General features: G+C 43.8%; 53 protein-coding genes, 2 tRNA genes and 2 pseudogenes (1 of these 57 only partly in view). 48 read left to right on the forward strand and 9 right to left on the reverse strand.

Translation table 11 applies throughout. The annotated features are described in order from the left end of the window. The 14 genes and pseudogenes from ACTNA4_RS00300 to ACTNA4_RS00365 form a co-directional block, all read left to right on the forward strand. A protein-coding gene (locus ACTNA4_RS00300; protein ID WP_441028083.1) for a TOTE conflict system archaeo-eukaryotic primase domain-containing protein crosses the window boundary here: on the forward strand, window positions 1-2,829 show its 3' portion. 132 nt of this gene lie to the left of the window's left edge; the window shows 2,829 of its 2,961 coding nt (coding positions 133-2,961); its start codon lies off the left edge, out of view; the stop codon is at window positions 2,827-2,829. 10 nt (window positions 2,830-2,839) lie between these two features. After that, window positions 2,840-4,522: a recombinase family protein gene (locus ACTNA4_RS00305; RefSeq protein WP_441028085.1), complete on the forward strand. Its 1,683-nt coding sequence runs from the start codon at window positions 2,840-2,842 to the stop codon at window positions 4,520-4,522. 708 nt (window positions 4,523-5,230) lie between these two features. Next, on the forward strand, window positions 5,231-5,737 hold the full coding sequence (locus ACTNA4_RS00310; RefSeq protein WP_441028087.1) for a hypothetical protein: 507 nt from the start codon (window positions 5,231-5,233) through the stop codon (window positions 5,735-5,737). Then, window positions 5,706-6,149, forward strand: a complete 444-nt coding sequence (locus ACTNA4_RS00315; RefSeq protein ID WP_441028089.1) for a hypothetical protein — start codon at window positions 5,706-5,708, stop codon at window positions 6,147-6,149. Before ACTNA4_RS00310 ends, ACTNA4_RS00315 begins: the two co-directional genes overlap by 32 nt. Window positions 6,150-6,366: 217 nt before the next feature. Beyond that, window positions 6,367-6,831 (forward strand): hypothetical protein, encoded by a 465-nt coding sequence (locus ACTNA4_RS00320; RefSeq protein ID WP_441028091.1) that lies wholly within the window; start codon window positions 6,367-6,369, stop codon window positions 6,829-6,831. Window positions 6,832-6,863: 32 nt separating this feature from the next. Further along, window positions 6,864-7,289, forward strand: coding sequence for an LEM-3-like GIY-YIG domain-containing protein (locus ACTNA4_RS00325; protein WP_441028093.1), 426 nt, complete (start codon window positions 6,864-6,866; stop codon window positions 7,287-7,289). A 105-nt stretch (window positions 7,290-7,394) separates the two neighbouring features. Next, a complete protein-coding gene (locus ACTNA4_RS00330; RefSeq protein WP_441028095.1) occupies window positions 7,395-7,640 on the forward strand; it encodes a recombinase family protein in 246 nt (81 codons plus the stop codon). Between the two features lie 53 nt (window positions 7,641-7,693). Then, the gene (locus ACTNA4_RS00335; RefSeq protein ID WP_441028097.1) at window positions 7,694-7,996 is read left to right on the forward strand and encodes a hypothetical protein; all 303 of its coding nucleotides are present in this window, start codon (window positions 7,694-7,696) and stop codon (window positions 7,994-7,996) included. A 102-nt stretch (window positions 7,997-8,098) separates the two neighbouring features. Continuing rightward, window positions 8,099-8,410: a 23S rRNA methyltransferase gene (locus tag ACTNA4_RS00340; RefSeq protein WP_441028099.1), complete on the forward strand. Its 312-nt coding sequence runs from the start codon at window positions 8,099-8,101 to the stop codon at window positions 8,408-8,410. Between the two features lie 310 nt (window positions 8,411-8,720). Beyond that, window positions 8,721-9,632 (forward strand): helix-turn-helix transcriptional regulator, encoded by a 912-nt coding sequence (locus tag ACTNA4_RS00345; protein ID WP_441028101.1) that lies wholly within the window; start codon window positions 8,721-8,723, stop codon window positions 9,630-9,632. A 5-nt stretch (window positions 9,633-9,637) separates the two neighbouring features. Beyond that, window positions 9,638-10,030 (forward strand): VOC family protein, encoded by a 393-nt coding sequence (locus ACTNA4_RS00350; protein ID WP_441028103.1) that lies wholly within the window; start codon window positions 9,638-9,640, stop codon window positions 10,028-10,030. Between the two features lie 4 nt (window positions 10,031-10,034). Continuing rightward, window positions 10,035-10,385 carry a TIGR04076 family protein gene (locus ACTNA4_RS00355; RefSeq protein ID WP_349084503.1) on the forward strand — a complete coding sequence of 117 codons (351 nt, stop codon included), beginning with the start codon at window positions 10,035-10,037 and terminating at the stop codon, window positions 10,383-10,385. An 11-nt stretch (window positions 10,386-10,396) separates the two neighbouring features. Continuing rightward, window positions 10,397-10,669: pseudogene (locus ACTNA4_RS00360) on the forward strand (GyrI-like domain-containing protein); the annotation flags it as partial. 165 nt (window positions 10,670-10,834) lie between these two features. Next, a complete protein-coding gene (locus tag ACTNA4_RS00365; RefSeq protein ID WP_441028105.1) occupies window positions 10,835-11,692 on the forward strand; it encodes an AraC family transcriptional regulator in 858 nt (285 codons plus the stop codon). Between the two features lie 104 nt (window positions 11,693-11,796). Here ACTNA4_RS00365 and ACTNA4_RS00370 read toward each other — a convergent pair whose 3' ends face one another. After that, window positions 11,797-12,465: a hypothetical protein gene (locus ACTNA4_RS00370; RefSeq protein ID WP_441028107.1), complete on the reverse strand. Its 669-nt coding sequence runs from the start codon at window positions 12,463-12,465 to the stop codon at window positions 11,797-11,799. Window positions 12,466-12,471: 6 nt separating this feature from the next. Between ACTNA4_RS00370 and ACTNA4_RS00375 the strand changes: the two are divergent. Next, window positions 12,472-12,597: pseudogene (locus ACTNA4_RS00375) on the forward strand (ORF6N domain-containing protein); the annotation flags it as partial. Window positions 12,598-12,863: 266 nt separating this feature from the next. Here the strand turns inward: ACTNA4_RS00375 and ACTNA4_RS00380 are convergent. Next, complete coding sequence (locus ACTNA4_RS00380; protein ID WP_441028109.1) at window positions 12,864-14,126, reverse strand: cation:proton antiporter; 1,263 nt, start codon at window positions 14,124-14,126, stop codon at window positions 12,864-12,866. A 240-nt stretch (window positions 14,127-14,366) separates the two neighbouring features. On the opposite strand from ACTNA4_RS00380, the gene ACTNA4_RS00385 reads away from it, so the two are divergent. The 8 genes from ACTNA4_RS00385 (at window position 14,367) to ACTNA4_RS00420 (ending at window position 23,865) form a co-directional block, all read left to right on the forward strand. After that, on the forward strand, window positions 14,367-15,200 hold the full coding sequence (locus ACTNA4_RS00385) for a NifB/NifX family molybdenum-iron cluster-binding protein (RefSeq protein ID WP_427806481.1): 834 nt from the start codon (window positions 14,367-14,369) through the stop codon (window positions 15,198-15,200). A gap of 155 nt (window positions 15,201-15,355) precedes the next feature. Beyond that, window positions 15,356-16,123 carry an ABC transporter ATP-binding protein gene (locus tag ACTNA4_RS00390; protein WP_441028111.1) on the forward strand — a complete coding sequence of 256 codons (768 nt, stop codon included), beginning with the start codon at window positions 15,356-15,358 and terminating at the stop codon, window positions 16,121-16,123. Beyond that, a complete protein-coding gene (locus tag ACTNA4_RS00395; protein WP_441028113.1) occupies window positions 16,113-18,200 on the forward strand; it encodes an ABC transporter permease in 2,088 nt (695 codons plus the stop codon). Before ACTNA4_RS00390 ends, ACTNA4_RS00395 begins: the two co-directional genes overlap by 11 nt. Before the next feature lie 18 nt (window positions 18,201-18,218). After that, window positions 18,219-18,896, forward strand: a complete 678-nt coding sequence (locus tag ACTNA4_RS00400; RefSeq protein ID WP_441024467.1) for a response regulator transcription factor — start codon at window positions 18,219-18,221, stop codon at window positions 18,894-18,896. Further along, the gene (locus ACTNA4_RS00405; RefSeq protein ID WP_441028115.1) at window positions 18,893-19,903 is read left to right on the forward strand and encodes a sensor histidine kinase; all 1,011 of its coding nucleotides are present in this window, start codon (window positions 18,893-18,895) and stop codon (window positions 19,901-19,903) included. Before ACTNA4_RS00400 ends, ACTNA4_RS00405 begins: the two co-directional genes overlap by 4 nt. A 210-nt stretch (window positions 19,904-20,113) precedes the next feature. Further along, the gene (locus ACTNA4_RS00410; RefSeq protein WP_441028117.1) at window positions 20,114-20,983 is read left to right on the forward strand and encodes a YitT family protein; all 870 of its coding nucleotides are present in this window, start codon (window positions 20,114-20,116) and stop codon (window positions 20,981-20,983) included. A gap of 108 nt (window positions 20,984-21,091) precedes the next feature. Beyond that, window positions 21,092-23,494 (forward strand): leucine--tRNA ligase, encoded by a 2,403-nt coding sequence (gene leuS / locus ACTNA4_RS00415; RefSeq protein ID WP_427819107.1) that lies wholly within the window; start codon window positions 21,092-21,094, stop codon window positions 23,492-23,494. 113 nt (window positions 23,495-23,607) lie between these two features. Then, window positions 23,608-23,865 carry a P-type ATPase gene (locus tag ACTNA4_RS00420; protein WP_427806473.1) on the forward strand — a complete coding sequence of 86 codons (258 nt, stop codon included), beginning with the start codon at window positions 23,608-23,610 and terminating at the stop codon, window positions 23,863-23,865. 47 nt (window positions 23,866-23,912) lie between these two features. Here the strand turns inward: ACTNA4_RS00420 and ACTNA4_RS00425 are convergent, their stop codons facing one another. Then, window positions 23,913-24,785 (reverse strand): DegV family protein, encoded by an 873-nt coding sequence (locus ACTNA4_RS00425; RefSeq protein WP_427806472.1) that lies wholly within the window; start codon window positions 24,783-24,785, stop codon window positions 23,913-23,915. Between the two features lie 180 nt (window positions 24,786-24,965). On the opposite strand from ACTNA4_RS00425, the gene ACTNA4_RS00430 reads away from it, so the two are divergent. The 3 genes from ACTNA4_RS00430 to ACTNA4_RS00440 all read left to right on the forward strand — a co-directional run bounded on the left by ACTNA4_RS00430 (window position 24,966) and on the right by ACTNA4_RS00440 (window position 28,706). Next, complete coding sequence (locus ACTNA4_RS00430) at window positions 24,966-25,535, forward strand: TetR family transcriptional regulator (protein ID WP_427806471.1); 570 nt, start codon at window positions 24,966-24,968, stop codon at window positions 25,533-25,535. 319 nt (window positions 25,536-25,854) lie between these two features. After that, window positions 25,855-28,125 (forward strand): AMP-binding protein, encoded by a 2,271-nt coding sequence (locus ACTNA4_RS00435; protein WP_441028119.1) that lies wholly within the window; start codon window positions 25,855-25,857, stop codon window positions 28,123-28,125. A 149-nt stretch (window positions 28,126-28,274) separates the two neighbouring features. After that, complete coding sequence (locus ACTNA4_RS00440; RefSeq protein WP_441028121.1) at window positions 28,275-28,706, forward strand: MarR family winged helix-turn-helix transcriptional regulator; 432 nt, start codon at window positions 28,275-28,277, stop codon at window positions 28,704-28,706. 189 nt (window positions 28,707-28,895) lie between these two features. Here the strand turns inward: ACTNA4_RS00440 and ACTNA4_RS00445 are convergent, their stop codons facing one another. Further along, window positions 28,896-30,131, reverse strand: coding sequence for a cytidylate kinase family protein (locus tag ACTNA4_RS00445; protein WP_441028123.1), 1,236 nt, complete (start codon window positions 30,129-30,131; stop codon window positions 28,896-28,898). Window positions 30,132-30,597: 466 nt separating this feature from the next. On the opposite strand from ACTNA4_RS00445, the gene ACTNA4_RS00450 reads away from it, so the two are divergent. The 7 genes from ACTNA4_RS00450 to ACTNA4_RS00480 all read left to right on the forward strand — a co-directional run bounded on the left by ACTNA4_RS00450 (window position 30,598) and on the right by ACTNA4_RS00480 (window position 38,287). Further along, on the forward strand, window positions 30,598-30,756 hold the full coding sequence (locus tag ACTNA4_RS00450; protein WP_427806468.1) for a DUF2935 domain-containing protein: 159 nt from the start codon (window positions 30,598-30,600) through the stop codon (window positions 30,754-30,756). A gap of 119 nt (window positions 30,757-30,875) precedes the next feature. Beyond that, on the forward strand, window positions 30,876-31,637 hold the full coding sequence (locus ACTNA4_RS00455; RefSeq protein ID WP_427806467.1) for a class I SAM-dependent DNA methyltransferase: 762 nt from the start codon (window positions 30,876-30,878) through the stop codon (window positions 31,635-31,637). A 44-nt stretch (window positions 31,638-31,681) separates the two neighbouring features. After that, on the forward strand, window positions 31,682-32,560 hold the full coding sequence (gene hslO, locus ACTNA4_RS00460) for an Hsp33 family molecular chaperone HslO (RefSeq protein ID WP_427819111.1): 879 nt from the start codon (window positions 31,682-31,684) through the stop codon (window positions 32,558-32,560). A 10-nt stretch (window positions 32,561-32,570) separates the two neighbouring features. Further along, window positions 32,571-34,481, forward strand: coding sequence for an NAD(+) synthase (locus tag ACTNA4_RS00465; protein ID WP_427819112.1), 1,911 nt, complete (start codon window positions 32,571-32,573; stop codon window positions 34,479-34,481). A 68-nt stretch (window positions 34,482-34,549) separates the two neighbouring features. Next, window positions 34,550-35,908, forward strand: coding sequence for a spore germination protein (locus ACTNA4_RS00470; protein WP_441028126.1), 1,359 nt, complete (start codon window positions 34,550-34,552; stop codon window positions 35,906-35,908). Window positions 35,909-36,030: 122 nt separating this feature from the next. Beyond that, complete coding sequence (locus tag ACTNA4_RS00475) at window positions 36,031-37,401, forward strand: MATE family efflux transporter (protein WP_441028128.1); 1,371 nt, start codon at window positions 36,031-36,033, stop codon at window positions 37,399-37,401. Window positions 37,402-37,420: 19 nt separating this feature from the next. Next, complete coding sequence (locus ACTNA4_RS00480) at window positions 37,421-38,287, forward strand: DegV family protein (protein ID WP_427806462.1); 867 nt, start codon at window positions 37,421-37,423, stop codon at window positions 38,285-38,287. 124 nt (window positions 38,288-38,411) lie between these two features. Here ACTNA4_RS00480 and ACTNA4_RS00485 read toward each other — a convergent pair whose 3' ends face one another. Then, window positions 38,412-39,767, reverse strand: a complete 1,356-nt coding sequence (locus ACTNA4_RS00485; RefSeq protein ID WP_441028130.1) for a sodium-dependent transporter — start codon at window positions 39,765-39,767, stop codon at window positions 38,412-38,414. Window positions 39,768-40,100: 333 nt separating this feature from the next. On the opposite strand from ACTNA4_RS00485, the gene infC reads away from it, so the two are divergent. From infC to ACTNA4_RS00525, 8 genes are all read left to right on the forward strand, one after another. Further along, complete coding sequence (gene infC / locus ACTNA4_RS00490; protein WP_441024480.1) at window positions 40,101-40,595, forward strand: translation initiation factor IF-3; 495 nt, start codon at window positions 40,101-40,103, stop codon at window positions 40,593-40,595. A 33-nt stretch (window positions 40,596-40,628) separates the two neighbouring features. Further along, a complete protein-coding gene (gene rpmI, locus ACTNA4_RS00495) occupies window positions 40,629-40,826 on the forward strand; it encodes a 50S ribosomal protein L35 (RefSeq protein ID WP_427806457.1) in 198 nt (65 codons plus the stop codon). Between the two features lie 32 nt (window positions 40,827-40,858). Next, complete coding sequence (gene rplT / locus ACTNA4_RS00500) at window positions 40,859-41,215, forward strand: 50S ribosomal protein L20 (RefSeq protein ID WP_427806455.1); 357 nt, start codon at window positions 40,859-40,861, stop codon at window positions 41,213-41,215. Between the two features lie 438 nt (window positions 41,216-41,653). Further along, complete coding sequence (locus ACTNA4_RS00505; RefSeq protein WP_427819116.1) at window positions 41,654-42,289, forward strand: HD domain-containing protein; 636 nt, start codon at window positions 41,654-41,656, stop codon at window positions 42,287-42,289. A 143-nt stretch (window positions 42,290-42,432) separates the two neighbouring features. Then, window positions 42,433-44,340: a BMP family ABC transporter substrate-binding protein gene (locus tag ACTNA4_RS00510; protein WP_441028132.1), complete on the forward strand. Its 1,908-nt coding sequence runs from the start codon at window positions 42,433-42,435 to the stop codon at window positions 44,338-44,340. A gap of 7 nt (window positions 44,341-44,347) precedes the next feature. Beyond that, window positions 44,348-44,968 (forward strand): metallophosphoesterase family protein, encoded by a 621-nt coding sequence (locus ACTNA4_RS00515; protein ID WP_441028134.1) that lies wholly within the window; start codon window positions 44,348-44,350, stop codon window positions 44,966-44,968. 15 nt (window positions 44,969-44,983) lie between these two features. Then, entirely contained in the window at window positions 44,984-45,739 is a 756-nt protein-coding gene (lgt, locus tag ACTNA4_RS00520; RefSeq protein WP_441028136.1) for a prolipoprotein diacylglyceryl transferase, read from the forward strand. Next, window positions 45,736-45,942 carry a maltose acetyltransferase domain-containing protein gene (locus tag ACTNA4_RS00525; RefSeq protein WP_441028138.1) on the forward strand — a complete coding sequence of 69 codons (207 nt, stop codon included), beginning with the start codon at window positions 45,736-45,738 and terminating at the stop codon, window positions 45,940-45,942. Before lgt ends, ACTNA4_RS00525 begins: the two co-directional genes overlap by 4 nt. Window positions 45,943-45,998: 56 nt before the next feature. On the opposite strand, the gene ACTNA4_RS00530 is transcribed toward ACTNA4_RS00525, so the two are convergent. Together ACTNA4_RS00530 and ACTNA4_RS00535 are read right to left on the reverse strand one after the other, a co-directional pair. Further along, window positions 45,999-46,083 (reverse strand) — tRNA-Leu (locus ACTNA4_RS00530). Between the two features lie 152 nt (window positions 46,084-46,235). Then, window positions 46,236-46,320: transfer RNA gene (locus ACTNA4_RS00535), tRNA-Leu, on the reverse strand. A gap of 283 nt (window positions 46,321-46,603) precedes the next feature. On the opposite strand from ACTNA4_RS00535, the gene pap reads away from it, so the two are divergent. The 7 genes from pap to ACTNA4_RS00570 all read left to right on the forward strand — a co-directional run bounded on the left by pap (window position 46,604) and on the right by ACTNA4_RS00570 (window position 55,379). Continuing rightward, window positions 46,604-48,094, forward strand: coding sequence for a polyphosphate:AMP phosphotransferase (gene pap / locus ACTNA4_RS00540; RefSeq protein ID WP_427806449.1), 1,491 nt, complete (start codon window positions 46,604-46,606; stop codon window positions 48,092-48,094). A gap of 42 nt (window positions 48,095-48,136) precedes the next feature. Further along, window positions 48,137-49,141 (forward strand): deoxyguanosinetriphosphate triphosphohydrolase, encoded by a 1,005-nt coding sequence (locus ACTNA4_RS00545; RefSeq protein ID WP_427806490.1) that lies wholly within the window; start codon window positions 48,137-48,139, stop codon window positions 49,139-49,141. A 99-nt stretch (window positions 49,142-49,240) separates the two neighbouring features. Further along, window positions 49,241-51,016 (forward strand): DNA primase, encoded by a 1,776-nt coding sequence (gene dnaG / locus ACTNA4_RS00550; protein ID WP_427806448.1) that lies wholly within the window; start codon window positions 49,241-49,243, stop codon window positions 51,014-51,016. 39 nt (window positions 51,017-51,055) lie between these two features. Then, window positions 51,056-52,171 carry an RNA polymerase sigma factor RpoD gene (gene rpoD, locus ACTNA4_RS00555; protein WP_427806447.1) on the forward strand — a complete coding sequence of 372 codons (1,116 nt, stop codon included), beginning with the start codon at window positions 51,056-51,058 and terminating at the stop codon, window positions 52,169-52,171. Window positions 52,172-52,179: 8 nt separating this feature from the next. After that, a complete protein-coding gene (locus ACTNA4_RS00560) occupies window positions 52,180-52,884 on the forward strand; it encodes a tRNA (adenine(22)-N(1))-methyltransferase (RefSeq protein ID WP_427806446.1) in 705 nt (234 codons plus the stop codon). A gap of 12 nt (window positions 52,885-52,896) precedes the next feature. Next, complete coding sequence (locus ACTNA4_RS00565) at window positions 52,897-53,667, forward strand: Nif3-like dinuclear metal center hexameric protein (RefSeq protein ID WP_427819121.1); 771 nt, start codon at window positions 52,897-52,899, stop codon at window positions 53,665-53,667. 44 nt (window positions 53,668-53,711) lie between these two features. After that, complete coding sequence (locus tag ACTNA4_RS00570; protein WP_441028140.1) at window positions 53,712-55,379, forward strand: nucleoside kinase; 1,668 nt, start codon at window positions 53,712-53,714, stop codon at window positions 55,377-55,379. A gap of 40 nt (window positions 55,380-55,419) precedes the next feature. Here ACTNA4_RS00570 and ACTNA4_RS00575 read toward each other — a convergent pair whose 3' ends face one another. Beyond that, window positions 55,420-56,361, reverse strand: a complete 942-nt coding sequence (locus tag ACTNA4_RS00575) for an RluA family pseudouridine synthase (RefSeq protein WP_427806443.1) — start codon at window positions 56,359-56,361, stop codon at window positions 55,420-55,422. Between the two features lie 17 nt (window positions 56,362-56,378). Then, window positions 56,379-57,482 (reverse strand): chorismate synthase, encoded by a 1,104-nt coding sequence (aroC, locus tag ACTNA4_RS00580; RefSeq protein ID WP_427806442.1) that lies wholly within the window; start codon window positions 57,480-57,482, stop codon window positions 56,379-56,381. Between the last annotated feature and the right edge of the window lie 189 nt (window positions 57,483-57,671).

Raw genomic sequence — 57,671 nt, forward strand, 5'->3', positions numbered from 1 at the left:
AAAATAGAAAATGCAGAAGAGTATGACCCGGATCAGGGGGAACGTATTGTGAATCCTTCGTTTATTTCAGAAGAGATGGCAATCCGTTTCTTTTCGATGTTTTGGGGAAGAGAAGATGTATATGCCAGACGAGGTAAGAACGGTGGTTATTTTCCCCAATGTGATAATCGTTGGAATGACAGACTTTGCCCTAAGCAACGTAAAGAGAAGGTATTTTGTGATGAGTGTGAAAATACCAAATGGACAAGGCTGGATGTTAAAAAAATAATTGCTCATTTGTTGGGATTTAAAGAGGATGGTTCAGATGTAATTGGTGTATATCCTCTATTGCCAAATGGTACATGCAGATTTATTGTATTTGATTTTGATAACCATGAAAAAGGAGCGGAAGCTACCGATTTTGCCAATACGGATAATGAGTGGCATAAAGAAGTGGATGCTCTTAGAAAAATGTGTGAGCTTAATGGTATCAGACCTTTAGTTGAGAGATCCCGCTCCGGGAAAGGGGCACATGTATGGATTTTCTTTAAAAAGGCAATACCGGCGGCAACGGCAAGAAATTTCGGATTTCTCTTATTGGATAAAGGTTCAACTTCCATTAATCTGAAATCGTTTCATTATTATGACAGAATGTATCCTTCACAGGATGTGACAAATAGTATAGGTAATTTGATTGCATTACCGTTACAGGGACAGGCACTTAAGAATGGAAATAGTGCTTTTGTAGATGAAAATTGGAATGCATATCCTGATCAATGGGATACTCTATTTAATAAAACGGATAAGTTGGGCGTAGAAGATATCGAACAATACATGACAAAATGGCAGGGAGAATTAGCAGAAGCCAGAGGAATGCTTGCTAATATTGATAAAAACTCCAGACCGAAACCATGGAAAAAGAAGTGCGAGTTTTCTAAAGCTGATGTTGTGGGCAAGCTGCATATGGTATTGGGGAATGGTGTTTATATTGATACTTTGAACCTTATGCCAAGAATACAAAATCAGATTCGTAGTCTGGCAGCATTTGATAATCCGGAATTTTATAAAAATAAAAGGCTTGGATATTCAAATTACTACAATTTTAGTGCTGTGTATTTAGGAAAGGATATAGATGGGTACATACAGATTCCGAGGGGACTGAGAGAAAAATTAATAGAAGAATGTGAAAAGGCAGGGATTTCTGTTGATGTTTCTGATCAGAGAGAAACAGGACATCCAATCCGAGTATCTTTTAAGGGAGATTTGCGAACGCAGCAGGAGCTGGCGGCAGAAAAATTACTGTCACATTCGGATGGTGTTTTGAGTGCGGCAACTGCATTTGGTAAGACGGTAGTATGTAGTTATCTTATTGCTGAGCGAAAAGTAAATACGCTTATCCTGTTACAAAGCAAAGACTTACTGAATCAGTGGGTCGATGAACTGAATAAGTTTTTGGAAATAAAAGAAGAACCACCGGACTATGAAACAAAAACAGGAAGAAAGAAAAAGAGAGACAGTGTGATAGGAATTTTGCACGGCAGTAAAAATACATTAACAGGTATCATAGATGTTGCAATGGTTGGTTCTATGTATAGCAGGGGAAAGTTTAATGAACGGATTAATTCTTATGGAATGGTAATCATGGATGAATGCCATCACGCAGCTTCCAATACATCCATGGAATTATTACAGAAAATTAATGCAAAGTATGTGTATGGTGTTTCAGCTACACCAAAACGTGGTGACAGCCTTGACAGGATCATTTATATGTTGCTGGGTCCACTGAGACACAGGTTTACTGCGTTGGAGAGGGCGCAAGAGCAGGGAATCGGACATTATTTTGTCCCGAGATATACAAGAGTAGTCGATAATGCAGAAAGCAAGGATGATATCAATAAGGCATATAGTCTGATTAGTACCAGTCGGGTACGTAATGAGATGATTGTAAACGATGTGATAGCTTGTGTTGCAAGAAAACAGACCCCGGTAATTTTGACAAAGTTTAAGGAGCATGCAAAATTTTTATTTGATGCTTTGAAAGAGAAAGCAGATCATGTATTTCTTCTATATGGTGATAACTCCGATAAGGAAAATGCAGAAATACGAGTAAGGTTAAAGCAGGTTCCTGAAAATGAATCACTTATTTTAGTTGCAACCGGTCAGAAGATAGGAGAAGGGTTTGACTTTCCAAGACTGGATGTACTAATGCTTGCAGCTCCTGTGTCTTTTGAAGGGCGTCTTGAACAGTATGTGGGAAGACTGAATAGAGATTATCCCGGAAAAGAAGCTGTTTATGTGTATGATTATATTGATTCTCATGTTCGCTTCTTTGATAAGATGTATGCAAAAAGATTAAGAACATACAAGAAGACAGGATTTTCAATATGGACGGGAGAGTTGCAGTCGAAACAGATGATAAATGCAATATTCGATTCCGGAAATTATACCGAAAAGTTTGAACAGGATATAGTGGAGGCAGAAAAAATGGTGGTAATTTCCAGCCCGGATATCAGACAGGACAAGATTGAACGATTCTTATTCCTGATGAAGGGAAGACAGGAAGCAGGCGTAAAGGTAACTATCATCACAACAGATCCGGAAGAGATTGTTTATGGAAGTTCGGATGTATGCCATGAGTTAATCAGAACAATGCAGCTGGTAGGAATGAATGAAGTAACAAAAACAGAAGTAGAAGAACGGTTTGCTGTCATTGATGATGAATTAGTATGGCATGGGGGCATGAATCTTCTTGGAAGAGTAGATGTTTGGGATAATTTAATGCGTATCAGGAATCATCAGGTTGCAGCGGAATTGTTGGAAATTGCACTGGGATATTTATCAGAAAAATAAGGAGATACTTATGAAAAAAAAGACAAAATGCTATATCTATATCCGTGTATCCACCACCATGCAGGTGGATGGCTACAGTCTGGATGCACAGAGAGATAAACTGAGAAAATATGCCGAGTATCAGAACATGGAGATTGTAAAAGAATTTGCAGATGAAGGTAAATCCGGTAAAAGCGTAGAAGGCAGACCGGAATTTCAGCGGATGTTGGACAATATTGAAGATGGTACGGACGATGTACAGTTTGTGCTGGTATTTAAGCTTTCCCGTTTTGGGCGTAATGCTGCGGACGTTTTGAATTCATTGCAGAGGATGCAGGATTTTGGAGTGAATCTGATCTGTGTAGAGGATGGCATTGACAGTTCAAAAGACAGTGGAAAGCTGATGATCTCCGTTTTGTCAGCGGTGGCAGAAATTGAACGTGAAAATATTTTGGTGCAGACCATGGAAGGACGAAAGCAGAAAGCAAGGGAAGGAAAATGGAACGGTGGATTTACTCCCTATGGTTACAAACTGGTAAACGGAGAACTTCAGATTGCAGAGGACGAAGCAGAGGTAATTCGATTGATCTTTGATAAATTTATCCATACCAATATGGGAATGAGTGCGATTGCGTCATGGCTGAACCAGCATGGATATAAAAAGAAAAAGAGACAGAATAATACACTGGACGCATTTGCAACTTCATTCATCAAAGGTGTTCTGGATAATCCGATTTATTGTGGGAAATTGGCATTTGGTCGCAGAAAGAATGAAAAAGTTCCCGGAACAAGAAATGAATATCGGATTGTGAAGCAGGAAGAGTATATGCTGAACGATGGCATCCATGAAGGTATCATTTCAGAAGAGGATTGGAAACTGGCACATCAGAAACGGCAGAAAACAGGAGTATCATACGAAAAGACCCATAGTCTGGACCATGAGCATATCTTATCCGGCATTTTGAGATGCCCTCTTTGTGGCAGTGGAATGTATGGGAATGTCAATCGAAAAAAAAGAAAAGACGGTACGGCATATAAAGATTATTTCTATTATGCCTGCAAGCATCGGAAGCTGGTGGACGGGCATAACTGCAGCTACCGCAAACAATGGAGTGAAGATAAGGTGAATGATGCGGTAGAGGAAGTAATCCGGAGGCTTGTGCAGAATCCAAAATTTGAGGAAGCAATTTTGAAGAAAATCGGTGCAAGAATTGACACAACGGAAGTGGAAAAGGAAATTGAAGAATTGGAGAAACAGCATCGGCAGCTGACTGGAGCAAAAAATCGACTTGGACAGCAGATGGACAGTCTGGATATTACAGACCGTTTTTATGAGAAAAAATATCAGGATATGGAGACAAGATTGTATCGTCTCTATGATGAAATCGAGGGTGTGGAGAACAGCATCAGTGAGGTCAAGAACCGTTTGCTGAATATCAAACAGAAGAAAATATCAGAAGATAACGTCTACCAATTCTTACTGTATTTTGATAAACTATATGACAAGTTCACGGATCTGGAGAAAAAAGAATTTTTAAACAGCTTTGTAGAACAGGTAGACGTTTATGAGCAGGAGCAGCCGGATGGCAGATTCCTGAAGCACATTAAGTTCCGTTTTCCGGTGTATTTCAATGGTTCGGAAATAGAAGAACTTAGTTGGGACAATGAAAATACCGTTGAGACGGTGTGCCTTCTGTCGAGAAAAGCTCAATAAACCAAGAGTTCAGCGATTTATGAGCTGAAATATATGTGTGTTTCTGTTTCCGTAGAGTGGGTATGAGGAAATTGATATACCCCGGGGGATAGGTTGTTTGGAGGCGAAGAAGTATCTTTTGGCGTAAGTATACTCGATTAGCGAAATCAGAAGAAACAAAAAAGCATTACATTCAAGTAATCGACAAAATTTTGATTTTTTTAGCAAGGTGGTTTCGGCTGCCTTGCTATTTTCTGCAGCCAGGATAGATAACCTGGATTTGGCAGGGTGTCTGACGATGTTGTGAATACACTACCGAGAGCGAAGAAACGCCCAGTTTACGGGCTTTTTCGGGGTTTTGACTTCTTTGGATTGAACGGAAAAAGTGGAAAATCGAAGATTATTTTACATTCCGAAGTACATTTTTACCCCCTTAAACATAAAATTTTGCCAAAAAGTTCATAGGGAATAAAACCCTATGGCGAAACGGTCTTACTTTTTGGCGAAACTCATAAAAGGATACTCGATTGGCGAAAGGAGAAAGTGCTTATGGCATATAAGGAATATAGAGAAATGAAAGTTTATGAACGGATGACGCGAAAATAACAAAGGCTTTAATGGGAAAATTCCGATGGATGGATATAAGTCATTCATCGGTCTTTTTATTGAAAGTATTTATCAATGTGATATACTAAAGTTAAATGGAGTATTGTGGGAAAGGAAAAAGTTATGAGCAAAACGTTAACAGAAAAACAGGTTTTAAAGAAATTAGGCATACCAGATTTTCGTCATCTTTCTAAAGAAAAAGTGATGAAATTTGCGACAATGCTTCCACACATGGACCCGGAAGTTGCCAAAAAAGCATTAGAGCAGTTTCCAGAGTTTGCGAAAACAACTAAGGAAATGCTGGTTGAATATAAAGATATTCTTGAAAAAGGTATGGCATCGAATGATAAGAGTATTATGAATTGTTATGATGCTGGAAAAGCAATGATTAGTTCACTGCAAAAAGAATTAGATAAAGAGGAACTTTCATTCGAAGAAAGGAAGTATGTCATAGATAAAATGATGGAGGTTTCTAAAATGATGAATGAGAAAGACTCCGAAAATAAAAAATTCATTGCATTTATGGCCATGATTGCTGGTACTGTGGTGACAGTAGGTGTTGGAGCACTGGCATCAGCATTAGGAAGCAATTCTCATATTGAAACATCAGATGACAATACTGATTGTTAAGGTAGGATATAAAATGGGAGCAAAGGACAAAGTTATAAAAGCCGTGGCTGCTGCTGGGGTGAAAATTGTAGGAGATGTGGCAGTTAAAGCGATAGATAGTTTTGCGAAGCATGGGACAAATGCCGTTACAAAGCAGGTAACAGAAAAGAAGAAAACAACAGTGCGCATTCCATCGGGAGCAGTAGAGTATTTTCACAGGAACTATCAAGAAGTAAAAACTGAGTTAGAGGCATATGGATTTACTAATATTACTTTGGTAGAGCGTAAGGATTTAATGATGGGGTTACTTACAAAAGCAGGAGCAATAGAAGAAATATCAATTGACGGAAAAGCAGATTTTAAAAAGAATACAAAATATCGTTCAGATGCACGTGTGGTGATAATTTATCATACGTTCAAAATACAGAATTAGTGGTGTGTTATGAAAACGACAGAAATAGGATACATAAATAGGAATAATCAAATTAATCAAGGTAGAACAGAAGAACCCGGAACAGATCACGGTCAGTGGTTTTATAAGATGAAATGTCAGAATTGTGGGCATATATATAAAGCCAACGGGACAGATATTTTCCAGAGGAAATGTCCAAATTGTCAAGGCGGAAGACCATAGAGAGTAGGAGTTTGGTATGAGTGTTTCATTTAGACATTCCGCAGGTTTTGGAAAGCGGATGGAATATAAATTAGTTGGGGATATGCTAATGGAAGGCTTGGACTGCTATCTTCCTTTAGTTGATGACCACGGTGTTGATTGTGTTATCAAAAAAAGTGACGGTACTTTTATTGAGATTCAAATTAAAGCGAGGTCGAGTGAAGTTGCAGAAGGCGATGCAGCATTATTTTCAGCGATTGTCCATGAGTACAGACCAAATTTTTATTTTGTATTCTATTCAGAACGTTTGAAAATGATGTGGATTATGTCATCAGAGGAGTTCTTAAAAGAGTGTGTTACAAACAAGAACGGAAAGAATGCAGGAAAACACAGTATCTGGTTTAATGGAAATAAAATGAATTCTGTTACTGGAAAGAGGGAAGAATATTGTAAACCACAGTTTGAAAAGTATATCTGTAAAGATTTTTCAAGATTTTATTAGTATTTCAGTTGTGGTAAAAAGGAGACTTACAAATGATAACATCGTTTTCACAAAAGACTATAGATGAATTAGGGTACTACGTTTACGTGTATTCAAATCCAGATACACATAAACCTTTCTACGTCGGAAAAGGTAAAGGAAATAGAGTATTTGCTCATTTATTTGATGAAGGAGATAGCCAAAAAGCAGAATACGTGCAGAGCTTAATGAAAGCAGGGAAAGAGCCTATAATCGAAATATTGGTACATGGTGTGGATGAAGAAACAGCTCTTAAGGTTGAAGCAGCTGCAATTGATTTGATAGGCATTGAGAACCTCACAAATCGACAGAGAGGTCATCATTCCAGCGTATATGGTAAGATAGAGGTTTCCCTTCTGGAGTCTCGTTATAATTGCGAAGAACTCAGTCTGGACGATTTCAATGATAACGTTTATGGAGTTCATTCTGATTTGCAGTAAGAAAAATGTGGATGTGGTATGCCTTGACAAGGTAGAGGATGCACAAGCCATTTTTCGGAGGATTCAGGAGTTTCAGAAAAGGTTTTTTGAAGGAAGTGATGTAACGTGCGAATAAAAGTGATTAACAAACGACCAGCTTCGGTCTTACAAAAGAAAAGGGTATGTGCTTATGCCAGAGTTTCCACAGACAGCAGAAGACAGGAAGACTCTCTTGAAAACCAAATGGAAACCTATGAGAGACTGATTACCGGAAATCCGGAATATGAATTTATCGGAGTATTTGCTGATCAGGGCATATCCGGCTATTGTGAGAACCGCCCACAGTTCCAGAGAATGATGGAGAAGGGATAGGTAGTTACACTTTTTGTTACGAAGATGAAAAGACCTATGGTACTTTAACAAATATGATGGGAGTAATACTTGTTACTCTTTATCATAAAGGGCAAAGAGAAGTATGGAATAATACAGAGATTTTGAATGGCGTGGGGCGTATTGAAGCGAAAGATCAGCAGATACAGAGTGTTTTTGGAAATGAGTTAATACATATCATGGAAACAGCAAAGAAAGCATCTGAAGCTATGAGTGTAGCACAACAAAAGAAAGCAGAGGATAGAATAAAGGCTGCTGGAGAAGATGTAAAAAATTATTCAGTTTTTCAAGACTGGATGAATGATATGGATTTAAAGAACAGAATCACAGATAAGTGATACAGAAGTGGGGGTAAACGCTATCCTCTTAAGTGGGGTATAAACCTTTTCGCAAAAGGTGACGGTTTCGCTATTTAATATAAGAAGAAACTTTCACCGCATGTGGAGACGGTTGTTCTTCTTTCCAAGGGAATGGTCGACAACAGAAAAGTGAAGGTTGATTTCTCCCTAGAGGATATGGACTTGTCTGAATTTAAAGGAAAAGCAACTTATGAGCAGATAAAAGTATATGTGTTGGAACAGACAGGGCTTAAGGTTTCCAATCTTTATATCGCACAGATTAAGAAGAAATGTGGATTGGATGTTGGTGAGAATTTTAATCTGCCTAAATCTGAGAATGCAAAACAGCCAAAGTGTACACCGGAGAAGGAAGAGGCGATTATGCAGGCGTTTAAACATTTTGGTATTATATAGTTGTGGATAAGAAACAGTGTGTGTTAATAATATAGTTTATTAGCGTAAAAGGGACATTCTAGACCTGTAAATTTTACCGGTTATGGGATGTTCTTTTTTCAGTTACAGGAGTGTCAAAGGGACAAGGTAATAATACTAAAAAAATTAAGACTGATATGAATAATATCTATCTTATCCAATCAGATGATACGAATTGATGGATATTCGGAGGCTTTTTTGATTTTTTGAAAAATATTGTATATAATGAAACAAACGTGACATACAGATGTCATGTTGTGGATGTTAGAATATATCAGGAAGTGAAAGCGATATGAAAATAGATAGACTTATTGGGATTCTTTCTATTCTATTACAGAAAGAAAAGGTGACTGCCCCGGAACTGGCACAAGTGTTTGAAGTTTCAAAAAGAACAATTAATAGAGATATTGATGATCTTTGCAGAGCTGGAATTCCGATTGTTACATCACAGGGGACCGGTGGTGGAATCAGCATAATGGATGGATACAGAATGGATAGGACGATTCTCTCATCTAAAGATATGCAAATGATTATGGCCGGACTTCGAAGCTTGGATAGTGTGAGCGGCAGTCATTATTATGGTCAGCTTATGGAGAAAATCAAGGCTGGTTCCACAGAGTTTGTCAGTGGTTCAGAATCAATTCTTATTGACTTATCTTCCTGGAATAAGGATTCTATATCACCTAAAATCGAACTGATACAGGATGCATTTGAACTGGGAAGAATATTAAAATTTGAATATTATGCACCAAAGGGAAACTCTGAAAGAGAGATTGAGCCATACTATCTGATTTTCAAGTGGTCGAGTTGGTATGTGTATGGATACTGCCTTCTTAGAAATGATTTCAGGCTGTTCAAGCTGAATCGCATGGCAGAAATAGCACATGTAAGAAACTTTGAAAAAAGAAGCGATGTGCCAATGCCTGATTTATCAAATGAGAGAGTATTTCCTTCAAAGGGGAAAGTAAAAGCTATTTTTGATGCATCCATGAAATGGCACCTGATTGAGGAATATGGAATAGAGTCTTTCACAGAACTATCGGATGGAAAACTCCTATTTGAACACGATTATGCTGATGATGATGGACTGCTGTCCTGGATACTTACAATGATGGACAAGGTTACTGTTCTTGAACCTGATGCCATAAGGCAGAAACTATTTTGTATCGCTACAGAACTTACAAAGAAATATAGGAAGGAATAAGTGAAATGAGATTAGACGGATTTGGAATTTTTGTTGATGACATGGCTGTTATGATCAGATTCTATCGTGATGTTCTGGGGTTTGAGATAAAGGAAGATGAGAATACTTCGAATGTCTTTCTTGAAAAGGATGGAACACTATTTCTTTTATATCGAAAAAGTGATTTTGAAAAAATGACAAATAGGACATTCTCGTATTGTAAAGGTGTGAATGGACATTATGAGATTGCGCTCAGCGTAGATAACTATGCAGCGGTTGATAAGACCTACGCAGAAGTAATTGCAGCCGGTGCCGAAAGTATTATGGAACCAACGACAGAGCCTTGGGGTCAGAGAACTTGCTATATTGCCGATCCGGAGGGAAACCTTATTGAAATAGGATCCATTAAGGAGGTGTGAATAAATGAAGAAATGGTATGACGAAGAGTATATTTTTACGATTGAGGTAACAGGATATCTGCGGGGAAACCACACAGAGCATTTATGCAGAAATGGGGAGGAAATCGGGGATAAGTATACCGGTACATATGGTTGCCCTGTTAATGAACAGGGGTATGGAATCTGTCAGAAAATGATGCAGATTCTTTACGGAGATATGCAGGCTGTCAGAAGTGGAGGAAATCTTGCACTGGTAGGTGGGACTGGAAACAATGAAAAGGATTACGTATGTCCGGATGGATGTGTCTGTTTTCATATGACTGCTAAAAAGACTGGCGCTGAGAATTTTTATACCGGCAAGTATTATGAGGAGTAAAGGAGAAGTATATGGCATTTAACTTTAAGAAAGCGTATAAGGAATTTTACATGCCTAAGAATACACCGGAGATTGTGACGGTTCCGAAGGCAAATTATATTGCAGTAAGAGGAAAGGGGAATCCAAATGAGGAAGGCGGGGCATATCAGCAGGCTGTGGGAATTCTCTATGCGATTGCCTATACTTTGAAGATGAGTTATAAGTCAGATTATAAGATAGAAGGCTTCTTTGAGTATGTGGTTCCTCCGCTGGAAGGTTTTTGGTGGCAGGATGGTGTAGATGGCTGGCGGCAACTTTTGCAGCGATACAAGAGGGACATATTATAAGGAGTCAATGAACCGAAAAAGATAGAACTGTTCACACTGGACAAATAAAGCCAAGAAATGTCGGGAAAAAGTAATTTCTATGAGATAAGATAGTTTCAGAGCAAGCGAAGGGAGAAAAGAACTATGGAATGGATGGCAATTATCGGTGATTCGGTTCAGTACATTGAGGATCATATAACAGAGGATATTTCAGCTGAGAACGTTGCAAAAGCAGTCGGAGTTTCACCTTTCTATTTTCAGAAGGGGTTTGCAATGCTTTGTGGTTTCAGTGTGGCTGAGTATATTCGTAACAGAAGGCTTGCCCTTGCCGGCAATGATCTGTTGATTACTGATGACAAGGTTATTGATATTGCTATGAAGTATGGGTATGACTCTCCGGATAGTTTTACCAAAGCTTTTACCAGATTCCATGGTGTATCGCCTTCATCCGTGCGCAAGGATGAGGTGCTGCTAAAAACCTTTGCTCCTCTGAAACTAAAAATATCATTAGAGGGAGGCTATCTCATGGATTACAAGATTATCAAAAAAGATGCTTTTACTGTTATTGCAAATGCAAAGACATTTCCTTATGAAGGGGCAAAAGAAAATGTGCCTCAGTTCTGGCAGGAACATTTTCAGGCAGGAATGGGTCAGTATGTAATGGGTGTGTATGGAATTAATATTGATCTCGAAATGGGTCAGGAGAATTTTGAGTACCTCATTGCAGATCCATACAATCCGCAGAAGGATGTGCCGGAAGGTCTTGTTACAAGAACAATACCTGCATTTGATTGGGCAGTATTTCCTTGCAAGGGAGCAATGCCAAATGCTCTTCAAGATGTTAATACGAAGATTTATACAGAATGGCTGCCTGCTCTTAAAGAGTATGAGTTTGCTGCCGGATACTGCGTAGAATATTATGATGATCCAACAAAGTATGAGAAGGGAACACAGGATGAGAATTACTATTGTGAGATTTGGATTCCTGTGAAGAAGAAATAAGAAGTTATTGATACACGTAAAATAGTCATAGATTAAGCAAGCCGCATTGGAATAATCCTATGTGGCTTGTTTGTAAGATACATAACTTGAGAATAATGGAACTTTTACAATTTAGGATTCCTTCGTGTTAACTTTCTATGTTCTTTTGCCGGTTTTGATCGGGAGAAAATGTTTCTTAATGTTTCTTTTTCCTGAACAGAAAGCTGAGTGACTTTCATTTCAAGATTTTTACAGAAAAGAAGTATCAGACCATTTATATAGGAGTCATTTGTTGATTCCGTGTTATCGTCTGTGGCAATCCGCATCTGAGATGTAAAGTCATCAATGATGCTTTTGACCATACTTTGATAGTCAACATCACTGGCTGTATCACTATCTTTCATATGAGCAGTTCTTAGGTCTGATACAATTGGTTTCAAATCTTCCGACAGAATATTCATGTAATATTGTTCTGTTTCAATGTGAGAAGTATCGAATATTTGTACAAAGGCATCGGAGGAATCAGCACCGAGCTCTTCTAATTTACATCTCATCACATCAAGAAAAGCATTTGCTATCTGAAGTCCCTTATCATTAAATCCATCAACATAGATTTCTAAGTCCGTCATAAATCTTTTAAATTTTTCATGTGTAATCAGTTCTGAAAAGAGCCTTGGATTAAATATTTCTTCTGCCAGCATTTTAACAGCGGCATCATTCAGATGCAGGTCATATACTGATTTGTTTTCATGCTGACGCAGTTCGGTTCTGCAGAGAAGATAATCTGCACTCACATGATAAAAGGATTATATATGTTGATGACTGTCTTAAAAGGACCATTAGCTGTTAAACAGAGCAAGGCATTAATAAGAACCTTCAAGAAAATGAAGGATTACATTTTAGAAAATCTCAATCTAATCGGTCAGGTTTTGTTCATATGACAGCAACACCGTCCAATAGCGGGATTTTCATTGTGCCGGATAACGTTGTCAGTGATTCAATGAAATTTGTAAATTTTTTGATTGCAAAATATAAAGCAGATGATAATAGTATTGAAAATGTACTTGTAGATATTTCCAATAGTGGGTACTATGCCTTGAAAAATTTTATGGAGTCGTTTAAGATAACATAACATTATTAAGAGGCCAATCTTAATAATGAATCTTGATGCTTGCCGCTACTTGAAAAAGAGTTATTTACTAAGTCCTTTTTCAATTTTCTGATACACTTGTTTCATAGTTAAGCCTTGTACGACGGTCGTAAAGAATACGATTGCGTAGGTGCTTCCCAGAATAATGGAATATGTATCCGCGCTTACCATTTCTCTTGTACTCATAGCCAGTGCGATACTGAGCCCGCCTCGGAGGCCGCCATATGTAAGCAGATTTACAAAGCTGAGTTTATCGTATCCACTCGGAAGTTTTCCGGCAAAAAATGTGGCCAGGCCGACGCTTGAGAAGCGTCCAATCAGATTAAATATAATAGCCAGGCAGGATAACAAAAGTACATGAGGCATTTGCAGAATATGTACAAATGTCAGTCCCATTATCACATACAGAACCGAATTCAATAAATTGTCCAGAATTTCCCAAAAAGTATCAAATTCCTCCAGATCCAGCGGTTGTCCTTTTTGTTCTCTGCGGTTGCAGAGTGCCGAAAATGAGATTCCACATACGACAGACGCGATGGCTCCGGAAAAACCAAAATGTTCGCACAGAACATAGGCCATAGAAACGGCAAGAAGACTGACAAAGATTCTTCGATTTCCGTCTTTGGTCAAGGCAAAAATCGGAAAGCATATCGCTGTTGCCAGAATTCCAACCAACACCGCTCCGAACAGTTCCTTACCCATAACAGCCAGAAAGCTGCCATTTTCTTGCATTGTCACCATTCCGGAGAAGCACACAAATAATGCGACACCCACACCGTCGTTAAAAAGAGATTCGCCTTCCATGATGAAACTGATATCTTTTGGAAGATTGAATTTTTTCAGAATACTTGTTGCTGCGATTGGATCGGTTGGTGCTGTGATGCTTCCGAACATCAGGCATACCGGAAAACTGAATGGTAGTCCCAGAAGAGAAGCACCTGCATAGAACAGGGAACCGTAAAAAATCGCGCCCAGAAGTGTTGCAACAACAGAAAGCATTGTAATCGGGCGGGCGTGTTTCTTGAAATCCAGAAGCCGCATGTGACAGGAACCTGCAAAAAGCATAAAGCATAAAACACCTTCCATCAAAAGCGCTTCCAAATTAAAAACCTGCAGATTACTAAGCAGTTCACTGATCGATGTGCTGCGTAGTGCAGAATCAAAAATAAGCATTATCATACTAATCACAATAGAAAATAACATCAGTGAAATTTCATATGGAAATTTGGTTATCTTCTCGTTAAAAAATCCCAAAAGAACAATTAATAAAAGCAGTATTACTACTTTGGGTAAAAAGCCAAGCATGGTATTCAGACCCCCTTCAGTCATTTTTCATTTATTATAGCAACATATGGATGCGTTTTCAAATCATTTACCTGAATGTGTAAGCATTTTTCAACGGATCAAATCATTTTGATTATAGTGTAATAGAAAAAACACAAGAAAAATGGAATATTAACAAAGAAAGTTCATTTTGCGGTAGAGAAATCCCGGGATTTGTGATAGGATGAATCAGGATGTAAAAAAATACTGGAGGTATTGAAAATGAAAATTGCGGTAACTTACGATAACGGGAATGTATTTCAGCATTTTGGAAAAACAGAAAATTTTAAAGTATATGAAGTAGAAGCGGAAAAGGTTGTTTCCAGTGAAATCATCGCTTCAAATGGTACCGGTCATGGCGCACTTGCAGGACTTTTGGCAGAAGCAGGAATTCATGTCCTGATCTGTGGCGGTATTGGAGAAGGTGCACAGGAAGCACTTGATGAAGCAGGAATTGAAGTAGTATCAGGCGCAGAGGGAAATACGGATGAAGCTGTTGAAGCATATTTAAAAGGCGAACTGATTTCTACAGGAGTGAATTGCGATCATCACGACCATGAAGAAGAACATTCCTGTGGCGGCAATTGCGGAAGCTGCGGAGGCTGCGGCGGTCATCGGGTTATGCTTGAAGGAAAAAATGCAGGAAAGATCTGTAAAGTACATTATAAAGGTACATTCAACGATGGTGCTCAGTTTGATTCTTCCTATGATCGTGGAGAACCATTGGAATTTATCTGTGGAGCAGGCATGATGATCAAAGGATTTGATGCAGCAGTCGTTGATATGGAAGTAGGACAGGTTGTAGATATCCATCTTATGCCGGAAGAAGCATATGGCATGCCGGATCCGAATGCAATTATGACATTTGAGATTGAGCAGCTGCAGGGATCAGAAGATCTTACAGTTGGTCAGCAGGTTTATCTGTCAAATGCAATGGGACAGCCATTCCCGGTAAAAGTAGTAGAGAAAGATGAAAAGACAATTACTCTTGATGCAAATCATGAAATGGCAGGAAAAGAACTGAACTTCAGGATTGAACTGGTTGAAGTAAAATAAGGATGAGAATCGACAGACTGGTCCCAAATTGCGGGATCGGCCTGTCTTTTTTGTGTAAAAGTATCGGAAGCCTGATAACCTTACATTGACTGTAAGTGTTATTTTCTGGCAGCCTATGTTATCATGAAGCCAGAAAACAACAGGAGGTAATTCTTATGGAACCGATTTTGAATATTGAAAACTTAACCAAGACCTACGGCAATGTGCCGAACCAGACCAGGGCGCTGGACGGAATCACTTTTCAGGTGATGCCCGGAGAATTTCTGGGGATCATGGGCAGCAGTGGCTCCGGAAAGTCCACACTGCTTAACTGTATTGCGACGGTGATCAAGCCTACCGGCGGCAGTATCGTGATGGAGGGCAGGAATCTGCAGTCACTTGGCGGTAAGGAACTGGCACAATACCGGGGGAAGACAGTGGGTTACCTGTTTCAGAATTTTGAATTGCTGGATAATCTGACCGGCCGGGAAAATGTCTTACTGCCGACTTCCCTGCATGATGTGACAGAAAAGGAGAGTTCTCTGCGGCTGGAGCAGCTGGCGGAATATCTGGAAATCACAGATGTTCTTGATAAATTTCCCGCACAGATGTCCGGGGGACAGCGTCAGAGAGTGGCGGCGGCAAGAGCCATGATTCTTCACCCGAAACTGATTCTTGCGGATGAACCGACAGGCGCACTGGACAGTAAGAATGCGAAGAATATCATGGAAAAGCTTTCCGGATTAAACCGGGATGAAGAGGCCACGATTCTGATGGTGACCCATGATTCCAACGCAGCCAGCTTTTGCAAACGAATCCTGTTCATTCAGGACGGGGTGATTTTCCATGAGCTTCGCCGCGGCGATGAAAGCCAGCAGGATTTCTACCAGCAAATTCTGAAAGTCATGGCTCAATTGGGAGGAGGCAGCTTAAATGTTCTCTAATTTAATTCTAAGAAATAGTAAACGCAACCGCAAAGAAAACGGGCTGTTTTTCGGTTCATTGATTATTTCCATTGTTGCTTTTTATATCATCCTTTCGCTCTCCAAACAGGATGTGATGGTCTTTCTTGCGAAAATGGAAAGTGATGCGGTAAATAAATTGTTGCTGATGATTCCGGTTTTCTATGGGATGACGTTGGGAATTCTGTTTTTCCTGATTTATTTTGCCTGTAAATATCAGCTGGAGCGCCGCAGAAAAGAGTTTGGTGTCTATCTGATGATGGGAATGCGGAGAAGTAAGCTCTTTATCATGCTTCTTGCGGAGGATCTTTTGAGCAGTATTCTGGCTCTGGTGATCGGACTTCCGATTGCGGTGCTGCTTTCGGAACTGATCAGTCTGGTTACAGCCAAGCTTGTGGGGATGGGTATCATCGGCCATCAGTTTACATTTTCACTGTCAGCTGTTTGCTTTACCGTTACAGGATTCCTCGTTATCAAGCTGGCGGCGTTTCTGATCCTCAGTGGGAAAATCAGTCGGCAGGAGATCGGCACGCTTCTGGCTTCTTTCTCCGAAAAAGAAAAAAAGCAAAGGCCGGCATTTGTCTATGGGACTTGTACCGTTTCAGGCGTGATCATGCTGGCTGCCGCCTATGCCATGGCGATTCAGGGAATTGCATGGTATGCCCCGGATAAAATGCTCCTGACCCTGCTTCTCGGGCTCTTGGGAACGATTTTTCTGTTCTATGGAATGCGGGCATTGATCGCCTTACTGGTAAAGGCGGGAAAAGCAAATCGAAAACTTCATGTATTTTCATTCCGCCAGATTCAGGAAAATGTCATGCATCAGTCTACCTCCATGGCTATCAGTTCGCTGCTGATTCTGGCAGCACTGTGCTGCTTTGGCGCCGGCATCGGTATTGCCGGTACCAGCCGACAGGCGGGGGAGCATGTGATGGATTATACATTTCAGGATTATGGCGCAGAGAGTTCACAGGATGTCCTTTCTCATCTGAAGACCGTTCTGAAGGAAAATGATCTTGAAACTCAATTTTCCCAGCTTTTTGAAATGCGGATCGGCAACGTCCGGAATGGGGAGAATGGTAATCATGTGTTTCAAATGGATTCTGTTATGGAGTCTTTGGAAGGTTTCACACAATCCGAGGATCGGGATGTCCTGCTGAACAATCTGGGCTATGTTGATTATCCGTATCTGATCTGTTTGTCAGATTACAACCGTCTGTTGGAGGCTGCCGGTAAGCCTGCGCTGGTACTGGAGGAAAATGAGGCTGCCGTGTATCAGGATTATGATTTTACGACTGAGAGCAGAATGGATATGCTCAACCGTATTCTTTCTGAACATCCGGAGACCCTGCTGAATGGTACTCCTTTATATCTGACCGGCAAGATCCAGTCTGTTGATTTGGTGACCGACAGGTCAATCACCTTATCGTTTGCATTGATTCTGCCTGACGAACAGTTCTTACAATATACAAATGGAGAATATGAGGTTTATATCAATGGTATTATGAGCCGGAAAGCGGTAAAGTCCGGAAGCCTGATGACCGCGATTTCTGATATGAACGCACGGCTGGATGAACTTTGCCTTGAAGATATGGGAATTGAGTATGAAAGCTATCTGCAAAATATAGGACGTCAGCTCTTTTATATGGTAGCAGCCAGCTACATTACTATTTATCTGGCCATCATCTTTCTGGTGGTTGCCAATACTATTATGGGTGTTCAGTTCCTGATGAATCAGCAGAAGACAGGACGCAGATATCAGACACTGGTACATCTGGGCGCTACCTATAAAGATATTTGTCTATCTGCCCGGAAGCAGATCAACTGGTTTATGGGGCTGCCTGTCTTTGTCGCGGCAATCAGCAGTATCTTTGGCGTCAAGGCTCTCTTTGCGGGGATGCTTTCATCCGGAACAAAAGGGGCAGAGCGGGAGATGCTTCTGGTGTCTGCCGCTATGATTTTACTGCTTTGTGTGGTAGAATACATCTATGTAACTATAATTAAGCGTTCCAGTGACCGATATTTGCTGACGCTCATGCAGCCGCAGAGAGAAGAATAGCCGGGAAGGAGGAGTGTCATGAAGAAAATCGCTGTTGTAGAAGATGAAGTTTATACACGGGAAGAGCTTTGCAATATGCTGGAGAAGGCAGGATATTCTGCTTTGGCAGTCACTGTATTTGAAAATGCCGCAGAGCAGCTGACAGCCCTCGCTCCTGATCTTGTTATCCTGGATCTTAATCTGCCGGAGATCAGTGGATTCCAGATTTGCTGGGACCTCAAGCAGAAAACATCCATTCCGGTTCTGGTCTTGACTTCCCGGGACCAGATGTCCGATGAATTGCAGGCGCTTCGTCTTGGGGCGGATGAATATTTGACAAAGCCCTGCCGCAAAGAGCGGCTGTTGGCCAGAATCGCCAACATTCTCAAACGATTCGAAGGCCGTTCCAATCTTCTGGAAGGGCAGGGATTCCTGTTGGATCGGGGAACTTACACGTTGTACATCAATAACACTTCCGTGATCCTTCCCAGAAATCAGGGTAAGCTTCTGGAAGCATTGCTTGCGGGTGGAAATCAATTAGTGACTTCGAAGCAGCTGTGCAGGGCGCTCTGGGATACTACGGAGTTCATTGATGAAAATGCTCTGCAGGTCAATCTGACCCGCCTGAAAAAGACGATGGCGAATTTGGGCATGAAGCAGAAAGTCGTGGCTGTCCGTGGATTGGGCTACCGGCTGGAAAGGGAGGATACACCGTGAAACAGTTCTGGAATACGTTAAAACGATATGCCCCGTGGCTCATTTTACTGCTCATTATTGATTCTTTTTCTTCTCTGCTCCTATGGCTTTCCAGTGCACAGGCATTCGCAAGCCTTGTCGTGACGATTGCACTGGCAAGCTTTGTTTTGTTTTCAGTAATCGTTCTGTACGTTTATTTCAAAGAGCAGCATAAACGTGCGATTTTTCGAGCTTTTCTAATGGAACCGGACGAAGTGAACACGGAAAAACTTCTATGTGCAGTGAGTCAGCAGGAGCGGGAACAGCTTCGGGTTCTGGTCTCTGTTCTGGAGAAAAAGCAAAGCCGGATTCAGGAGACTGAGGAAGCCCTCCGGGATTATGAGGAATACGTGGAGGGGTGGGCGCATGAAGCCAAAACACCGCTTTCTTTGCTTACTATGATTTTGGATAACCGGGCCGATGAGATCCCGCCTCCTCTGCACGCCAAATTGGACTATGTGCGAAGTCAGCTTCAGGAGGATATTACCCAGATGCTCTACTACGCCCGGCTTGGGAGCAGCACGAAAGATTATCGGTTTGAGACTGTGGAACTTAGAGATGCCATAGAAGAGGTTCTTGAAGATTATGCACCTTTGCTGGAGGAAAAGCAGTTTCTCATTGAAAACAGATTACAAGACGAAACCGTCTATACTGACCGACGGGGATTTCAATTCATGATTGGCCAGATCATCAGTAACTCCATCAAATACAGTGGAGCAGAGCCTAAGCTCACTACGTCCCTGAAGCACACCGGCGAGACGGATATTTTGACCATAGCTGATAACGGTATTGGGGTTAAGAATTATGACCTGCCCTATATTTTTCAGAAGGGCTTTACAGGGGATTCTACCGACAGCCGGAAGAAAGCTACCGGTATGGGGCTGTATTTGACAAAAAAGATGGCAGATGATCTGAACCTGAAAATAGAGGCTGAATCCCGGTGGGGAGAAGGGGTGACGATTTCGATTGCTTTTCCAAAAGTGAAGTAGAATTTCGTTTATTGCTGGAGTATTGCAGGTCACTGGGAGAGCGGGAGCCTTATGAATTGGAAATTTACCATAAAATGATAAGTTAGATGTGTTGGACAAAAGGTGTTACTTCGCAGGCTGTCTCAAAGTGGGAGATGTTAGAATAATATTATTTACCACTGAAACCAGTATGGAAGAATGCAGAAATAGGAGGAAAAAGGAGAACGTTTTATGAAAGAAAAAGTAAGTATAAAAGAGTGGATTAAGATTACGCTTGCCATGTTGATTATTTCTGCTGGTGTATATTATTTTATGCTGCCGGCGAAGATTGTTGTGGGCAGCATATCCGGTCTGGTCATGGTATTGACGAATTTTGTGCCGCTTTCACAGTCGGTCTTGACGTTAATTATTAATGCGGTACTGTTAGTCATGGGATATTTATTTATTGGAAAAGACTTTGGGGTTAAAACGATTGTTACGTCATTTATGTTACCCGTGTTTCTGGCATTGTTTGAGATTGTGTCTCCGAACAGCCAAATGCTGGTATCGGACATGTTTGCAAATATGATTGCGTATTTGATCATTATTGCTTTTGGACAATCTATTTTGTTTAATGCGAATGCTTCTTCAGGTGGACTGGATATCATTGCAAAGATGTTGAATAAATATTTACGAGTCGAGTTGGGGGTGGGGATCCAGCTTGCCGGTTTTGTTACTGCGGCAACATCCATCTTTGTTTATGATACAGAAACATTAGTGTACAGTCTTCTTGGAACATATATTAGTGGTGTGATTCTGGACTATTTTATTGATGGTTCACATATGAAGAAAAAAATCTGTATTATATCGCCAAATTACGAGCGTATTAAAGAGTATATTGTAAATGAGTTGAATCGCGGGGTAACACTCTACAAAGCGTATGGTGGCAAAGATAATGAAGAAAAAATAGAAGTAGTTACAATCCTTCAAAAGAATGAATATCAATTATTGCTGGAGTACATTCATAAAACAGATGATAGAGCATTTGTAACGGTTACTTCTATTGGAGAAGTTTTAGGGAAGTGGAATGTACATCGAAGGAAAAAGATTGAAATCCAGTAACCGAACAGGACGTACTGCTTCCTTATACTGGCGAAATAACATTGACAAACTGTTGTCATTGAATTAAAATAAACCTTTAGAGATAATGTTTGTGGAGGAAGCGCAAAGATGAGATACAATTTTAAAAGGATAGAGCCCAAGTGGCAGGAGCGGTGGGAAGAGAGCAAGATCTTCGAAGCTCAGGACAACAGTGATAAACCAAAGTTTTACGGACTGGTAGAATTCCCGTACCCGAGCGGTGCCGGTATGCATGTCGGACATATTAAGGCATACTCAAGTCTTGAGGTAATCAGCAGAAAGCGCCGTATGGAGGGGTACAACGTACTTTTCCCGATCGGATTTGATGCATTTGGTCTGCCGACGGAAAACTATGCGGTTAAGACAGGCACACATCCGCGCGTGATTACAGATGAAAATATTAAAAAATTCACGAACCAGCTGAAGAAAGTAGGATTTTCTTTTGACTGGAGCCGTGTGATCGATACGACGGATGAGGATTATTATAAGTGGACTCAGTGGATCTTCCTGAAAATGTTTGAAAATGGTCTTGTGTTCAGAGACAGAACGCTGGTAAACTATTGTCCGCACTGCAAGGTTGTTCTTTCCAACGAAGACAGCCAGGGCGGCAAATGTGATATCTGCCACAGCGATGTGGTTCAGAAATCCAAGGACGTATGGTATCTGAGAATCACCGAATATGCGGACAAGCTTCTGGAAGGTCTGAATGATGTGGACTATCCGGAAAATGTAAAGCAGCAGCAGATCAACTGGATCGGCAAGTCAAAGGGTGCGTTCGTGGATTTTGCAATTGATGGATTGGACGAGAAGTTAAGAATCTATACGACCAGACCGGACACGCTCTTCGGTGTTACCTTTATGGTTATTGCGCCGGAACATCCGATTATTGATCAGTATTGCGATAAAGTGACCAATATGGATGAAATCATTGCATACCGCAATGAATGTGCGAAGAAGACGGAGTTTGAAAGAACCCAGCTTGTGAAGGATAAAACGGGTGTAAGAATCCAGGGACTGGAAGCAATCAATCCGATCAACGGTAAAAAGATTCCGATCTACATTGCAGACTATGTAATGATGGGCTACGGTACCGGAGCGATCATGGCAGTGCCGGCACACGATCAGAGAGACTATGATTTCGCAAAGAAATTTGATATTGATATTATTGAAGTAATTAAAGGCGGAGACATTTCCAAAGAAGCTTATACAGGTGACGGCGAGATGGTGAACTCCGGATTCCTGAACGGATATACCAATAAGCATGATTCCATCGAGCGCATGCTGGAAGAGCTGGAGAAGACCGGCGTGGGCGAGGCTGGTGTCCAGTATAAGATGAAAGACTGGGCATTCAACCGTCAGAGATACTGGGGAGAGCCAATTCCGCTGATTCATTGTCCGAATTGTGGTGTTGTGGCAGTTCCTTATGAAGAACTTCCGCTCCGTCTGCCGAGAGTGAAAGATTTCGAACCGGGTGAAGACGGACAGTCACCGCTTGCCAAGATCGATTCCTTTGTAAACTGCACCTGTCCGAAATGCGGCGCAGCAGCGAAACGTGAGACAGACACCATGCCTCAGTGGGCAGGATCATCCTGGTATTTCCTGAGATATATTGACCCGCATAATGAAAATGCACTGGCAGATATGGACAAGATGAAATACTGGATGCCGGTTGACTGGTATAACGGTGGTATGGAACATGTGACCAGACATATGATCTATTCCAGATTCTGGCACCATTTCCTGTATGATATCGGAGTAGTCAACACACCGGAGCCGTATGCAAAGCGATCCATTCAGGGACTGATCCTAGGACCGGATGGTGATAAGATGAGTAAATCCAAAGGAAATGTAGTCGATCCTCTGGATATTGTTGAGGAGTATGGTGCAGATACGCTTCGTACCTATGTGCTTTTCATGGGAGATTATGGGGCAGCTACACCGTGGAATGACAGCTCCGTAAAGGGCTGTAAGAAGTTCCTTGACCGTGTTGCGGGTCTGACAGATCTGGTTTCCGATGAACCGGTTTCCGATGAGCTGGAAATGAAGATCCATCGTACGATCAAGAAGGTATCTTCTGATATTGAGAGCTTGAAATTTAATACGGCCATCGCGAGTCTGATGACCTTGATCAACGATATCACGGCAGAAGGACATTTGAGTAAGGATGATCTGATCATCTTTATCAAGTTGCTGAGCCCGTTTGCTCCGCATCTTTGCGAGGAAATCTGGGAGTTCTTGGGTGGAGAAGGATTTGTCACTGTTTCTCCGTGGCCGGAATATGATGAGGGAAAAACCGTTGCCAAGACCATCGAAATCGGTGTTCAGGTAAATGGTAAGGTCAGAGGAACCATCGTCATTCCGACAGACTGTGACAAGGAAGAGGCGTTTGCGATTGCAAAGGCGGATTCCAGAATTGCTTCTTTCCTGGAAGGAAAGAATCTTGTGAAAGAGATTTATGTACCGAATAAGATTGTTAACTTTGTTGCAAAATAATAAAACAGAAAGAGAGGCCGGATCACTTGGATCACGGTCTCTTTTTAAACTTGGAATTCTTTATTGTTCACGCTTGTTAGATTCAGGCGGTTCTCTCGTAAATGATATAGAATATGAGCAAGTCTCTCTTCGAGACTCTGATTCCCGTTGATAAAGGGATAGGAGAAGCAGTTATCTGTGGGACGATCAATCGGTTCGGTACCATTGACATCCGCGCAACGGAGGTGGGACAGGATAGTTCTTTGCAGAAAATGATACATATGGTGCAGGAAGCGGAGGAGAAGAAGGCTCCCATGGCAGCAATCGGTCAGGCGACAAAGCACGGTGTGATCATCAAATCCGGGGAAACAAAAGATTTCAACACAATATAATGAGGGAATGCTTAAGAAAATGTAATGTATTTCTGTGGCTGCAAGCGCTATTTACGCTTTGCAGTCACAATGGCTCCTAGCCCGGCGGCATTGATTCCGACATGGCAGGCAATACTGCAGGACAGAGGTGAATAGTAGACCGGATGATCCGGAAATGCGGATTGTACCAGGTCTACCCAACGTTTTGCGTCTTCTTCCTTTTCAAAAGTTCCGGCAGTCGCGATCTGGAGTCTGTCTGACGGAACATCCAGGAAACGGGATGCGATGTCCGCTTTCAGTGCCTCGATCAGTTTCTTTTCACTTTGCCTGCTTCCTCTTACTTTGGCAAAGAGATCCAGTTTTTCGCCCTGTATGGTAAGCAGAGGTTTGATATTGAGAATATTGGCAATGGCGGCAGCGGAGGATGTGATTCTTCCGCTTTTTTTTAGGTATTTCAGCGAATTTACAGTCAGGAAAATGCTTGCCTGATAGGCAGTTTCTTCCAGATACTTTCTGATTTCTACTGCAGATTTTCCCTGGTCGGCAAGGAATTTTGCATCATAGACGGATTCCATTAAGGTGACAGAAATCCGATGGTTGTCTACGACCTGGACTTTGGAATCATAGTCAAGAGCGAGCTGTTTCGCTGTCTGGCAGGAACCACTGAGTCCGCTTGACATGGGAATGTGGACGATCTCATCGTATCCGCTTTCTAATACACGGTTCCAGAGATCCATGACATCTCCCGGTGAGGGCTGTGAGGAAGAAAGATTCTTGTCAGCCGTCATTGCCTGGTATAAATCTTCATTTGTGATATCGACTCCTTCCAAATAACAGTGTTCTTCTATAATGACAGGCATGGGAAGAACAAAAATACCGGATTGTCTGCCTTCTTCTACCGTGATTCCACTGTTGGTATCTGTTACGATTGCTGTTTTCATAAGTAGTTTCTCCTTGCTATTGACAAATCAAATTATATAGATAAAATAATATGAAACAACTGTATCACATCTGAAATGATTCAACAAGGGATAAGAGTGATACAAAATGAAGAAAATTGTAACATGTTGATTCACTGTAATGATTTTTGACGGAATTGCAGGGTAGAAGTGGGAGTAGATATGGATAAACGAAAAGAAGCAAATATGCGTGTGAAGGATAATATTACAAAGTCACTGTTTGATTTAATGCACAAGAAAAGTTTTTCGAATATTTCTATTACAGAGCTGATACAGACTGCCGGTGTGGCCCGGGTCTCATTTTACCGGAACTATGATTCCAAGGAGGACGTACTTGTGAAGCTGATCGATGATGTTCTGGAAGAGTATCGCAGTGAGATTGACTGGAGCGGACCGGATTATTATACGGAGCAGAATATCTGCAGGAGTTTCGCTTGCTTTAAAAAATACGGTGAATTTGTGCTGGATCTATGTGAGTTTGGCTATGGATCGATTCTGCTGGAAAAATTGAACCGGTTCCATGAAGAGATAGCGGGAAACATGCCAAACAGTTCGATGGACAAATATTATCTTTATATGTTTATAGGAGCCTTATTTAATACTTCAATCGTTTGGCTTCAGAACGGAGCAAAAGAAGATGAGAGTGAAATTACAGCGACGTTCTGCACCATCTGCGGTATATTCATGAAAAAAAAGAATTGTTCATTTCCTATAGAAGAGCATACAGTATAGAGTAGAGAATGCGCTTGCAATAACAAAATGTTGAATGCTTGGAATCAATGTGACAGGGTATTTTACATTTGTGAAAAAATGTGATTCACATTGACAAAGCGGTTCGCTTTATTGACAAAGAAATTATTGGGGCGTATACTTTCGGAGTATTCTTTGTTTTGGATTTGAAATCAGAAGATCTTGTATATATGGCGTGAATACGATTTTATAATCTGATGAAGATATGAAAGTGTGGTAAAGCGATGAGTTCAAATTGAATTTCCGATTTACTGATATTGATATTCTGGTTAAATGAAAGTACGAAAGAGTGGGTAAGGAAATGAATTTAGAAACAACAGGATTAACAGGGAAAGCAAGTGTAGATAAGCCTTGGCTGAAATACTATCCGGAAGAACTTCGGGATTTGAAAGTACCGAAAATGACAGTAGAAGCATTTTTGAAAATGAAAAACCCGGATGAGAACAAATACGCATTTGAATATTATGGCACGAAGATAACGTGGAAAGAATTTTGGCAGGAGGTTGAAATTGCCGCTAAGGCATTAAAAGTGCTGGGATTTGATGAGGGAGACAGAATTCCTGTTTTCTTACAGGCAGTACCATCGCATTTTATCCTGCTTCTGGCAGCAGAAAAAATCGGGGCGACCATGATCTGCCGTGATGATACTCCTGAGGAACTGTGTTTTGCAATACGTAAATCAAAAGCATCCACAGCTTTTGTTCATGACTATACATCAAAAGAAGACGAGAAGCTATTCAGAGCAACGACACCTATGACACGTATGATCAAGGTTTCACCTTTTGAATATGCGGATAAGAATTGTATACCGGATTATATCATGAAGGAAATTGAATCCCGTTATTCTGCAGAGACAGGATCAAGTGAAGGTGATCTTACATGGGATGAATTCATGAATCTGGGAAGAAACTATATCGGAGATTTTGCGGCATCCGTGAATCCGAACAGGCCATTATTCGGAGCATATACCAGTGGATCTACGGGAATTTCAAAACTGGTTATTCATTCGGGAGCTAATATCGTGGCTGTTGCGTTCCAGATGTCAATCTTCCTTCCGCCAACAGAGGTACAGGAGACATGGTGGATTCCGATTCTGACACCGGCTCTGGTAGCGGTAACTGTAGCCATGGGAGTATTCCCGCTGTCCGCAGGACTTAGAGTGAATCTGGATCCGTTCTGTCCGGTCAATGATATTGATATCCGGTTTATGGAATTAAAACCGAACTACTGGGCACTGATTCCGATGATGTGCGAGATTATGATGAAGAGCACCAGAATTCCGGATGATTATGATATGTCACATCTGAGAACGATCGGACCGGGCGCAGAAGCTATGAACGAGAGAAAATGTCGTGAAGTTGAAGACTTCTTCCACAGACATAATTGTATGGCTACGTTAAGTGCCGGTTACGGTCAGAGTGAAGGTGGTTCCTGCTTTACACTTCCGAACCCGATGTTCCCGCTGAAAGACGGATGTGTAGGTATGCCGATGCCCGCAACCACCTTAGCAATCTTCGATTCAGAGACCTTGGAAGAGAAGGGATATGGAGAAATCGGAGAACTGTGCATGAATGGTCCGACAAAGATGCTAGGATACAGCGGCTATATGGGTGAGGAAATGACAGATCGTACACTGATTGCCCATCCGGACGGTGAAATCTGGCTGCACACAGGTGATATCGGATATATCACAGAGCAGGGTATTGTTCACGTTCTCGGCCGTGGGTTTACGGAACGTTTTGGCGGTGGACATCTGTTCGTGATGAGAATGGAGAGCCGTGTGGTTGAGGCAGAAGGTGTGAAGGATGGTTTCTTCTGTTTAGTTCCGGATCAGGATCATGAGGGATATTTTGTACCATATTTATTCGTTGAACTGGATGAAGGCAAGACATTAGAAGAAGTAAGACCGGCAATCCTCGCAACACTGGAAGAATACGAATACCCGGCTGATATCACAGTGATCAAGGAAAGACCATATTTCCATTTTAAAACAAACAGAAAAGAATTAACGGCAGCCATCGTTGCAAGACTGGCAGAAAAAGGAACCGGAAAAATGAAGGTTGTATGGACAGAGAACGAGATGGCTTCCGGATATCAGATCTGCTACAGTACAAACAGTGCGTTTAACGGAAGCAAATCCATCGATGTTCCGTCTACTCAGAAGCTTCAGGAAGTGATTGGCGGACTGAAGAAGGGAGACCGTTACTATGTCAGAGTCCGTGCTTTCAATTCTGCCGGCTCTACAACCTACTATTCAGCATGGTCAGAGACCGAGTCCATCATTCATACTTCAATTGATTTGAAGAATGCAGTGGATGGTATTGAAGTTTCATGGACTAAAGTGAATGGGGCAAGCGAGTATCGCATTTATCGTAAGAAATTCGGGGAAAGTAATTTTGCCAGAATTGCAGTGATTAAAGATGACAATCTTTATCTTGATGATGAAGTGGAAAACGGAGCACGTTATTGCTACTATGTGGTACCGCAGGTTCAGGGTGTGAAAGCGACAACTAATATCGCGGCACAGATGTATTTGGCTGTTCCGAAGATTGAAAAATTGTGGAATAATTAATAAATATAGGAAGTTGTTTAGAGGGAACAGTGTTTTGACACTGTTCCTTTTGTAATCTAAGCAACGGATTATGTATTTTACCCATGACGGATTGGAAAGAATGTGCTAAAATTCTGGTAGGAATATTTTGGATAGGAGCAGGTGATAAAATGGATGTTCAAATGGAGATGATTCTGAAAGGCGGGCAGTTTAAGAAGCTGCTGGAAGAGCAGAGCCTTGAACTGCGTCAGAAATATGATATGAAAAAGGCGGAACTGGAAATTTTATATTTTCTCTCTCATAGTGGGATGCATGATACTTCTACCGACATTCATCAGCAGCTGCTGATGAACAGAGGCCACATTTCCCAGGCGGTCGACAGCCTCTGCAGGCGCCGTTATATCATTGCGATTCCGGATACGAATGACCGGCGATATGTTCATTATAAGATTTCGGATTCTGCCAGAGAGATCGTGGTTGAGCTGACGAAAAGAAGAGAGGAGATGAACCAGAAGATTCTGGAAGGAATCTCGGAGGAAGAATTGAGAGTTTTCCGGGAAGTTTCTGAGAAGATCAGGAAAAATATCGAGAATATTTTGTAAAAGCAGAGGAAAAGATGAAGCACAGTATGAAAAATCAATATAATAAGACAGTGACCGCATCAATCTGGACCGATTTATGATTTGGCCCGGAACCTTCAGCAAAGCATCCGCGGCGCTTCCGAAGGGTGGAACTGCGATGTTCGCGCTTCTGGCGCTTGGAGGCGATCTGGGATGTGCAGGAGTATGGATTTATTCCATACTTTTTTTTATGAGTTCCATACAGGTTTCATATCCGAGGATACTGCTGTTCATGCATAAGGCATAGTTGCGTGTATCTCCCCATTTTTGCTCTGTATGGTAGGCGTAGTTGATCGATCTTTTCTTGTCCGTATCCTTCATCATGGCAAGCGCTTCTTTTCTTGATTTCTCATAGAGTTTCATGATTCGCTGGCATTTTTCTTCTTCATTTCCGTGGATAAATACATTCAGCACGTCGGTTCTGTCCTGTAAGATATAGTCGGCACATCTTCCGACGATGACACAGTTTCCTTTTTCTGCAATATCGCGGATAATATTGCGCTGTTTCTGGTAAATATAATCATCTACAGAGCCGCCTTGTGCATTTCTTCCAACGAATGCATAAGAAAAACGGTTGTGGGTCGGAGCATATTCCCCGCGCTCGGCGATGATAAATGTCAGCCACACGGTCCAGATCAGATCGGGTGATTCTCTTGCAAATAAGGAAAATACCCAGGCAACCGGCAATACAAATAAAAATTGTCTCAGTACAGAAATAATCAAGGATTCCAATCCACTGTCCAGGGCCTGGAAGATTCCCTGATAAGCGATGTTCATTCCTGCGAAAATAAAACTGAGTGAGATGATTCTCATCGCGCTGATGCAGATATCCTGTGTGGTTCCGGATAATCCGAAAAGGGATGAAAACGGTACGGCGAGCAGCTCGATCGCTGCAAGTCCGATGATCATGATCAAGATTGTGTAGAGCATTCCGTATTTGACCCCTTCTTTTACACGGCGTTTACTGCGCATACCATGGTTGAAAGAAACGATCGGCGTGATCGCATCTCTGAGACCGAAGGCCGCAAAGAGAATAAACTGTTGTACTTTATAGTACAGACCATAGGCTGTAACAGCAGACTCGCTGATGCTTCCGAGAATAATGTTCATTCCGTAGGTCATGACAGACATCAGCGCCTGCGCGATAATGGCCGGAAGACCGATGGAATAGATTGCTTTGATGATCCGTGGACTCGGCTTCATATATTTCAGACCGTTTGTAATCTCTTTGTTCTGAGTCAGATGGAAAATGAGTCCTAAAAGGGCGGATGCAATCTGACCGAGAATAGTCGCGTACGCAGCACCTGCAACTCCCAGTGCGGAAATACCAAAAAGCCCATAGATCAGCACAGGGTCAAGCACGATATTAATGACAGCCCCTGCAATCTGTGCAATGGTCGAATACATAGAATGCCCCGCAGCCTGCAGTAGTTTCTCAAAAATTGAAAAAAATACGATTCCATCGAAGCGATACAGCTGATTCTGAGGTAAGGGACCACCATATCTTTGATTTCCGGATTCGAAGTCTGACTGGAAGCGTAAACGCCGACGCCGAAAATTCCAAATTGATTTTCATCGTTCCTAATTTGTTCATAGATAGTTCTTCGCTCATATGAACCTCCTTCGTGTTTTTTAGGAGACTTTTTTTAATTAGTACACTGACGCATTGATATTTAGACAAAGCTCCTTGACGATGGGAAATGATTCTACGGAGTTTTATCAGATATCAACGTGTCAGCACACCAGGAAAGCTACCATAACCTGTATTATGTGTATGGCCGGTGTGCGCGGTTGCATCACAGTTTCGCAAAAGAAAAAAGGTGTAAATCCAACAATCTGGATTTACACCTTTTATGGCCACACGACATAAAACATGATAGCAGTTTTTAGGAATAGATGTCAAGTCAAATATTTTGGAAGCAAATTAAAAAAGAATAATCCGCTTTTGATTGAACACATCCTGAGAGAGGCAAATCATTATCTGAGAATCCTGGATATGAAAGAGCAAAGAAAGGAGTGTGACTGCAAATAGCCGGTGAATAGACTTTTGCAAGGACTTTCGTATGCGGCAAAAAATTGGGTTGTCAAAGTGCGTTCCAAAGGATACAATATAGGGAGTGAAAAGGGCTATTTAGACGGGAGATAAGATTTATGGATGCATATACAAGTTTTGCCCGCGTTTACGATACCTTCATGGACAATATTCCATACGAAGAGTGGGCGGTATACCTGACAGGGCTTTTAAATGAGTACGGTGTGAACGACGGTCTGGTTCTTGATCTTGGATGCGGGACCGGAAATATGACGGAGCTTCTGGCTAAGGAAGGGTATGATATGATCGGCGTGGATAATGCAGAGGAAATGCTGGAGATCGCGATGGAGAAGCGGGAAAAATCCGGCCATGATATTTTGTATCTTCTGCAGGATATGCGTGAATTCGAGCTTTACGGCACGGTGCGCGCAGTGGTAAGTGTCTGTGATTCGGTGAATTACATCGATGAGGAAGAAGATCTTACGGAGGTGTTCCGTCTGGTAAATAATTATCTGGACCCGGGCGGCGTGTTTATTTTTGATTTTAATACGCTATATAAATACCGTGAGATTTTGGGAGACCGGACGATCGCTGAAAATCGCGAAGACTGCAGTTTCATCTGGGATAATTATTACTATGAAGAAGAACGGATCAATGAGTACGAGCTGAGTATTTTTATCCGTGAGAAAGAGAATCTGTTCCGCAGATACGAGGAGACACATTTTCAGAGAGGCTATACACTGGATGAGATGATACGCATGATCAAAGATTCGGGGTTGGAGTTTGTGACGGCCTATGACGCATTTACCCGCGAAGCGCCGAAGGAAGACAGCGAAAGAATCTATGTGATTGCAAGAGAAAAAGGGAAAATCAAGAAATAAATTTCTGGTTTTGTGGAAAAATATACAGACAGGAGAGTTAAAATATGAAGGATTATATTGTAAGAGCAACAGCAGGAGATGGGCAGGTGCGTGCATTCGCAGCGACGACGGGAAATCTGGTCGAGGAGGCGAGAAGGCGCCATAATACCAGCCCGGTGGCAACGGCTGCTCTTGGGCGTCTTCTTACGGCAGGCGCTATGATGGGAAGTATGATGAAGAATGACACGGATGTTCTGACGCTGCAGATCAAGGGAGATGGGCCGCTTGGGGGCATCACCGTCACCGCAGATGCAAAAGCGAATGTGAAAGGATTTGTGGAAAATCCGGATGCCATGCTGCCGCCGAAGAACGGGAAGCTGGATGTAGGCGGAGCGGTGGGAATCGGTCTTTTGAATGTGATTAAAGATATGGGAATGAAGGAACCCTATGTGGGTCAGACAATCCTTCAGACCAGCGAGATCGCGGAGGATCTGACCTATTATTTTGCGACCAGTGAGCAGGTGCCATCTTCCGTAGGACTTGGTGTGCTGATGAACAAAGACAATACGGTGCACTGCGCCGGTGGGTTTATTGTGCAGGTGATGCCGTTTGTGACAGATGAGGTGCTCAGCCGTCTGGAAGAAAATATTCAGAAAATCTCATCTGTGACACAGATGCTGGATGACGGCCATACACCGGAACAGATGCTGGAACGGGTCCTTGAAGGGCTGGACATCGAGATCACCGATACCATCCCGGCAAATTTCTCCTGTAATTGTTCGCATGAGCGAATTGAAAAGGCGATCATCAGCATCGGGAAAAAGGACATTCAGAGTATGATCGATGAAGGAAAAGAAGTGGAGGTAAAATGCCATTTCTGCAACACGGCATATAAGTTCAGTGTGGAAGAACTGAAGGAGATTCTGAAGCACGCAAAGAGATAGGAGAAAAGACATGAAGCATGGATTTATCAAAGTGGCGGCAGTGACGCCGGATATCCGGGTGGCGGATGTGTGGCATAACTGTGAGGAAGTTCGCAGGAAGATTAAAGAGGCCGAGCAGGAAGGTGCGAAGATCATTGTATTTCCGGAGCTCTGCCTTACCGGTTATACCTGCAGCGATCTGTTTACACAGGATATTCTTCTAAAAGAATCTGAAAAAGCAATTCAGTTCATTGCAAAAGAAACGAAGGAAGGAAACAGTCTTGTATTTGTAGGAATGCCGCTTTCGGTGGACGGGGAGCTCTATAATGTGGCTGCAGCGCTTAATAACGGGGAAATCCTGGGATTTACGACTAAGTCGTTTCTTCCAAACTACGGAGAATTCTATGAGATGCGTCAGTTCCGTCCGGGACCAAAGAAAGTACGGATGATTTCGTTTGGTGGGAAAGAAATTCCGTTCGGACCGCAGATTCTTTACCAGGCAGCGGAGATGAAGGAGCTTGTTGTATCCGCGGAAATCTGTGAGGACGTCTGGTCACCGATTCCACCGAGTATTGATGCGGCAAGGGAAGGAGCGGTGATCCTGGTCAACTGTTCGGCAAGTGATGAGACCATCGGCAAGGACAGTTACCGGGAGGAATTGATTAAAGGACAGTCCGCACGTCTGATCGCAGGGTATGTCTATGCCAATGCGGGGGATGGTGAGTCGACGACCGATGTTGTGTTCGGCGGCCACAATATCATCGCGGAAAACGGAACGATTTTAAAAGAAGCAAGACGTTTTGCGAATGAAATGATCCTAAGTGAAATCGATATCTGCAGGCTTTTAAGTGAGCGCAGAAAGAATACTACCTTCCTGACGAAGGAAGAGCGGATCCTGCCAAGGATTCTATTTACGATTCCGGTGGAAGAGACGGATCTCACCAGAGAATTTTCTCCGGCGCCGTTTGTGCCGCAGAATCAGTCTGAGAGAGACCGGCGCTGTGAGGAAATTCTGATGATCCAGGCGATGGGGCTGAAGAAGCGGCTTGTACACACCAATTCCAGAACGGCAGTTGTGGGAATTTCCGGAGGATTGGATTCAACGCTGGCACTTCTGGTGACTGCCAAGGCATTTGACATGGCGGGGAAGAAAAGGGAGGATATCATTGCGGTGACGATGCCCTGCTTTGGCACGACCGACAGAACTTATCAAAATGCATGCCGGATGTCAGTGAAGCTGGGAGCAACATTAAAAGAAGTGCGGATCGCGGATGCGGTGAAGACCCATTTCCGGGATATCGGGCACGATGAAGAGGTGCATGATGTGACCTATGAAAATTCTCAGGCAAGGGAGAGAACCCAGGTTCTGATGGATATTGCCAATCAGGAATGGGGGATGGTTATCGGTACCGGAGACATGTCGGAGCTGGCACTCGGATGGGCTACCTATAATGGCGATCATATGTCCATGTACGGAGTCAACGCTTCTGTGCCGAAGACGCTCGTGCGGCATCTGGTACAGTATTATGCGGATACTTGCCGGGATGAGGAATTAAAGGCAGTGCTTCTGGATGTGCTGGATACACCGGTCAGCCCGGAACTTCTGCCGCCGAAAGACGGAGAGATCGCGCAGAAGACGGAAGATCTGGTGGGTCCGTATGAGCTGCATGATTTTTATCTCTACTATGTATTGCGATTCGGATTTGAACCGTCCAAGATTTACCGGCTGGCAAAGCTAGCTTTTGCGGGTGTGTATGAGGACGAGATCATACTGAAATGGCTGAAGACGTTCTACAAACGGTTCTTTGCACAGCAGTTTAAACGATCCTGTCTTCCAGACGGACCGAAGATCGGTACGGTGGCACTTTCACCGAGAGGAGACTGGCGTATGCCGAGTGACGCCTGTGCCGCAGTATGGATGAAGGATCTGGAGCGGCTGTAAAATAGAGAAAATATCGTATAATTTCACCTTCTGACGGGAAGAATGATTCCATATGGAGGAATTTCAATATGGAAGATTTAGAGGTAAGTAAAAAACTGGAGGATAATATCCGAAAGATATCCGGCATTCTTCCCGTGCAGGAGAGCTTTGACATCATACAACGGAATATGGAAATCGGAGGACGGAAGGGAACGTTCTATTTTATTGACGGTTTTACAAAAGATGAATCGATGCTGAAAATCATGGATTCATTTTTTCATATCAAGCCGGAAGATATGCCCGATGATGCAACCGCATTTGCAGAGAAAAATGTGCCTTATGTGGAGGTAGACATCCTTGGAAATTTTGATGAGATCGTGAAAAATATCCTGTCGGGGGTGACCTGTCTTTTTATTGAAGGTTATGAGGCGTGCGTTGCGATCGACTGCAGAACCTATCCGGCCAGGAGCGTGGAAGAGCCGGAGAAAGACAAATCCCTGCGTGGATCAAGAGACGGATTCGTGGAAACGATCGTGTTCAACACAGCGTTGATGCGGCGCAGGATCCGGGATGAGAATCTGATCATGGAAATGTCTGAAGTGGGCAAAAGCACCCGAACGGATGTAGCGATTTGCTACATGGCGGATCGGGTGGATCAGGAAATGCTCCAGAATATCCGGAAGAAGCTTGCGGATATTCATGTGGATGATCTTCGCATGAATCAGCAGAGTCTGGCGGAAGCACTGTTCAAGAGGAAATGGTTCAATCCTTTTCCGAAGTTCAAATTTACAGAGCGTCCCGACACAGCTGCAGCCTGCCTTCTGGAGGGGAAGATTATTTTTCTGGTTGACAATTCGCCGTCTGCGCTGGTTGTTCCGACTTCGATCTTTGATATGATCGAGGAGGCGAATGATCACTATTTCCCGCCCATTACAAATATTTATTTGAAGGTCTCCAGAGCGATCATAACCGTGCTGACCATCTTCGTGGTGCCGCTTTTTCTTCTGTTGATGCAGAACCCTCAGTGGGTGCCGAAGGCTTTTGATTTCGTCGTTGTAAGGGATACGGTCAATGTCCCGCTGATTTACCAGATCCTTATCCTGGAACTGGCGATCGACGGATTACGTCTCGCTGCGCTGAATACGCCAAGCATGTTAAGTACGCCGCTCAGTGTGATCGCAGGTATTGTTATGGGCGAGTTTTCGGTGCAATCAGGATGGTTCAACTCCGAAGTGATGCTTTACATGGCGTTTGTTTCCGTTGCCAATTACACACAGCCGAATTTTGAACTGGGTTACGCACTCAAATTCATGCGTCTATTGCTTCTGATTCTGACCGCAGTCTTTAATCTGGTTGGATTTGTTATCGGATGCGTGATCGTAATCTGGTGTATCTGTGTCAATAAAACACTGTCTGGAAAAAGTTATTTGAATGTCAAACTACCTTAAATGAGAGATTATTTTTTACAAAAACTGTAAAAAGAATCTTAAGATGATCTGGGAACGCTTGTGAAAAAAGGAAAAGCATATTATAATCTATCTGTTGAAATTATGAGAAAGCAGGTTATAATATGGAGAAAAAACAGGATGAAAGGCTGGGCACGGAGCCGCTTGGAAGGTTGATTGTAAGTCTCGCGCTTCCGGCGGTTGCGGCCCAGCTGATTAATGTACTCTATAATATCATTGACCGGATTTACATTGGTCATATTGAAGGGTACGGCGATATGGCGCTGACAGGTGTGGGAGTGACGTTCCCGATTATTATGATTATCTCGGCGTTCAGTGCATTTGCAGGTATGGGAGGTGCACCGCTTGCTTCAATTGAACTCGGCAAGAAGAATTACGAGCAGGCAGAAAAGATTCTGGGGACTTGTACGGCACTTCTTATTACGTTCTCGATCGCGCTTACGGTTATTTTCCTGATCGTGAAGACGCCGGTGCTTTATATGTTCGGCGCGACGGAAAATACCATTACTTATGCCAGCGAGTACATTACCATTTACCTTCTGGGAACGATATTTGTACAGTTTGCGCTGGGACTGAATACGTTTATCAGTGGACAGGGGAATGCAAGGACAGCGATGCTGTCGGTCCTCATCGGAGCAGTGATCAATATTATCCTGGATCCGATTTTTATTTTCGCTTTGAAAATGGGAGTCAGGGGTGCGGCATTTGCAACAATCCTTTCACAGGCGGCGAGCGCAGTATGGGTTGTCAGATTCCTGACTTCTAAAAAGAGTGTGGTCCGCATTCGCAAAGACTATGTACGGCTGGACGGAAGAATGATCCGCCATATTGCGGCACTCGGCATTTCGCCCTTTATCATGCAGAGCACCGAATCGCTGGTGATGATTACACTGAACAGCAGGCTGAAGATTTATGGAGGTGACCTTTATGTGGGCTCCATGTCGATCCTGACCAGTGTCATGCAGCTGATCTCTGTTCCGGTACAGGGACTGAATCAGGGAATGCAGCCGATCATCAGCTATAATTATGGAGCAGGCAATAAAGAACGGGTACTCGGCACCTTTAAACGTATGGTGACGATCTGCCTGACGGTGACACTGGTGATGAGTGGGATTGCCATCCTGCACCCGCAGGTGTTCAGTGGGCTTTTTACGAATAAAGAAGAGCTTCTTACAGTTACCAATCAGGTTATGCCGGTCTATTTCCTCGGAACGACATTGTTCGGGATACAGATGGCATGTCAAACTACATTTATCGCCCTGGGACAGGCAAAAGCTTCATTGTTTATCGCTCTTTTGCGTAAAGTGATCCTTTTGATCCCGCTGGCTATGATCCTGCCGCGGTTTTTCGGTGTTATGGGCGTATATTATGCAGAACCGGTGGCAGATATCCTTTCGGTACTTACGACGATCGTTCTTTTTACAATTACAATCAGGAAAGTCCTGAAGAACTGGGAAACAAATGAAACAAGATAGTATTACAGGAGGGTTTCAAATGAGTGAATATATAATTATGACAGACAGTACGGTAGATTTACCAAAAGAGTATCTGATAGAAGAGCTGCAGGTGCCTTATATTCCGTTGTCCTACATTATGGATGGCGTTACGTATGAAGATATGAGCGGGCTCAGCGGAAAAGAATTCTTTGACAAAATTAGAGCCGGTTCTCTTCCGACCACTTCCCAGGTGAATCCGGAGCAGGCAAAAAAAGCACTGGAACCGTATGTGAAGGAAGAAAAGGACATTCTGTTTATCGGATTTTCTTCTGCACTCAGCGGAACATTTAACAGTATCCGGATGGCTGCTGAAGAACTGATGGAGGAATACCCGGAGCGTAAGATCATTACGGTGGATTCCTTGTGCGCCTGCTTAGGAGAAGGACTTCTGGTTTATAAAGCAGTCCAGTTAAAGCGCGCCGGAAAGAGCCTGGAAGAAGTGGCAAAATGGACCGAAGAAAACAAACTGCACATTTGCCATAATGTCGCGATCGATGACCTGAACCACCTTCACAGAGGCGGAAGAGTGTCCAAAACGGCGGCTATCATGGGAACGATGATCCAGATCAAGCCGATCATTCATATGAATGACAACGGAGAGCTTCAGGTGATCGGAAAACAGCGGGGACGCAAAAAAGCACTTCAGCATATTGTGAACATGGCAGTGGAGCAGTCCAAAGGATGGGAGAATGATATCATCATGATCACCCATGGCGACTGCGAAGAGGATGCCCAGTATGTGGCAAAGCTGGTCAGAGAGAAGATGGGGATCGAGAATATCCTGATCAACTGCATCGGAAGCGTGATCGGAAGCCATACCGGCCCGGGCGTGGTGGCAGTGTTCTGTATGGGAGAAAAGAGATAAATTTAGAAAGAATCATGAAAATAAGGGGCGTGACCTGCTGACAGGTTACGCCCCTCTGTTCTTCTAAAATGAAAAATATCCGTTTTTCTGTTTCCATGAAAGAGTTGCAACTAAAGTGCAGGATCTACAGCGCGAAAATCCCCAGAGCACTTGCAATCGAGCTTACGAAAATTGCAGCCAGAAACCATGGTGCAATCCATTTAATCATGAACGAAAACATTTTTTCGGATTTAAATGTCCCATCTGTTTCTTTCACTTCGTCGACGATCGTTTTCGGTTTTATGATAAAACCGACGAACAGACAGGTAAGAATTGCGACAATCGGCATCAGAATACTGTTGCTTATGAAATCCATCATATCGAGGATCGACATTCCACCCAGGGAAATGTGCTTCAGCCTGCCGAATCCCAGAGAGGAGGGAATGCCCAGCGCAAAGGAAAAAGCAGTCACGATCAGGCTGGACGCGGTACGGTTCAGATGAAAACGGTCCATGATAATGGAGACGATCGTTTCCATCAGGGAAATGGCAGATGTGAGTGCCGCTAAAAGTACCAGCAGGAAGAAAACAGCTCCGACCAATTGCCCCATAGGCATGCTGTTAAATACTTTCGGAAGCGTGATGAACATCAGTCCCGGCCCGGCGCTGAGCGCAGAGCTGTCACCGCCGGAAAAAGCGAACACAGCCGGAACGATCATCAGTCCGGCCAGAAAAGCAATTCCCGTGTCAAAAATCTCAATCTGACGGACGGCACTTTCCAGATGATTTTCTTTCTTCATATAAGAACCATAAGTGACCATGATCCCCATAGCAAGTGACATAGAATAAAACATCTGTCCCATGGCAGCGAGGATTGCTTTGACAGAAAAATGCTGCAGGCTCGGCTTCAGATAATAAGCGACCCCTTCCATGGCACCGTCAATCGTACAGGAATAAACTGCGATAAACAGTGTCAGGATGATGAGGACAGGCATCATGACTTTGCTCACTTTCTCGATCCCTTTTTCGACACCCAGCATGACGATAACTGAGGTCGCAAGTAAAAAAATACTGAACCACACGATCGGACCGCCGGTTTCGCCGATAAAATTCGGAAAATAATTATTGTCCGCAGCAGCCGTTATCTCACCGGAAAGAAACGTAAAAAGGTATTTGGTCACCCATCCGCCGATGACAGAATAATAAGGAAAAATAATGACCGGCACGATAGAAGCGAGGATCCCCAAAAATCCGAAACGCCTGTCAAGTGCCTGAAATGCGCCGATGGCGCTCAGCCCGGTCTTACGTCCAAGCGCAGTCTCGGCGATCATGAGCGTGAAGCCGAATGTGACTGTAAGAATCAAATAGACCAGAAGAAAGCTGCCTCCTCCATATTTGGCAGCCAGATATGGGAAACGCCAGATGTTGCCGAGTCCTACCGCAGAACCGGCAGCGGCCAGAACAAATCCCAGTTTGTTGGAAAAATTACTTCTTGTTTGCATGAAAAACCTCCTTGTATGATATGCAAGTAGTATGATTATGACATGATGATGGAAATAAATCAATTATTTTATGGTTATATTGAGGAAATTAATAAACAAACAAAAATAAAGAAATAACTGTTGACACGGGATAAGAAATGTGTTAGATTAATATTTGCGTGAAGCGAAAAAGAAAGCAGAGTGTCCACTCTCACCTTAGCGCAATCGAGCGACTAATGGTTTGATATCGATGACAGTATACCGTGAAAGGGTGTTTTGTGCAATGAGAAGTGGATGGTCTGAGAACTATTCACTTATTTTTATTTATGGAGGTGCACAACAATTAGCGATTTAATGATCAACGAACAAATCCGCGACAGAGAGGTGCGTGTCGTTAGCGAGAGTGGGGAACAATTAGGAATTATGTCAGCAAAGGAAGCAATGAAGCTGGCACAGGAAGCGGAACTCGATCTGGTTAAGATCGCTCCGACAGCAAAGCCGCCTGTATGTAAGATCATCGATTATGGTAAATACCGCTACGAACAGGCGAGAAAAGAAAAAGAAGCAAAGAAAAAGCAAAGGACTGTCGAAGTTAAAGAAGTGCGTCTTTCACCGAATATTGATACGAATGATATGAATACCAAGATGAATAATGCGAAGAAGTTCATTTTGAAAGGTAATAAAGTCAAAGTTACACTTCGCTTCAGAGGTAGAGAAATGGCCCATATGCAGCAGAGTAAACATATCCTTGATGATTTTGCAGATATGCTGAAAGATGTTGCTGTTGTTGAAAAAGCGGCCAAACTGGAAGGCAGAAGTCTGAGCATGGTTTTAACTGAAAAACGTTAAAAATAAACATTTTATATTAAGGAGGAAATCATCATGCCAAAAATTAAAACAAATAGAGCAGCTGCAAAGCGCTTCAAAAAAACTGCAACAGGTAAGTTAAAAAGAAATAAAGCTTACAAGAGCCATATCTTAACTAAGAAATCTACAAAGAGAAAAAGAAATCTTAGACAGTCAACTATCACAGATGCTACTAACGTAAAGAACATGAAGAAAGTATTACCATATCTCTAAGATAGGGTTAACGATAGAAGGAGGAGTAAGAAATGGCAAGAATTAAAGGCGGCATGAACGCTAAAAAGAAACATAATAGAACTTTAAAATTAGCGAAAGGATACAGAGGAGCACGTTCTAAACAGTACAGAGTTGCAAAACAGTCTGTTATGAGAGCTCTTACATCTTCCTACGCTGGAAGAAAGCAGAGAAAGCGTCAGATGCGTCAGTTATGGATCGCACGTATCAACGCTGCTGCAAGAATCAATGGTTTATCATACAGCAAGTTAATGCACGGCTTAAAAGTAGCTGGTGTTGACATGAACAGAAAGATGCTTGCTGAGCTCGCAGTTAACGATGCAGCAGGATTTGCAGCAATCGCTGACGTAGCAAAGAAAGCACTTGCATAAGATAAGACGATTTGCTTAACGCTTGAGAGAGAAGAGGGAAGCCCCGCGGAGAAATCTGCGGGGTTTTTTGATAATACCAGGGCACTGGATGTCCAGTGGACATCCGTATAGCGCCGACCGAAGCGGAGCGAAGATGTGGGAGCACGAAGTGCGGAACAATCCGTAGGTATTATCAAAAAACAAAACGATACACTCCCACAAACTTCCATTCGAAACAGCCCGTCAGGGCGGATTTCGAATGATTGGAGGGCACTGGATGTCCAGTGGACATCCGTATAGCGCCGACCGAAGCGGAGCGAAGATGTGGGAGCACGAAGTGCGGAACAATCCGTGGGTATTATCAAAAAACAAAACGACACACCCCACAAACTTCCATTCGAAACAGCCCGACAGGGCGGATTTCGAATGTCCCACCCCCAAAAGAAAGGAGTTCCCCTTATGAATACCAAAAAAATCACCCCATCCCACCCGGAACAATCCCGCCTGGATCAACAATTCGATTTTATCCGTGAAATTGACAAAGAAAAGTTCATCGGCCGCCAGACCTATCTCACAGGCGCTGCCAGAAAGGAAAATGATGCAGAGCATGCATGGCACATGGCACTGATGACGATTCTCCTTAGTGAATATTCCAATGAGCCGATCGATGTGCTGAAAACAGTTACCATGCTTCTGATCCATGATATCGTGGAGATTGATGCCGGGGATACCTATGCCTATGATGAAGCCGCGAAGGCAACCCAGAGTGAAAGAGAGGAAAAAGCTGCGGAACGCATTTTCGGACTGCTCCCCAAGGATCAGGGACAGCGGCTGAGAAAACTCTGGGAAGAATTTGAAGAGAGAAAGACACCGGAAGCCAGATTCGCAAGAACCATGGATAACGTTCAGCCGATCATGTTGAATGCGGCGACGGACGGAAAAGCATGGGAAGAACATCAGGTGAAGCTTTCACAGATTTTAAAGAGAAATGAACGAACGGCAGAAGGTTCGGAGGAGTTGTGGGATTACTCGCGGAAGAATTTTATCGAGCCAAATCTGAAAAAAGGACGTATTATCGCGGATCGAGAACTGTAGCCGGGGAATCTTCAGCCGATAGATCGGCGTGAAATACAGGCAAAATTATTTTATATGGAAAGGCTTGATTTCCAATCGAGAAGAAGGTATCCTTGTATAGAAAGTATAAGATGGATCAGTAAATTCTCAAAGGAGGATATTTTATGTCATCAGAAGAATATAGCAAAGCATATAAAGCTGGAAAACGCGATTATCAGTCAAGGATGCTTCGGGGAGTCAGACCGACACTTCCTGTCCTTGATGATATACTCCCGACAAAGGGAACATTTTCAGAAGTGCCGCTTGGATTGGTTCAGATCCCGATGGATCAGATCGTGGGTACGAGACATGGTGGAAGAAGTAATGCATTTGCCGGAAATTTTATGCCGATTTTGAGGGAAAATACAGAGTTTGCGCAGAAATGGGCGACCTTAAGTACTATTCATGAAAATGAAGGCTTGAGGGATCCGATCAAGGCGTATGAATTTATGAATAAATTCTATGTAGAAGAAGGAAATAAGCGTGTCAGTGTCATGAAATATTATGGTGTTACGTCTATTCCGGGTACGGTAACGAGGATTATACCAAAACGTACCGATGAAAAAGAAAACAAAATATATTATGAGTTTCTCGATTTCTATGACTTGTCTAAGATCAATTATATTTGGTTCAGTCAGGAAGGTAGTTTTAAAAAGCTGCAGGAGGCTGTCGGAAAAGGCACGGATGAGGTGTGGAGTGAGGATGAAAAGCTGACGTTCAGTTCGGCTTATTCAAGATTTACTGCTGAATTTAAAGCAAGAGGCGGAGAGAAACTCCCGGTTACGGCGGGGGATGCATTTCTGGCTTTCATTAAGCTTTACGGTTATCAGACACTGGAAGAAAAGACCAGCAGTGAGCTGAAAGAAATGATTACCAAGAGCTGGGAAGAATTTGAGCTGATCGGTGTCGACAAAGAAGTGGAGCTTAAGATGAATCCGACAAGCGAGAAGAAACCACTTCTGAGCCGTCTTCTCCCGTTGAGTTCGCCGAAGCTTAAGATTGCCTTTATATATGAAAAAACGCCGTCATCTTCCGCATGGACATATGCCCATGAGCTTGGAAGACTGCATCTGGAGCAGACGTTCCCGGACGAAGTTACGACCGTGTATTATGATAATGTCACGCCGGAGACAGTAGAAGACGTGATAGGTGAGGCAATTCAAAATGGATGTAATATTGTATTTACGACGACACCGGCCTTTACACAGGCCAGTGTGAAAGCGGCGATCGCAAATCAGGATATCCGGATTCTGAACTGTTCTTTGAATACTTCTCATCGTTATATCCGGACTTACTACGCCCGTATGCATGAGGCGAAATTCCTGATGGGAGCGATTGCAGGCGCGATGGCTGAGAATAACAAGATCGCATATCTGGCCGATTACCCGATCTTTGGTGCTATTGCCAATATCAATGCATTTGCGCTGGGAGCGAAAATGATCAATCCGAGAGCACAGGTCTATCTGGAATGGTATAAGAAAAAAGATAGTGATGCGCTTGAAAATATCCGGAAATCAGGGGCAAACATTATTTCCGGTATGGATATGGTGATTCCGGAAGAGTCCTCCAGATATTTTGGTATTTACCGGATGGAAAACGGGTATCCGAGAAGTCTTGCCATGCCTCTGTGGCACTGGGGAAAATTCTACGAACAGCTGATTCGGACGATTATGGACGGAACATGGAAATACGATGATAAATCTACGGAACTGAAAGCAATCAATTACTGGTGGGGAATGTCATCCGGCGCGATCGATGTTATTTGCTCAGACAGCCTGCCGATTGGCACCAAACGTTTGGTTGAGCTGCTGAAGAAAACAATCAGTAGTGGAGAGTTTAATCCGTTCTCGGGAGTGCTCTATTCTCAGACTGGAATTGTACAGTCAGATCCTTCCAGAGATCTGACGCCGGAAGAAATTGTGACGATGGACTGGTTGGCGGAGAATGTGATCGGAACGATTCCGAAAGCAGATGAAATGCTTGAAGAAACCAAGCCCACGATCCAGCAGCAGGGAATAGAGAAGAAAGGCTAAAGAGATTATGAGGATACTTGCGATTGCAGACGAAGAATCTGCATATTTATGGGATCATTTTGAAAAAAGTAAACTGCAGGGAATTGATTTAATCATTTCCTGCGGTGACCTGGATCCTCATTATCTTTCGTTCCTTGCAACATTTACATCAGCACCGGTACTCTATGTGTGCGGAAATCACGATGATAAATATGCGCAGATTCCGCCGGAAGGATGCATCTGCATCGACGATCAGATTTATGTGTACAAAGGGGTCCGGATCCTGGGGCTGGGCGGTTCTATGCGCTATAAACCGGGAGAGCATCAGTATACAGAGCGCGGCATGAAAAAACGCGTACACAAACTCTGGTTTCAGCTGCTCAGAAGGAGGGGATTTGATATCCTTGTGACGCATGCACCGGCTTATGAACTGAATGACGGGAGAGATCTTCCGCATCAGGGATTCCAAGTGTTCCTGAATTTGATGGAAAAATATCGCCCGAAGTATTTCCTGCACGGACATGTACATATGTCCTACGGAAGACAGCATAAACGATACGACAAATACCAGGATACGCATGTGATCAATGCGTTTGAACGGTGTGTGTTCGATTTTGAGGATGAAAATCCCGGAGAACATATCAGATAGAAATGAGGATAGAACATGAAGACAGACATTTTAACAATTGGAAAAATCACGATCCACGGTTACGGATTGATGATAGCGATCGGCATTTTATGCTGCATTGCAATGGGCATGTACCGAGCTAAAAAATACAAGCTGAATCCGGAAGCGGTCATCGATATTGCACTCTACGGAGTACTTGCCGGTTTTCTCGGAGCGAAGCTTCTCTATGTGATCGTGGAATTCCCTGCATTTATCAAAGATCCTCTCAGCGTTCTGGGATCAGAAGGATTTGTGGTGTACGGCGGAATCATTTTAGGAGTATTGGCAGCCATTATATACTGCAGGATCAAAGGACTTGTTTTTCTGGAATATTTTGATCTGTGTGCACCTTCTATTTCACTGGCTCAGGGATTCGGACGGATCGGTTGTTTTCTGGCAGGCTGCTGTTACGGAAGAGAGACACAGTCCTTTCTGGGAGTGGTTTTCCCGGCCAACAGCATGGCACCGGCAGGTGTCAAGGTATTGCCGACACAGCTCTTTTCGTCAGCGGGCGATTTCCTGATCACGGCAATTCTTCTTCTTTATTATAAAAAGATCAAGCATACCGGAGACGGCGGAGCATTATATATGATACTTTACGGTGTCGGAAGATTCTTGATGGAATTTTTGCGGGCAGATGACAGGGGAAATATAGGAATGCTTTCTACCTCGCAGATGATCTCGATCGTGATCGTGGCAGGGGCAGTGGTGTTGCTCTGGCAGAACAGAAGAAGAGACAGGGAGTTGTTATGAACGAATTAGAAAAATGTATGGCTGGTGAATGGTATGACTGTCACAATGCAATTTTTTTGGAGTATAAAAATAATGCAAGAAATTTGTTGTCGCAGTATAATTCTTTTGCATATAACCAGACAAGAGAAAATACAGAAGTTTTGAAACAACTCTTTGGAAGCATAGGGGAAAATGTTTCGGTAGGAATTCCTTATTATCAGTAATCAAAAAGAACAAAAAATGGGAAGCCTCGAATCAAGGCTTCCCATTTAATTAAAAATGCGGAAGATGGGACTTGAACCCACACGACTGCAATAGTCACAAGATCCTTAGTCTTGCTCGTCTGCCAGTTCCGACACTTCCGCGCGACTGCTTTATTATATATTAAATAAATGGATTTGTCAATAAGAAAAAAGTTTTTTATGATAATTGCTATGGATTATAAAGTGTTTGTTTCTGTGTTTAATGGAGCAAAAGAAAAACCCATGAAAATTCAAGGGCTTTTTCAAAAAAATAATGCGGAAGATGGGACTTGAACCCACACGACTGCAATAGTCACAAGATCCTTAGTCTTGCTCGTCTGCCAGTTCCGACACTTCCGCATACCAACTATTTTGTTTATGTTTTGCTGACAACAGCTATAATACATGATTATATGGGGAAAGTCAACATAATTTTCTTAAAAAAATATATTCGCAATATTAATAATTAAAATGGAAATAGAAACAAAATTCGATATTTAACAAATCCTCTTCCTAATTGAAAGAAAATATAGTAAAATAATAAATAATTGAGCGGTTTATTTATGCGTTTTTTCAATCAATGCCAGACGAATTGAGATGAGAAGAAGAAAAAATGGCGAAACGGATGTCAGGAGGTAGCCGTATGTTAGAAAAAGTAGATTTAACAAAGAAAATGAGCAAGGAAGAATACAAGGAGAAGATGGAGACGCTGGAGCTGGAGCTTGGGCATCTGCAGCGGGAATGCAAGGAACAGAAAATTCCGGTGATGATCGCCTTTGAAGGGTACGGAGCTTCGGGAAAAGGCCTGCAGATCGGACGTCTGATCCAGGGATTGGATCCGAGAGGATTTGAGGTACATGCGGTTAAGAAAGAAACGGAAGAGGAACGGATGCACCCTTTCATGTGGCGTTTCTGGACGAAGACGCCAGAGCGGGGAAGAATTGCGATCTACGATACGAGCTGGTACCGCAGAGTACAGATCGACCGGTTCGACGGCAAAGTGTCGGAAGAAGAACTGCCGGCAGACTATGAATCGATTCGTTCTTTTGAAAAGCAGCTTACAGATGACGGAATGGTCATTGTGAAATTGTTTCTTGCGATCGATCAGAAAGAACAGAAAAAGCGGTTCAAAAAGCTGATGGAATCGAAGGAGACGAAGTGGAGAGTCAGCGAGGGCGATCTGAAGAGAAATAAGGAATTTGCACGATATGAGCAGATGAATGAAGAGATGCTTCGGAAAACAGATACGGATTATGCACCGTGGACGATCATTGAAGCGACGGATAAGCGGTATGCAACAGCGAAGATCTTCACGACAGTGATCCATGCAATGCAGATGGCGCTGGAGAAGGTGAAGATGCCGGAGGAAGCACAGGAAGAGAGAAGAAGCGGTGGAGAGAGAGAATTCCAGGAATCGCTGCTTGCGAAGGCGGATTTGTCCAAAAAGCTCAGCAAGAAGCAGTACAAAGAGCAGCTTAAGGAACTGCAGGGCAAGATGGAACGTCTCCACGGTGAACTGTACCGCAGAAGAATTCCGGTGGTGCTCGGCTTCGAGGGCTGGGATGCCGGAGGCAAGGGCGGCGCGATCAAGCGTCTGACGGAACACATGGATCCGAGAGGATATGTGGTAAATCCGACTGCATCCCCGAATGATATTGAGAAAGCACATCATTACCTGTGGCGTTTCTGGAGAGCTATGCCGAAAGCGGGCCACATTGCGATCTTCGACAGAACCTGGTACGGCCGTGTGATGGTAGAACGAATCGAAGGATTCTGTACGACGAAAGAATGGCAGAGAGCCTACAAGGAAATCAATGATATGGAGCAGGATCTGGTGAATGCCGGCGCTATCGTGCTGAAATTCTGGATGCAGATCGATAAAGATGAGCAGGCAGCAAGGTTTAAGGCGCGCCAGGAAAATCCGGAAAAACAGTGGAAGATCACCGATGAAGACTGGAGAAACCGTGAAAAATGGGATCAGTACGAAGAAGCAGTCAATGAGATGCTGATTCGTACTTCCACACCGCATGCACCGTGGGTCGTAGTGGAAGGAAACTGCAAGTATTATGCAAGGATCAAAGTGCTTGAGACGGTGGTTCATGCCATTGAAGAACGTCTGAAAGAAGAAAAATAATGAGAAGTTCGCATGAACAGATCGCTGAAAGGGAGCAGGAATATGACGATCAGAGAGCAGATGGAACAGCGGGAAAAAGAATATTTAAGTGCGTATGCGACACTAAGCGTCAATACGAGAGGAAGAAAAAGAGAAGAGGCGCAGTGTGATATTCGGCCGGTCTTTCAAAGAGACAGAGACCGGATCCTGCACTGTAAATCGTTTCGCAGGCTGAAACAGAAGACACAGGTATTTCTGCTTCCCAAAGGGGATCATTATCGCACAAGGCTGACACATACTCTGGAGGTTTCACAAAATGCGCGGACCATCGCGAAGGCGCTGCGGCTGAATGAAGATCTGGCAGAAGCGATCAGTCTGGGGCATGATCTCGGGCATACGCCCTTTGGTCATGCCGGAGAGCGGGCTCTGAACGGAGTGTGTCCGGGCGGATTCAAACACAACGAACAGAGCGTGCGCGTGGTGGAAGTGCTGGAAAAGGACGGACAGGGGCTGAATCTCACATGGGAAGTCATCGATGGGATCCGCAATCACAAGAGTGTGGGAAAACCGGCAACTCTTGAGGGGCAGATCGTGAGGCTGTCGGATAAGATCGCCTATATCAACCATGATATTGACGATGCGATACGTGGAGGAATCCTTACTGAAGAGGATATACCGCTCCGGTTTCGAGAGGTGTTTGGAACCGGGATGCGTTCGCGGCTGAACACGATGATCCATGATGTGATTATAAGTAGCATGGATCAGCCGGAGATCCGGATGTCGGAGGAAATCGAAGAGGCGATGCGTGATCTGAGAAAGTTTATGTTTGAGCATGTCTACCAGAATCCCCGTGCAAAGGGAGAGGAAACGAAGGCGATCCATATGATCGAAAATTTGTATTTTTATTATGAGGATCATCTGGAACTTCTTCCGGAACAATACCGGATTCAGATGGAGAAAGGCGATTCGGCGGAGCAGGTGGTGTGTGATTATATTGCCGGCATGACGGATAATTATGCCGTAAAAAAATTTGAGGATATTTTTATTCCGGAAGCGTGGAAAAATTAAAGGAAATCAAAAAGTTTTGTCGAATATATTAAATGTGAGGGCTTTTTACTACTGGAAACTTTTGGTTTTGCTTTCACACCAGGAAGGTGTAAAGATTTCATGTATTATTCGGATGAGATTATAGAAGAAGTTAGAATGAAAAATGATATTGTGGACGTAATATCGGGATATGTGAAGCTTCAGAAGAAGGGAAGCTCCTATTTCGGGTTGTGTCCGTTCCACAATGAGAAATCGCCGTCGTTTTCCGTAAGCCGGGATAAGCAGATGTATTATTGCTTTGGCTGCGGTGCGGGCGGCAATGTGTTTACATTTATTATGGAATATGAGAATTACTCTTTTACGGAGGCACTGAAGTTTCTCGCCCAGAGAGCGGGGGTGGAGCTTCCAAAGGAGGAGTATTCCAAAGAGGCGAAGGAGCGGGCGGATCTCAGGGCGACCCTGCTGGAGATGAACAAGCTGGCTGCAAAGTATTACTATGCGCAGCTGAAGGCGCCTGGAGGAAAGATCGCGCATGATTACCTGACGGGACGCAAGCTTAGCGAGGAGACGATCACCGCGTTCGGACTCGGGTATTCAAACAAGTACAGCAATGATCTGTATCAGTATCTGAGATCGAAAGGTTACAATGACGATCTGATCATCAAGGCCGGGCTGGTAAATGTAGACGAGCGAAACGGAATTTATGACAAATTCTGGAATCGTGTCATGTTTCCGATCATGGATGTGAATAACCGTGTCATTGGTTTCGGCGGACGTGTGATGGGAGACGGAAAGCCCAAATATCTGAACTCTCCGGAGACGATGATATTTGACAAGAGCAGGAATCTCTACGGACTGCACCGGGCACGGACATCAAGAAAACCATATTTTCTGATTTGTGAGGGATATATGGATGTGATTTCTTTACATCAGGCAGGTTTTACGAACGCTGTGGCATCGCTGGGAACGGCGCTGACACCCGGACATGCCGCTTTGATCAAACGGTATGTGAGTGAAGTGTACCTGACGTACGACAGTGATGAAGCCGGAACGAAGGCGGCACTCAGGGCGGTGCCGATTCTGAAGGACGCCGGCATCACCGCAAAAGTGATCCGTATGGAACCTTATAAGGATCCGGATGAATTTATCAAGAACCTCGGAGCGGAAGCATTTGAGGAGCGGATCGCAAAGGCCAGAAACGGATTTATGTTCAGTCTGGAGATGATGGAGAAAGATTATGATATGACTTCCCCCGAAGGCAAGACAGAATTTCTGCGGATGGCATCCAGAAAACTTGCAGAATTTGAAGAAGAGATCGAAAGAAATAATTATATTGAAGCAGTTGCAAAAGCGTATCGTGTCGGATATGAGGAACTGAAGAAGCTGGTCGTAAAGACGGCGATTCAGAGTGGACAGGCAACACCGGCGGTAAGGCCGAAGCAGACGCAGGATAAGACCGTTCCAAAAGAGGACGGGCATATGAAGTCGCAGAAGATCCTGCTGACCTGGCTGATCGACCATGAAGAACTGTTCCCGCAGATCAGCCGCTATATCACGCCGGAGGATTTTACAACGGATCTGTACCGGCAGGTGGCGGAGCTTTTGTTTGAACAGTACGAACAGGGCGATGTGAATCCGGCAAAGATCATGAACCATTTTACAGAAGAGGCCGATCACCGAGAAGCGGCGTCCCTTTTCCACACCAGGATCAAGGAACTGACGACAAAGCAGGAACAGGAGAAGGCGATCAAGGAGACGATCATCCGCGTGAAGGCGTACAGTATTGAGGAGGCAACGAAGAAGCTGGATTCCACGGACATCCAGGGACTTCAGCGGCTCATGAATGCAAAGAAGGCTTTGCAGGATTTGCAGAAACTGCATATTTCCATCAATTAGGGATAAAATATAAACAAGCAATGAGAGGAAGGACACGACATGGTAGAGAACGTGGCAAAATTTGAAGAAAAATTAAAGAGTCTGGTTGCGCTTGCCAAAAAGAAAAAGAACATTCTTGAAATCGGTGAGATCAACGAAGTGTTCCATGATATGGAGCTGGAACCGGATCAGATGGAAAAGGTGTTCGAGTATCTGGAATCGTCTGGAATCGACGTACTTCGCATCAGCGGAGATGTGGACGACACAGATGATGATCTGGAGATCATCCTGTCTGACGAGGATGAAGTGGATATGGAGAAAATCGATCTTTCTGTACCGGACGGAATCAGTATCGAAGATCCGGTCCGTATGTATCTGAAAGAGATCGGTAAGGTTCCGCTTCTGAGTGCGGAGGAAGAGATAGAACTGGCAAAGAGAATGGCGGAAGGCGATGAGGACGCAAAGAAGCGCCTGGCTGAGGCGAACTTGAGACTGGTTGTTAGTATTGCAAAGCGATATGTGGGAAGAGGTATGCTGTTCCTGGATCTGATTCAGGAGGGAAATCTCGGACTGATCAAAGCAGTTGAAAAATTTGATTATCAGAAAGGCTTTAAATTCAGTACTTATGCAACCTGGTGGATTCGTCAGGCAATCACGAGAGCAATTGCGGATCAGGCAAGAACCATCCGTATTCCGGTTCATATGGTAGAAACCATCAACAAACTGATTCGAGTGTCCAGACAATTATTGCAGGAGCTGGGACGGGAACCCACGCCGGAAGAGATTGCGGAAGAATTGGACATGCCGGTTGAACGTGTGCGTGAGATTCTGAAGATCTCGCAGGAGCCGGTTTCCCTGGAAACTCCGATCGGCGAGGAGGAAGACAGCCATCTTGGTGATTTTATTCAGGACGACAATGTTCCGGTGCCGGCGGAAGCAGCAGCACAGACGCTTTTGAAGGAACAGCTGGATGAGGTTCTTGATACACTGACCGACAGAGAGCAGAAGGTACTCAGACTCCGCTTTGGTATGAATGACGGAAGAGCGAGAACGCTGGAGGAAGTAGGTAAGGAATTCGATGTTACCCGTGAGCGTATTCGTCAGATCGAGGCTAAAGCGCTCCGTAAACTCCGCCATCCGAGCAGAAGCAGAAAATTAAGAGATTATCTGGATTAGAGGACGAGATGGAATTATCAAAGAGACTTAAGGCTGTCGCGGAGCTGGTAACGCCCGGGATGCGGCTGGCAGATGTGGGGACCGATCATGGGTATATTCCTATTTATCTGACCGAGGCGGGTGTGATACCGTCGGCGATTGCCATGGATATTAATAAAGGTCCTCTTGAAAGGGCAAAGGAGCATATCCGGGAGCACGGACTGGAAGGAAAGATCCAGACGCGGCTGTCGGACGGGCTTAAAAACTTACAAATGAATGAAGCAGACTGTATGATCGCCGCCGGTATGGGCGGCGGTCTTGTCATACGGATTCTTTCCGAGGAAAGAGATACGGCAGGATCGCTCAAAGAACTGATTCTGCAGCCGCAGTCGGAGATTGACAGCGTCAGAAAATACCTGACCGAAGAAGGATACCGGATCGTGGCCGAAGACATGGTCTATGAGGATGGAAAATATTATCCGATGATGAAGGCAGTTCCATGCATGGCAGGTGCCGGGGAAATACCGTATTCCGAAGAAGAACTGGAATTTGGACGGGTGCTTTTGCAGCAGGCACATCCGGTTCTCGGACAGTTTCTTGAACGGGAGATGGAAATCCAGAACAGAATTTTATCTGCGCTCGAAAGTCAGGAATCCGTGCGTGCGAAGAAACGTATGGAAGAGATTTCCTATAGAATCGAATGGATCAGGGGAATTCTGAATACGTATTATTAGGAGGTACATAGCGTGATTTGCAGGGAGATAATTGATACCATTGAAAAACGTTATCCGAAAGAATGTGCGATGGAATGGGATAATGTCGGACTTCTGGCGGGAAGATATGAGAAAGAGGTTGGGAAGATCTATATTGCGCTGGATGCGACCGATGAGGTGATTGAAGATGCGGCTTCATGGGGAGCAGATATGCTGGTTACTCATCATCCTATGATTTTTAAAGCGTTAAAAAAAATCAATGATCAGAGTTTTATCGGACGCAGGGTAATCCGACTGATCCGAGAAGATATTGCATATTATGCTATGCATACAAATTATGATGTGATGGGAATGGCGGATCTTGCCGGAGAATTTATGGAGATGAAGGATCCTGAGATACTGGAGGAGACTTACCCGGACGAGGGGATCGGCAGAGTAGCTGACCTGAAGGAAGCGATGACTCTGGAGGAGTGCTGTGGTTTTGTCAAAGAACGTCTGGCACTGCCGAGTGTGAAAGTCTTCGGAGATCCGAAGAAAACGGTGAAGAGGATGGCTGTATCTCCGGGATCCGGAAAGAGCATGATCGGCCCTGCTCTGGCGAAAGGGGCGGATGTGCTTGTGACCGGTGATATCGATCATCATGAAGGAATCGATGCGCTGGCTCAGGGACTGGCAATCATCGATGCCGGGCATTATGGAACAGAGTATATTTTTATAGCAGATATGGAACAGTTTCTGAAAGAGCATTTTCCGGAGGCCGAGATCAGGACGGCTCCGGTCCGTCATCCGTTCTGGGTTATGTAACGATCGGGAAACAGTTTTTTATGTCAATAAGGAGGTGCCGGAAGGTGGAGACGAAGCGTTATCAGGTTGAAATAAACGGTGAGAAAAGAGCGTATCGCGAGGGAACGACGTATCTTGAAATCGCAAAAGAATATCAGGATCAGTATGAGAATGACATCGTGCTGGTATTTGTGAACGAAAAACTTCAGGAGTTGCGCAAGAAGGTGACGAAGGACTGCAGACTTCGGTTTGTAACAACCGGAGAGGAGCTGGGCAATATGGCCTACAGGCGCGGAGTCAGTTTTCTCCTCATAAAAGCGGTCTACGATGCAGCCGGGCATGAAAATGTGAAAAAAGTAAGGATCCATTATTCAGTCGATAAGGGATTTTATTTTACGCTTAAAGGGAACCTGTATCTGGATCAGGAGCTGCTTGACAGAATCGAGAGCAGGATGCGCCAGATGGTGGAGATGGATCTGGAAATCGGAAAGCAGGGAATCCATACCGACGATGCGATCGAAAAATTCCACGAGTACGGTATGAAAGATAAGGAGAAGCTTTTCCATTACCGCCGGGTATCCCGGGTCAATCTTTACAGCATCAATGAATTTGAAGACTATTTTTACGGATATATGGTACCGTCTACGGGATATCTAAAATATTTCAAACTGTTTCTATACGACGAGGGATTCGTGGTACAGATGCCGGAAAAGGAAAACCCGAAGCTGGTTCCTCCTTTTAATCCGCAACACAAGCTTTTTCAAGTATTAAAGGAATCAACACAGGGCGGAGATCGGATGGGAATCGAGACAATCGGAGATCTCAACCATTTTGTGACCAGAGGAGATCCACAAGAGCTGATCTTGGTGCAGGAGGCACTTCAGGAGAAACGAATCGCACAGATCGCCGAGCAGATCGCTTCCCAGCCTGAGAAAAAGTTTGTTCTGATCGCAGGCCCGTCATCTTCCGGTAAGACCACATTTTCACACCGGCTTTCGGTGCAGCTTCGTGTCAACGGACTGGTGCCGCATCCAATTGCGGTGGATAATTATTTTCTGAATCGCTCGGAAACGCCGCTGGACGAGGAAGGAAAGCCGAATTATGAATGCCTTGAGGCAATCGATGTGGCGCAATTCAATCTGGATCTTCAGGCTCTTCTGAATGGGGAGCGGGTGGAAATCCCATATTTCAACTTCAAGACCGGAAAACGGGAATATAAAGGAGATTACAAACAGCTTGGGAAAAATGATATTCTGGTGATTGAAGGAATTCATTGTCTGAATGATGCACTTACCAGAGAGCTTCCGAGAGAGCATAAATTCAAAATTTATATCAGCGCACTTACGCAGCTGAATATCGATGAGCACAATCGGATTCCGACGACGGACGGACGGCTTCTTCGAAGAATGGTGAGGGATGCGAGAACCCGCGGTACTTCTGCAAAGGATACGATCGCGATGTGGAAATCGGTGCGAAGAGGCGAGGATAACAACATTTTCCCGTATCAGGAAGAGGCGGATGTGATGTTTAACTCAGCATTGCTTTATGAGCTGGCGGTGCTGAAGGCTTATGCAGAGCCGATCCTGTTCGGAATTGATAAAAACTGCGAGGAATACCTGGAAGCCAAGAGGCTGCTTAAGTTTCTGGATTATGTTGTTGGGATCGGAAGTGAAAATATACCGCAGAACTCGATTTTAAGAGAGTTCATTGGCGGAGGATGTTTCGAAATATAGAAAATAGGAGTGAGAAAAAGAAACGGGAGGCGTATTGCATTTATTGATGCGATACTGCCTCCCGAAATTCATGACAGAGGACCATATCGTCCGGGAGCGGAGAGCGGAAATCCATCTTGGTTCCGGTAATCGGATGACGGAAGGTGAGGCGATAGGAATGGAGAGCCTGGCGGCCGATCACGGAATAATCCGGATTGTACAGAAAATCACCGGGGAGAGGATGCCCGATGTGTTTCATGTGTACCCGGATCTGGTGGGTCCGTCCGGTTTCCAGCGACAGGGCGGCAAGTGAATACTCTTTACCGGTTCCGGGAACGGTCGTATGGGCAAGCCGTTTAAAATGTGTACGCGCAGGCTCTCCGTTTTCGACATTTACTTCGCGCTCAATGGTGGAGCCTTCACAGCGCCCGATCGGGGCATCAACGGTTCCACATTCGGGAAGCAATCCTTCCACAACCGCGCGGTATTCGCGGTGGATTTCACGTCTGGCGACCATGGCGGACAGAAGCGAAGCGCTGTACATGTGGCGGGCCAGAATCAGCAGCCCGGTCGTATCGCGGTCCAGTCGGTTAATGCAGCGGTAGGTGAAGGGTTCGTTTTTTTGAGAAAAATACCAGGCACAGGCATTTGCCAGCGTATTGTCGTAATTTCCCTGGGAGGGATGGATCGGCATGTTGGCAGGCTTATCTATCACGAGCAGATCCTCATCTTCGTAGACAATGGAAAGCGGAAGCGGAACCGGAAGGATGTTTTGGGAAGAAGTGTCTTCCGTGAGCTGAATGGTCAGCATATCGCCCGGCATGAGGGGATCGTGAATATGTGCCCAGGTTCCGTTTCGGCAGATCCCGTTTTCTGTTTCTTTCAGATGGCGGATGACAGCAGAAGAATACCCATGGGCTTTTAAAAACCCATGGATATGATTGGCATTTTTTGTCTGTAATGTTGTTTCTGTAATCTGATATTCAAGAATTCGTTTCCACATAGAGAAAATGCTCCCTTCTACCTTTGGTAGAACTCACTGATTTTGTCCATCCGCGCGCACATATTGGTGAAGAGCAGATCAACGATTGTGATGGCTGCCATTGCCTCAACCACAACGACGGCACGCGGTACAATGACCGGGTCATGGCGGCCGGTTATGGAGAGAGAGACATTTTCCCCATCTTTATTTACAGACTGCTGTTCACGAGAAATCGAAGGGGTCGGCTTTACGGCAGCGCGGAAAAGGATTCGGCTTCCGTCGCTCATGCCTCCAAGCGTGCCGCCTGCGTGGTTGGTAAGTTTGGTAAGGGCTCCGTTTTCATCGTAACGGAACGGGTCGTTATTTGTACTTCCGTTTGATTCGGAAACAGAGAAACCGTCTCCGATCTCAAAGCCTCTGACAGCACCGATGGAGAGGATGCTCTTCGCAAGATTGGCCTCCAGCTTATCGAATACGGTATCTCCGATTCCTGCAGGCATTCCGGTAATAGAACATTCAATGATGCCGCCGGCAGAATCCTGATCCTCCATGCATTTTGAAAGATATTCGGAAGCCTTTGAAGCATAGACGGCATTGGGCATGTAGAGCGGGTTCTCGAAAACCTGGTTAAAATCATATTCCGCTTCGGGAATCATATAAGGGCCGATTGCCTTTGTGTAAGCATGCACTTCGATTCCAAGAGTATTCAGAATTTTGCAGGCTACGGCGCCTGCCGCCACACGTCCTGCGGTCTCCCGCCCGGAAGAACGTCCGCCGCCGCGATAGTCACGGAAGCCGTATTTGGCATCGAAAGTGTAGTCCGCGTGTCCGGGACGGTATACGTTCATGATATTACCGTAATCACGGGAGCGTTGGTCCTGATTGCGGATCTCGATGGAAATCGGCGTTCCGGTCGTCTTTCCCTCGAATACACCGGATAAAATTTCTGCGGTATCGCCCTCATTACGTTTCGTTGTGAATTTACTCTGCCCCGGTTTTCTTCTATCTAAATAGATCTGAATGTCTTCTTCAGAAAGCGGAAGTCCGGCGGGACATCCGTCGATCACGACGCCGATCCCCTTTCCATGTGATTCGCCCCAGGTTGAGATCTGAAATAATTTACCATAAATGGAACCTGCCATTTGATACACCAAGCCTTTCTTTTTGAGTATGTGAATACGGGAAAAGGATATTCCCAATATTGTTTTTTGGTTTGACGGGCGGGGCCTGTCTACATGACAGTATAATGGAAGAAAAGTTGGGACGCAAGCAATCTTAATAATTTATTAAGGAAAAAAGGGAGTTTTGTATTGTATTTGGGAATGAGTTCG

This window comes from Bariatricus sp. HCP28S3_A7, assembly GCF_052066375.1.
Lineage (GTDB): Bacteria > Bacillota > Clostridia > Lachnospirales > Lachnospiraceae > Allocoprococcus.

Excerpts from the sequence above, each read along its gene's own strand:
- leuS (WP_427819107.1), top strand. The coding sequence starts at position 21,092 with ATGAGATACAATTTTAAAAGGATAGAGCCCAAGTGGCAGGAGCGGTGG.
- ACTNA4_RS00425 (WP_427806472.1), bottom strand. The coding sequence starts at position 24,785 with ATGAAAACAGCAATCGTAACAGATACCAACAGTGGAATCACGGTAGAA.
- infC (WP_441024480.1), top strand. The coding sequence starts at position 40,101 with ATGATCAACGAACAAATCCGCGACAGAGAGGTGCGTGTCGTTAGCGAG.
- ACTNA4_RS00420 (WP_427806473.1), top strand. The coding sequence starts at position 23,608 with ATGAGCAAGTCTCTCTTCGAGACTCTGATTCCCGTTGATAAAGGGATA.
- ACTNA4_RS00480 (WP_427806462.1), top strand. The coding sequence starts at position 37,421 with ATGAGTGAATATATAATTATGACAGACAGTACGGTAGATTTACCAAAA.
- ACTNA4_RS00475 (WP_441028128.1), top strand. The coding sequence starts at position 36,031 with ATGGAGAAAAAACAGGATGAAAGGCTGGGCACGGAGCCGCTTGGAAGG.
- ACTNA4_RS00410 (WP_441028117.1), top strand. The coding sequence starts at position 20,114 with ATGAAAGAAAAAGTAAGTATAAAAGAGTGGATTAAGATTACGCTTGCC.
- ACTNA4_RS00395 (WP_441028113.1), top strand. The coding sequence starts at position 16,113 with ATGTTCTCTAATTTAATTCTAAGAAATAGTAAACGCAACCGCAAAGAA.
- ACTNA4_RS00450 (WP_427806468.1), top strand. The coding sequence starts at position 30,598 with ATGATAGCAGTTTTTAGGAATAGATGTCAAGTCAAATATTTTGGAAGC.
- ACTNA4_RS00440 (WP_441028121.1), top strand. The coding sequence starts at position 28,275 with ATGGATGTTCAAATGGAGATGATTCTGAAAGGCGGGCAGTTTAAGAAG.
- ACTNA4_RS00320 (WP_441028091.1), top strand. The coding sequence starts at position 6,367 with ATGAGTGTTTCATTTAGACATTCCGCAGGTTTTGGAAAGCGGATGGAA.
- ACTNA4_RS00560 (WP_427806446.1), top strand. The coding sequence starts at position 52,180 with ATGGAATTATCAAAGAGACTTAAGGCTGTCGCGGAGCTGGTAACGCCC.
- rplT (WP_427806455.1), top strand. The coding sequence starts at position 40,859 with ATGGCAAGAATTAAAGGCGGCATGAACGCTAAAAAGAAACATAATAGA.
- ACTNA4_RS00525 (WP_441028138.1), top strand. The coding sequence starts at position 45,736 with ATGAACGAATTAGAAAAATGTATGGCTGGTGAATGGTATGACTGTCAC.
- ACTNA4_RS00430 (WP_427806471.1), top strand. The coding sequence starts at position 24,966 with ATGGATAAACGAAAAGAAGCAAATATGCGTGTGAAGGATAATATTACA.
- ACTNA4_RS00465 (WP_427819112.1), top strand. The coding sequence starts at position 32,571 with ATGAAGCATGGATTTATCAAAGTGGCGGCAGTGACGCCGGATATCCGG.
- ACTNA4_RS00505 (WP_427819116.1), top strand. The coding sequence starts at position 41,654 with ATGAATACCAAAAAAATCACCCCATCCCACCCGGAACAATCCCGCCTG.
- ACTNA4_RS00455 (WP_427806467.1), top strand. The coding sequence starts at position 30,876 with ATGGATGCATATACAAGTTTTGCCCGCGTTTACGATACCTTCATGGAC.
- pap (WP_427806449.1), top strand. The coding sequence starts at position 46,604 with ATGTTAGAAAAAGTAGATTTAACAAAGAAAATGAGCAAGGAAGAATAC.
- ACTNA4_RS00335 (WP_441028097.1), top strand. The coding sequence starts at position 7,694 with ATGATGGGAGTAATACTTGTTACTCTTTATCATAAAGGGCAAAGAGAA.
- ACTNA4_RS00385 (WP_427806481.1), top strand. The coding sequence starts at position 14,367 with ATGAAAATTGCGGTAACTTACGATAACGGGAATGTATTTCAGCATTTT.
- ACTNA4_RS00470 (WP_441028126.1), top strand. The coding sequence starts at position 34,550 with ATGGAAGATTTAGAGGTAAGTAAAAAACTGGAGGATAATATCCGAAAG.
- ACTNA4_RS00325 (WP_441028093.1), top strand. The coding sequence starts at position 6,864 with ATGATAACATCGTTTTCACAAAAGACTATAGATGAATTAGGGTACTAC.
- lgt (WP_441028136.1), top strand. The coding sequence starts at position 44,984 with ATGAAGACAGACATTTTAACAATTGGAAAAATCACGATCCACGGTTAC.
- ACTNA4_RS00305 (WP_441028085.1), top strand. The coding sequence starts at position 2,840 with ATGAAAAAAAAGACAAAATGCTATATCTATATCCGTGTATCCACCACC.
- rpoD (WP_427806447.1), top strand. The coding sequence starts at position 51,056 with ATGGTAGAGAACGTGGCAAAATTTGAAGAAAAATTAAAGAGTCTGGTT.
- ACTNA4_RS00310 (WP_441028087.1), top strand. The coding sequence starts at position 5,231 with ATGAGCAAAACGTTAACAGAAAAACAGGTTTTAAAGAAATTAGGCATA.
- ACTNA4_RS00345 (WP_441028101.1), top strand. The coding sequence starts at position 8,721 with ATGAAAATAGATAGACTTATTGGGATTCTTTCTATTCTATTACAGAAA.
- ACTNA4_RS00485 (WP_441028130.1), bottom strand. The coding sequence starts at position 39,767 with ATGCAAACAAGAAGTAATTTTTCCAACAAACTGGGATTTGTTCTGGCC.
- ACTNA4_RS00445 (WP_441028123.1), bottom strand. The coding sequence starts at position 30,131 with ATGTATTCGACCATTGCACAGATTGCAGGGGCTGTCATTAATATCGTG.
- ACTNA4_RS00575 (WP_427806443.1), bottom strand. The coding sequence starts at position 56,361 with ATGTGGAAACGAATTCTTGAATATCAGATTACAGAAACAACATTACAG.
- ACTNA4_RS00545 (WP_427806490.1), top strand. The coding sequence starts at position 48,137 with ATGACGATCAGAGAGCAGATGGAACAGCGGGAAAAAGAATATTTAAGT.
- hslO (WP_427819111.1), top strand. The coding sequence starts at position 31,682 with ATGAAGGATTATATTGTAAGAGCAACAGCAGGAGATGGGCAGGTGCGT.
- ACTNA4_RS00380 (WP_441028109.1), bottom strand. The coding sequence starts at position 14,126 with ATGCTTGGCTTTTTACCCAAAGTAGTAATACTGCTTTTATTAATTGTT.
- ACTNA4_RS00515 (WP_441028134.1), top strand. The coding sequence starts at position 44,348 with ATGAGGATACTTGCGATTGCAGACGAAGAATCTGCATATTTATGGGAT.
- ACTNA4_RS00400 (WP_441024467.1), top strand. The coding sequence starts at position 18,219 with ATGAAGAAAATCGCTGTTGTAGAAGATGAAGTTTATACACGGGAAGAG.
- rpmI (WP_427806457.1), top strand. The coding sequence starts at position 40,629 with ATGCCAAAAATTAAAACAAATAGAGCAGCTGCAAAGCGCTTCAAAAAA.
- aroC (WP_427806442.1), bottom strand. The coding sequence starts at position 57,482 with ATGGCAGGTTCCATTTATGGTAAATTATTTCAGATCTCAACCTGGGGC.
- ACTNA4_RS00435 (WP_441028119.1), top strand. The coding sequence starts at position 25,855 with ATGAATTTAGAAACAACAGGATTAACAGGGAAAGCAAGTGTAGATAAG.
- dnaG (WP_427806448.1), top strand. The coding sequence starts at position 49,241 with ATGTATTATTCGGATGAGATTATAGAAGAAGTTAGAATGAAAAATGAT.
- ACTNA4_RS00365 (WP_441028105.1), top strand. The coding sequence starts at position 10,835 with ATGGAATGGATGGCAATTATCGGTGATTCGGTTCAGTACATTGAGGAT.
- ACTNA4_RS00510 (WP_441028132.1), top strand. The coding sequence starts at position 42,433 with ATGTCATCAGAAGAATATAGCAAAGCATATAAAGCTGGAAAACGCGAT.
- ACTNA4_RS00390 (WP_441028111.1), top strand. The coding sequence starts at position 15,356 with ATGGAACCGATTTTGAATATTGAAAACTTAACCAAGACCTACGGCAAT.
- ACTNA4_RS00355 (WP_349084503.1), top strand. The coding sequence starts at position 10,035 with ATGAAGAAATGGTATGACGAAGAGTATATTTTTACGATTGAGGTAACA.
- ACTNA4_RS00350 (WP_441028103.1), top strand. The coding sequence starts at position 9,638 with ATGAGATTAGACGGATTTGGAATTTTTGTTGATGACATGGCTGTTATG.